General features: G+C 48.7%; 58 protein-coding genes and 1 tRNA gene (2 of these 59 running past the window's edge). 33 read left to right on the top strand and 26 right to left on the bottom strand.

The window, feature by feature from the left end:
- Both aroB and DES40_RS11745 read right to left on the bottom strand, forming a co-directional pair.
- Window positions 1-610: the 5' portion of a 3-dehydroquinate synthase gene (gene aroB, locus DES40_RS11740; RefSeq protein ID WP_121102393.1), read on the bottom strand. The gene continues 527 nt to the left of window position 1, outside the view; 610 of the gene's 1137 nt are visible here — the first part of the coding sequence; it begins with the start codon at window positions 608-610; its stop codon lies off the left edge, out of view.
- Window positions 607-1182, bottom strand: coding sequence for a shikimate kinase (locus DES40_RS11745; RefSeq protein WP_121102395.1), 576 nt, complete (start codon window positions 1180-1182; stop codon window positions 607-609). Before DES40_RS11745 ends, aroB begins: the two co-directional genes overlap by 4 nt.
- A gap of 160 nt (window positions 1183-1342) precedes the next feature.
- On the opposite strand from DES40_RS11745, the gene DES40_RS13255 reads away from it, so the two are divergent.
- The 3 genes from DES40_RS13255 (at window position 1343) to DES40_RS11755 (ending at window position 4211) form a co-directional block, all read left to right on the top strand.
- Complete coding sequence (locus tag DES40_RS13255) at window positions 1343-1483, top strand: hypothetical protein (RefSeq protein WP_170144981.1); 141 nt, start codon at window positions 1343-1345, stop codon at window positions 1481-1483.
- The gene (locus DES40_RS11750; RefSeq protein WP_121102397.1) at window positions 1473-3152 is read left to right on the top strand and encodes a hypothetical protein; all 1680 of its coding nucleotides are present in this window, start codon (window positions 1473-1475) and stop codon (window positions 3150-3152) included. Before DES40_RS13255 ends, DES40_RS11750 begins: the two co-directional genes overlap by 11 nt.
- A 114-nt stretch (window positions 3153-3266) precedes the next feature.
- A complete protein-coding gene (locus DES40_RS11755) occupies window positions 3267-4211 on the top strand; it encodes an acetyl-CoA carboxylase carboxyltransferase subunit alpha (protein ID WP_121102399.1) in 945 nt (314 codons plus the stop codon).
- A gap of 147 nt (window positions 4212-4358) precedes the next feature.
- Here DES40_RS11755 and DES40_RS11760 read toward each other — a convergent pair whose 3' ends face one another.
- Together DES40_RS11760 and secA are read right to left on the bottom strand one after the other, a co-directional pair.
- Complete coding sequence (locus DES40_RS11760; RefSeq protein ID WP_121102400.1) at window positions 4359-5051, bottom strand: TorF family putative porin; 693 nt, start codon at window positions 5049-5051, stop codon at window positions 4359-4361.
- A gap of 317 nt (window positions 5052-5368) precedes the next feature.
- On the bottom strand, window positions 5369-8047 hold the full coding sequence (gene secA / locus DES40_RS11765) for a preprotein translocase subunit SecA (RefSeq protein ID WP_121102402.1): 2679 nt from the start codon (window positions 8045-8047) through the stop codon (window positions 5369-5371).
- 158 nt (window positions 8048-8205) lie between these two features.
- Between secA and DES40_RS11770 the strand changes: the two genes are divergently transcribed.
- Genes DES40_RS11770 through DES40_RS11780 form a run of 3 tightly spaced genes read left to right on the top strand, consistent with a single transcriptional unit; the run spans window position 8206 to window position 10845 of the window.
- Window positions 8206-9159, top strand: coding sequence for a peptidylprolyl isomerase (locus DES40_RS11770; RefSeq protein ID WP_121102404.1), 954 nt, complete (start codon window positions 8206-8208; stop codon window positions 9157-9159).
- A 6-nt stretch (window positions 9160-9165) separates the two neighbouring features.
- Window positions 9166-10407 (top strand): bifunctional glutamate N-acetyltransferase/amino-acid acetyltransferase ArgJ, encoded by a 1242-nt coding sequence (argJ, locus tag DES40_RS11775; protein WP_121102405.1) that lies wholly within the window; start codon window positions 9166-9168, stop codon window positions 10405-10407.
- A gap of 9 nt (window positions 10408-10416) precedes the next feature.
- Window positions 10417-10845, top strand: a complete 429-nt coding sequence (locus DES40_RS11780; protein WP_121102407.1) for a (deoxy)nucleoside triphosphate pyrophosphohydrolase — start codon at window positions 10417-10419, stop codon at window positions 10843-10845.
- Between the two features lie 5 nt (window positions 10846-10850).
- On the opposite strand, the gene DES40_RS11785 is transcribed toward DES40_RS11780, so the two are convergent.
- Window positions 10851-11693: a class I SAM-dependent methyltransferase gene (locus DES40_RS11785; protein WP_121102409.1), complete on the bottom strand. Its 843-nt coding sequence runs from the start codon at window positions 11691-11693 to the stop codon at window positions 10851-10853.
- Window positions 11694-11713: 20 nt separating this feature from the next.
- Here DES40_RS11785 and DES40_RS11790 point away from each other — a divergent pair, with 20 nt between their 5' ends.
- Genes DES40_RS11790 through DES40_RS11805 form a run of 4 tightly spaced genes read left to right on the top strand, consistent with a single transcriptional unit; the run spans window position 11714 to window position 14069 of the window.
- Complete coding sequence (locus DES40_RS11790) at window positions 11714-12457, top strand: ComF family protein (protein WP_121102412.1); 744 nt, start codon at window positions 11714-11716, stop codon at window positions 12455-12457.
- Window positions 12458-12496: 39 nt separating this feature from the next.
- Window positions 12497-12751, top strand: a complete 255-nt coding sequence (gene grxC, locus DES40_RS11795) for a glutaredoxin 3 (RefSeq protein ID WP_121102414.1) — start codon at window positions 12497-12499, stop codon at window positions 12749-12751.
- Window positions 12752-12771: 20 nt separating this feature from the next.
- Window positions 12772-13596, top strand: coding sequence for a carbon-nitrogen hydrolase family protein (locus DES40_RS11800; RefSeq protein ID WP_121102416.1), 825 nt, complete (start codon window positions 12772-12774; stop codon window positions 13594-13596).
- The gene (locus DES40_RS11805; protein ID WP_121102418.1) at window positions 13593-14069 is read left to right on the top strand and encodes a DUF1178 family protein; all 477 of its coding nucleotides are present in this window, start codon (window positions 13593-13595) and stop codon (window positions 14067-14069) included. The genes DES40_RS11800 and DES40_RS11805 overlap by 4 nt, the downstream gene beginning before the upstream one ends.
- Here DES40_RS11805 and DES40_RS11810 read toward each other — a convergent pair.
- Window positions 14066-14791, bottom strand: a complete 726-nt coding sequence (locus tag DES40_RS11810) for a ParB/RepB/Spo0J family partition protein (protein ID WP_170144982.1) — start codon at window positions 14789-14791, stop codon at window positions 14066-14068. The two genes, DES40_RS11805 and DES40_RS11810, sit on opposite strands and share 4 nt — an antisense overlap.
- Before the next feature lie 189 nt (window positions 14792-14980).
- Entirely contained in the window at window positions 14981-15751 is a 771-nt protein-coding gene (gene ubiG, locus DES40_RS11815; RefSeq protein WP_121102965.1) for a bifunctional 2-polyprenyl-6-hydroxyphenol methylase/3-demethylubiquinol 3-O-methyltransferase UbiG, read from the bottom strand.
- A gap of 759 nt (window positions 15752-16510) precedes the next feature.
- Between ubiG and DES40_RS11825 the strand changes: the two genes are divergently transcribed.
- Window positions 16511-17512 carry a fatty acid desaturase gene (locus DES40_RS11825; protein WP_121102424.1) on the top strand — a complete coding sequence of 334 codons (1002 nt, stop codon included), beginning with the start codon at window positions 16511-16513 and terminating at the stop codon, window positions 17510-17512.
- On the opposite strand, the gene DES40_RS11830 is transcribed toward DES40_RS11825, so the two are convergent.
- On the bottom strand, window positions 17509-17715 hold the full coding sequence (locus DES40_RS11830; protein WP_121102426.1) for a YodC family protein: 207 nt from the start codon (window positions 17713-17715) through the stop codon (window positions 17509-17511). The genes DES40_RS11825 and DES40_RS11830 overlap by 4 nt on opposite strands.
- Window positions 17716-17970: 255 nt before the next feature.
- On the opposite strand from DES40_RS11830, the gene DES40_RS11835 reads away from it, so the two are divergent.
- Window positions 17971-19002 carry a DUF4062 domain-containing protein gene (locus DES40_RS11835; RefSeq protein ID WP_121102428.1) on the top strand — a complete coding sequence of 344 codons (1032 nt, stop codon included), beginning with the start codon at window positions 17971-17973 and terminating at the stop codon, window positions 19000-19002.
- Between the two features lie 63 nt (window positions 19003-19065).
- Here the strand turns inward: DES40_RS11835 and lepA are convergent, their stop codons facing one another.
- Window positions 19066-20886 carry a translation elongation factor 4 gene (lepA, locus tag DES40_RS11840; protein ID WP_121102967.1) on the bottom strand — a complete coding sequence of 607 codons (1821 nt, stop codon included), beginning with the start codon at window positions 20884-20886 and terminating at the stop codon, window positions 19066-19068.
- Window positions 20887-21113: 227 nt separating this feature from the next.
- Here lepA and katG point away from each other — a divergent pair, with 227 nt between their 5' ends.
- The gene (gene katG / locus DES40_RS11845; RefSeq protein WP_121102430.1) at window positions 21114-23330 is read left to right on the top strand and encodes a catalase/peroxidase HPI; all 2217 of its coding nucleotides are present in this window, start codon (window positions 21114-21116) and stop codon (window positions 23328-23330) included.
- A gap of 154 nt (window positions 23331-23484) precedes the next feature.
- Here katG and DES40_RS11850 read toward each other — a convergent pair whose 3' ends face one another.
- From DES40_RS11850 to DES40_RS11860, 3 genes are read right to left on the bottom strand one after another with little or no spacing between them, the layout of a single operon-like run.
- A complete protein-coding gene (locus tag DES40_RS11850) occupies window positions 23485-24141 on the bottom strand; it encodes a DUF2161 domain-containing phosphodiesterase (RefSeq protein WP_233345607.1) in 657 nt (218 codons plus the stop codon).
- Between the two features lie 50 nt (window positions 24142-24191).
- Complete coding sequence (locus DES40_RS11855) at window positions 24192-24380, bottom strand: PLDc N-terminal domain-containing protein (RefSeq protein WP_121102432.1); 189 nt, start codon at window positions 24378-24380, stop codon at window positions 24192-24194.
- Window positions 24381-24419: 39 nt separating this feature from the next.
- The gene (locus tag DES40_RS11860) at window positions 24420-25325 is read right to left on the bottom strand and encodes a hydrogen peroxide-inducible genes activator (RefSeq protein ID WP_121102434.1); all 906 of its coding nucleotides are present in this window, start codon (window positions 25323-25325) and stop codon (window positions 24420-24422) included.
- A 16-nt stretch (window positions 25326-25341) separates the two neighbouring features.
- On the opposite strand from DES40_RS11860, the gene DES40_RS13260 reads away from it, so the two are divergent.
- The 4 genes from DES40_RS13260 (at window position 25342) to DES40_RS11875 (ending at window position 27397) form a co-directional block, all read left to right on the top strand.
- Window positions 25342-25482 carry a hypothetical protein gene (locus DES40_RS13260; RefSeq protein ID WP_170144983.1) on the top strand — a complete coding sequence of 47 codons (141 nt, stop codon included), beginning with the start codon at window positions 25342-25344 and terminating at the stop codon, window positions 25480-25482.
- Between the two features lie 53 nt (window positions 25483-25535).
- Window positions 25536-26087: a DUF1134 domain-containing protein gene (locus DES40_RS11865; RefSeq protein WP_121102436.1), complete on the top strand. Its 552-nt coding sequence runs from the start codon at window positions 25536-25538 to the stop codon at window positions 26085-26087.
- A 12-nt stretch (window positions 26088-26099) separates the two neighbouring features.
- Window positions 26100-26669 (top strand): hypothetical protein, encoded by a 570-nt coding sequence (locus DES40_RS11870; RefSeq protein ID WP_121102437.1) that lies wholly within the window; start codon window positions 26100-26102, stop codon window positions 26667-26669.
- Between the two features lie 107 nt (window positions 26670-26776).
- A complete protein-coding gene (locus DES40_RS11875; protein WP_233345609.1) occupies window positions 26777-27397 on the top strand; it encodes a DUF1134 domain-containing protein in 621 nt (206 codons plus the stop codon).
- Between the two features lie 8 nt (window positions 27398-27405).
- On the opposite strand, the gene DES40_RS11880 is transcribed toward DES40_RS11875, so the two are convergent.
- The 3 genes from DES40_RS11880 to DES40_RS11890 all read right to left on the bottom strand — a co-directional run bounded on the left by DES40_RS11880 (window position 27406) and on the right by DES40_RS11890 (window position 30388).
- Window positions 27406-28059 (bottom strand): class I SAM-dependent methyltransferase, encoded by a 654-nt coding sequence (locus DES40_RS11880; protein ID WP_121102439.1) that lies wholly within the window; start codon window positions 28057-28059, stop codon window positions 27406-27408.
- A gap of 14 nt (window positions 28060-28073) precedes the next feature.
- Window positions 28074-29741: an amino acid kinase family protein gene (locus tag DES40_RS11885; RefSeq protein WP_121102441.1), complete on the bottom strand. Its 1668-nt coding sequence runs from the start codon at window positions 29739-29741 to the stop codon at window positions 28074-28076.
- Between the two features lie 152 nt (window positions 29742-29893).
- Window positions 29894-30388 carry an Lrp/AsnC family transcriptional regulator gene (locus tag DES40_RS11890; RefSeq protein WP_121102443.1) on the bottom strand — a complete coding sequence of 165 codons (495 nt, stop codon included), beginning with the start codon at window positions 30386-30388 and terminating at the stop codon, window positions 29894-29896.
- A 182-nt stretch (window positions 30389-30570) separates the two neighbouring features.
- Here DES40_RS11890 and DES40_RS11895 point away from each other — a divergent pair, with 182 nt between their 5' ends.
- From DES40_RS11895 to DES40_RS11915, 5 genes are all read left to right on the top strand, one after another.
- Complete coding sequence (locus DES40_RS11895; RefSeq protein ID WP_121102445.1) at window positions 30571-31869, top strand: thiamine pyrophosphate-dependent enzyme; 1299 nt, start codon at window positions 30571-30573, stop codon at window positions 31867-31869.
- The gene (locus DES40_RS11900) at window positions 31869-32885 is read left to right on the top strand and encodes an alpha-ketoacid dehydrogenase subunit beta (RefSeq protein ID WP_121102447.1); all 1017 of its coding nucleotides are present in this window, start codon (window positions 31869-31871) and stop codon (window positions 32883-32885) included. The genes DES40_RS11895 and DES40_RS11900 overlap by 1 nt, the downstream gene beginning before the upstream one ends.
- A 6-nt stretch (window positions 32886-32891) precedes the next feature.
- Window positions 32892-34436: a 2-oxo acid dehydrogenase subunit E2 gene (locus DES40_RS11905; protein ID WP_121102449.1), complete on the top strand. Its 1545-nt coding sequence runs from the start codon at window positions 32892-32894 to the stop codon at window positions 34434-34436.
- Between the two features lie 110 nt (window positions 34437-34546).
- Window positions 34547-34623: transfer RNA gene (locus DES40_RS11910), tRNA-Met, on the top strand.
- Window positions 34624-34693: 70 nt separating this feature from the next.
- Window positions 34694-35629 carry a TolB family protein gene (locus DES40_RS11915; protein WP_121102451.1) on the top strand — a complete coding sequence of 312 codons (936 nt, stop codon included), beginning with the start codon at window positions 34694-34696 and terminating at the stop codon, window positions 35627-35629.
- A gap of 8 nt (window positions 35630-35637) precedes the next feature.
- Here DES40_RS11915 and DES40_RS11920 read toward each other — a convergent pair whose 3' ends face one another.
- Window positions 35638-36183: an ActR/PrrA/RegA family redox response regulator transcription factor gene (locus DES40_RS11920; protein WP_121102453.1), complete on the bottom strand. Its 546-nt coding sequence runs from the start codon at window positions 36181-36183 to the stop codon at window positions 35638-35640.
- A 163-nt stretch (window positions 36184-36346) separates the two neighbouring features.
- Entirely contained in the window at window positions 36347-37684 is a 1338-nt protein-coding gene (locus DES40_RS11925; protein WP_121102455.1) for an ActS/PrrB/RegB family redox-sensitive histidine kinase, read from the bottom strand.
- 136 nt (window positions 37685-37820) lie between these two features.
- On the opposite strand from DES40_RS11925, the gene DES40_RS11930 reads away from it, so the two are divergent.
- On the top strand, window positions 37821-38432 hold the full coding sequence (locus DES40_RS11930) for an SCO family protein (protein WP_170144984.1): 612 nt from the start codon (window positions 37821-37823) through the stop codon (window positions 38430-38432).
- Window positions 38433-38437: 5 nt separating this feature from the next.
- Here DES40_RS11930 and DES40_RS11935 read toward each other — a convergent pair whose 3' ends face one another.
- Together DES40_RS11935 and DES40_RS11940 are read right to left on the bottom strand one after the other, a co-directional pair.
- A complete protein-coding gene (locus DES40_RS11935) occupies window positions 38438-39013 on the bottom strand; it encodes a cob(I)yrinic acid a,c-diamide adenosyltransferase (RefSeq protein WP_121102459.1) in 576 nt (191 codons plus the stop codon).
- Between the two features lie 9 nt (window positions 39014-39022).
- On the bottom strand, window positions 39023-39223 hold the full coding sequence (locus DES40_RS11940) for an HIG1 domain-containing protein (RefSeq protein ID WP_121102461.1): 201 nt from the start codon (window positions 39221-39223) through the stop codon (window positions 39023-39025).
- A gap of 213 nt (window positions 39224-39436) precedes the next feature.
- Here DES40_RS11940 and DES40_RS11950 point away from each other — a divergent pair, with 213 nt between their 5' ends.
- Together DES40_RS11950 and DES40_RS11955 are read left to right on the top strand one after the other, a co-directional pair.
- Entirely contained in the window at window positions 39437-39703 is a 267-nt protein-coding gene (locus tag DES40_RS11950) for a DUF2312 domain-containing protein (RefSeq protein ID WP_121102465.1), read from the top strand.
- An 83-nt stretch (window positions 39704-39786) separates the two neighbouring features.
- Complete coding sequence (locus DES40_RS11955; RefSeq protein ID WP_147405906.1) at window positions 39787-40431, top strand: hypothetical protein; 645 nt, start codon at window positions 39787-39789, stop codon at window positions 40429-40431.
- 82 nt (window positions 40432-40513) lie between these two features.
- Here the strand turns inward: DES40_RS11955 and DES40_RS11960 are convergent, their stop codons facing one another.
- The 4 genes from DES40_RS11960 to DES40_RS11975 form a co-directional block, all read right to left on the bottom strand.
- A complete protein-coding gene (locus DES40_RS11960; protein ID WP_121102469.1) occupies window positions 40514-41236 on the bottom strand; it encodes a hypothetical protein in 723 nt (240 codons plus the stop codon).
- A 164-nt stretch (window positions 41237-41400) separates the two neighbouring features.
- The gene (locus DES40_RS11965) at window positions 41401-42528 is read right to left on the bottom strand and encodes a THUMP domain-containing class I SAM-dependent RNA methyltransferase (RefSeq protein ID WP_121102973.1); all 1128 of its coding nucleotides are present in this window, start codon (window positions 42526-42528) and stop codon (window positions 41401-41403) included.
- 119 nt (window positions 42529-42647) lie between these two features.
- Entirely contained in the window at window positions 42648-43829 is a 1182-nt protein-coding gene (locus tag DES40_RS11970; RefSeq protein WP_121102471.1) for an endo-1,4-beta-xylanase, read from the bottom strand.
- Window positions 43830-44069: 240 nt separating this feature from the next.
- Window positions 44070-45527 carry a sigma-54-dependent transcriptional regulator gene (locus tag DES40_RS11975; protein WP_121102473.1) on the bottom strand — a complete coding sequence of 486 codons (1458 nt, stop codon included), beginning with the start codon at window positions 45525-45527 and terminating at the stop codon, window positions 44070-44072.
- 263 nt (window positions 45528-45790) lie between these two features.
- On the opposite strand from DES40_RS11975, the gene DES40_RS11980 reads away from it, so the two are divergent.
- The 5 genes from DES40_RS11980 to DES40_RS12000 all read left to right on the top strand — a co-directional run bounded on the left by DES40_RS11980 (window position 45791) and on the right by DES40_RS12000 (window position 49644).
- Window positions 45791-46093, top strand: coding sequence for an aa3-type cytochrome c oxidase subunit IV (locus tag DES40_RS11980; RefSeq protein ID WP_121102475.1), 303 nt, complete (start codon window positions 45791-45793; stop codon window positions 46091-46093).
- Between the two features lie 71 nt (window positions 46094-46164).
- Complete coding sequence (locus DES40_RS11985; protein ID WP_121102477.1) at window positions 46165-47295, top strand: Re/Si-specific NAD(P)(+) transhydrogenase subunit alpha; 1131 nt, start codon at window positions 46165-46167, stop codon at window positions 47293-47295.
- A gap of 6 nt (window positions 47296-47301) precedes the next feature.
- Window positions 47302-47631: a proton-translocating transhydrogenase family protein gene (locus DES40_RS11990; protein WP_121102479.1), complete on the top strand. Its 330-nt coding sequence runs from the start codon at window positions 47302-47304 to the stop codon at window positions 47629-47631.
- Window position 47632: 1 nt separating this feature from the next.
- Window positions 47633-48241: a hypothetical protein gene (locus tag DES40_RS11995; protein WP_121102481.1), complete on the top strand. Its 609-nt coding sequence runs from the start codon at window positions 47633-47635 to the stop codon at window positions 48239-48241.
- Complete coding sequence (locus DES40_RS12000; protein WP_121102483.1) at window positions 48238-49644, top strand: NAD(P)(+) transhydrogenase (Re/Si-specific) subunit beta; 1407 nt, start codon at window positions 48238-48240, stop codon at window positions 49642-49644. Before DES40_RS11995 ends, DES40_RS12000 begins: the two co-directional genes overlap by 4 nt.
- 159 nt (window positions 49645-49803) lie before the next feature.
- Here the strand turns inward: DES40_RS12000 and DES40_RS12005 are convergent, their stop codons facing one another.
- A complete protein-coding gene (locus tag DES40_RS12005) occupies window positions 49804-50325 on the bottom strand; it encodes a CC0125/CC1285 family lipoprotein (RefSeq protein ID WP_147405907.1) in 522 nt (173 codons plus the stop codon).
- Between the two features lie 158 nt (window positions 50326-50483).
- Window positions 50484-51029: a CC0125/CC1285 family lipoprotein gene (locus DES40_RS12010; protein WP_121102487.1), complete on the bottom strand. Its 546-nt coding sequence runs from the start codon at window positions 51027-51029 to the stop codon at window positions 50484-50486.
- 319 nt (window positions 51030-51348) lie between these two features.
- Between DES40_RS12010 and DES40_RS12015 the strand changes: the two genes are divergently transcribed.
- The 3 genes from DES40_RS12015 to DES40_RS12025 all read left to right on the top strand — a co-directional run bounded on the left by DES40_RS12015 (window position 51349) and on the right by DES40_RS12025 (window position 54572).
- Complete coding sequence (locus DES40_RS12015) at window positions 51349-52329, top strand: ABC transporter ATP-binding protein (RefSeq protein ID WP_121102490.1); 981 nt, start codon at window positions 51349-51351, stop codon at window positions 52327-52329.
- A gap of 3 nt (window positions 52330-52332) precedes the next feature.
- The gene (locus DES40_RS12020) at window positions 52333-53820 is read left to right on the top strand and encodes an ABC transporter permease (RefSeq protein WP_121102491.1); all 1488 of its coding nucleotides are present in this window, start codon (window positions 52333-52335) and stop codon (window positions 53818-53820) included.
- 62 nt (window positions 53821-53882) lie between these two features.
- On the top strand, window positions 53883-54572 hold the full coding sequence (locus tag DES40_RS12025) for a COQ9 family protein (protein WP_121102493.1): 690 nt from the start codon (window positions 53883-53885) through the stop codon (window positions 54570-54572).
- Between the two features lie 8 nt (window positions 54573-54580).
- Here the strand turns inward: DES40_RS12025 and DES40_RS12030 are convergent, their stop codons facing one another.
- Window positions 54581-55034 carry the 3' portion of a 5-(carboxyamino)imidazole ribonucleotide synthase gene (locus DES40_RS12030; RefSeq protein ID WP_121102495.1) on the bottom strand. It continues 620 nt past the right edge of the window, so only the last 454 of its 1074 coding nucleotides appear in the window; the start codon falls outside the window, past its right edge; its stop codon occupies window positions 54581-54583.

Here is a 55034-nt window from a genome sequence, read left to right on the forward strand (position 1 = left end):
AAGCCCTATCGCCTAAGAGACCATATTTTAAAACTTCGGCGTAACCGGCTTTGATTTCTCGTTGGGGCAATGTCTTTAAAACATCTGTGTCTGCGATGACGGCTTTGGGCTGATAAAAAGCGCCGACGAGATTTTTCCCAAACCGATTATTGATGGCAGTTTTGCCGCCGACAGAGCTGTCCACTTGGGCTAAGAGCGTTGTAGGAATTTGAACAAAGGGCATGCCGCGTTTAAACATGCTGGCCGCAAACCCGGCCAAATCACCAATTACGCCGCCGCCAAATGCAATAAGCAAATCTGAACGATCAAAACCGCCTTTGAACAGACTCTCTAAAACCTGCTCAAGTCCTTCAAAGCTTTTCTGTGCTTCTCCGGCAGGGCGAACACACACATGCGTTTCATAAGAAGAGAGCGCCGCTTCGAGCGTCTTGCCATGTAGGGCCCAGACATTTTCATCCGTGATAATGGCGACCTTTTTTGACGGAGCATAAGGCGCAATCAGATTGCCAGCCTGGCTCAGTAGTCCCTCACCAATATAGATAGGATATCGCCTATCCCCTAATTCCACGGTTAATTTTTCGGGGGCGTTATGCGGGCTCACTTCATTCATGGGGATGGCTTTTTATTTGTCTCTTGATATTTCTGTATGGCTTTAATGACCCGGTTAACTGTGCGGATATGGGGGCCTTTTGCGATAGGCACATGGATATGGGCTTGAGCATAAATAGGGTGCCTAGCTTCGATCAATTCTTGCAATTTGGCACGTGGATTTTCGACTTGTAATAAGGGGCGTTTATTATTGCGGCTGACACGTTCGAATAAAGTGTCTAAATCCCCTTTAAGCCACACTGTCAGGCAATGCGTGTTCAATATTTCTCGTGTTTCCTCATGAGTGAAGGCTCCGCCGCCAGTGGCTAAGATGATGGATGCTTTTTTAATATCCGGATCCACCAGACGGTTGATAACGCGTTTTTCACCTTCTCGGAATTGGGCTTCTCCGTGGTCTCGGAAATATCCCGCGACGGTTCGGCCAGAGGCTTTTTCAATTTCATGATCTGAATCAAAAAACTCACGCGATAGGCGTCTGGCTAAACGGCGACCAATCGTGGTCTTTCCAACGCCCATCATGCCAATCAGGGCAATATTTGGCGCGTCAGACACGGCTATTTTCTGTCTTGGCATGAATGCCCTTTTATTTTTCATATTCGTGATGTTTTCACGATAACATCAGCTTACCCATGCAGTAATTATTGGGCTTTCTGACAATTTTCCTTAATATGGTCACAAATTGAGTTATGCTCAACCATTAAAGCGCTTTGCGTTGATTTGTCGGACGGATAATATGAAAAAAGCTGTAATAGCCTTAATAGTTGTTCTTTTTGTGTTGGTTGTGGGGTTTTCGTTTTTCTTAACCCAAGCCTCGCCCGACAATGCCCCGCAAGAGGTTAGCATAACAGAGCTGCCCGATACTTATGAGAAATAAGAAACCCGTTTCTGTCATGCGTTATAAAACCCTCTGTCTACTAGGGGCCGCCTTCGCTTTATCAGTTGCTGAGGCGTCAATGGCACAGAGCCGAAATGTTTATATTCCTGACCCAGAGCAGGAAAACCGTCTGGCCATTCAACCCGGGGAAATTGAACAAGGTACACTGGATGCGCCCACAGCATATGATGCAGGGATAATCGACATACGAAGCGGAGGCCTTGACCCCAATCTTTGGCAAGGGACATCGGCGCCGCGTGCCGTAGAATTAATTCAAAACGCGCCAGTGCATACGGCTGACCCTTTGGTAAAGGATATGGTCAATGCCGTTTTATTATCTTCCGGTATTCCGCCAGAAGGTGATGGCGAAGCGTTAAAGCGCTATAATGTAGCGAAACTAGAAGCTATCACTGCGTCTGCTGATATTTCAGTGTTGGAGTCCCAAATAAACAGAAGCGGCGCTTCTGTTCGAACGCCAGTCTTTCAAGCCGAGTTAGCCTTGCGTAAAGGAGAAACTGCCAAGGCCTGTTCGCTTTCTGATACAATTACCGAGGGTCGCGCCGATGTTTTTTGGTCACGCCTGCGGACGCTATGCCATTTACAACGTGAAGAGTTTTCAGCAGCAGAGCTCACCACAGAATTGCTCCGCAATGAGGGTTATGAGAATGATTTATATTATGACCTTGTCCGAGTTTTAAGCGGTGTCACCAAGGCGATGCCAGTTCCAGAAAGCAATGCCGACCCAATTAATCAAACGCTGTATAGAATGGCGGCGACGGCTCTAAATGCCGCCCGACCAGGACAAGCTTTTGACCCAAAAGCGGACCCTGAATTACGTCTATCCGCTCTATTGAGATTTTTAGATCAGTTTTCAAAAACGCAGATTGAACAAGTGTTCTCTGACCTCGCTTTCAATCCAAATGACCTCGAAGGTTCTTCTAGTTTTGATTTAGAAAGCGCCCTAACCAATAATAGCGCGCAGGGTGTGGCTCAGCTTTTCCTATTGGCAAAAACCAGAGGTAATCCGCAAAGCGCGGTCCCTGCTTTTTCAGCTCTTATGAAACGCATAGGGGATGATAAGAGCCGCAAGCGTCTGACCGAAATATTTGCAGAGAACATCCAGTCTTGGCCCGCCGACATTAAAGCGCAAACAAATCTTGCTTATTTCGCCCGTCATTCCGTGCGGCATAAAGATGTTTTGGGACTACAAAACTTATATGCAGCCTTGCCAGAGTCCCAAGAGCGGGACCGTATTGCTCTGGCCGCAGATGCTCTGGGTAATGGATTTATGGTCGGTCAGCTAGGTGGAGATATTGACCGGCGTCTGACTTCTGAAAAAAATGAGCGTGCCATCAGAGATGCTTTTTTAGGGTTGGCTTTAGGCGCCCAAATTTCAGAAACAGCCTTAAATATATTGCCGCAATCTAAAATCCAATCCGTGTCAAAAATATCTGAAGGGGATAAAGCTGTTTTAAAAGCGAATGCCAAAGCGCGTCATACGGCGCAATTCCTCTTGCGGCTGACACCCATATTAGAATCTGCCTATTCTGAAACAGGTGAGCTTTCGACGCCAGATATTGCATTTATCATCGAGCAATTACAGATAATTGGGTTGAAAGATTTTGCAAATCGTATTGCGGCCAGAGATTTTTTGGTGCCGCTTGAGTAATCTGCGATACATTTAAGGAGCGGTCAGCTTGGACTATATTTGTATCCAAGGCTTGTGCCGCGCGATAAAGGGACTATACCCATCCGCTGATTTTACAGTTCCGGAGCGCTATTTATGGCGAGAACGTATTTAGATTTTGAACGGTCATTGGCAGAAATCGATGCCAAAATTGATGACCTTTTGGCGAGCGAAGGTGAAGCCGCTAAGGGGCTAGCCGAGCTTCGGGCCAAGGCGGATGCTGAGCTTAGCAAACTCTATACAAAACTTGGCCCATGGGAAAAAACCCGAATTGCGCGACATGAGGCCCGCCCGCATTACACGGACTATGTGCGTGATTTGGTGACGGATTATACTCCTTTATCAGGCGATCGAAAGTTCGGCGATGACAATGCGCTATTGGGCGGTCTCGGTAAAATTCGTGGCCGTTCTGTTGTTGTTATGGGGCATGAAAAAGGCACCGATACGGAAAGCCGCCTTAAGCATAATTTTGGTATGGCCAACCCAGAAGGTTATCGCAAAGCGGTGCGTTTGATGGATTTGGCTGAGAGATTTTCAATTCCAGTCGTAAGCTTTGTTGATACGGCGGGTGCCTATCCAGGGCGAGGCGCAGAAGAGCGTGGCCAAGCCGAAGCAATTGCGCGGTCAATTGATCGAGGATTATCTCTGAAGGTCCCTTTTATCTCTGTCATTACGGGCGAAGGTGGCTCTGGTGGTGCAGTCGCCATTGCTACAGCTGACCGTGTGATGATGTTAGAGCATTCAATCTATAGCGTTATTTCTCCTGAAGGCTGTGCTTCGATTTTGTGGCGCGATGGCACGAAAGCCCAAGATGCGGCTAAGGCTATGAAAATAACCGCGCAGGATCTTAAGCGTTTAAAAATAATTGATACTATTATCAAAGAACCGATAGGCGGCGCGCATCGCACGCCAGAAAGAGCGATTAAAAAAGTTGGCACAGCCATTGTCAAAGCGCTGGACGAATTATCAGAAAAATCAGCAGTAGATTTAATTAAAGATCGCCGAGGTAAATTCCTCAATATTGGCCGTAGCTTACAATAGGCCTTAGTGAGCCTTTCTTAAGCGCCGGCATATTGCTGTAAATTTTCACTATACCTTAGCATGATGAGCTCGAAAATTCGGGCAAGAAAAAACCCTGCCGCACCCCTTTATAGCGACAGGGTTTTTAACCCGGATTTACCGGAAGGCTTAGAAGCCAGCAGCGACGCCGACACCTAGATAGAAGAGATTGTCTTTAGGTGTTGTTTTTGTGAAACCTAAAGTGTCTTCAGAGCTTAGCACGTAATTTGCGGCCGCATAAACGCTGACATCCTCTGTGAAAGCATAACCGAGTGAGGCTGTTGCTTGACCATATTCATAGTCTCCGCCGCCATCAACCATGACCAGACCGCCAGTGACGCCAAGGTCAAAACTTGTTGCCTCTGACACAGGGAAGCTATGTCCTAAACCACCTTCAAGTGTGAAGGCTTCTAGGTCGATGTCATAATAAGCCGTTACAGAGGGTGATAAAACTGTGTCAAAGCCAACGCCTGCTGAGAACTCTAACGTGTCACCTCCATCTGGGTAGTGATAAAGTGTTGCGCCAACACTTGCACTGACCGTATCAGATAGGGAGAAACCATAACCCGCATAAAAATCGATTTCATCTGTATCAGCCATGCTGTCTGAGCCTAGACCTGTTGAAGCCCAAGCGCCCACAGAGAAATCACCCACTGAAACTTCGATGCCGGGTTGGATAGCTGAATCTTCAAGGCTAACACCGCGGAAGACATATTCTGTTACATAATCAATCGAGGTAGAGACGCTAACATCCTGAGCCAAGGTTGCGGGGGCAATTGCCGAGCTTGCTAATAGGGCTGCGACTGCAATGAGTTTTTTCATAATGATCTCCGTTCAAAACTCTCCAATGTTGGCCGACGGTAGTGTCAATCCGAACAATTTCTGTGCATTCTGATTAGAGGGCAGAAACACAGCTGGCGATGTGAAGGCGAGGATTCTGGAGGAAATGCAGGGTGTTGCACCGCATTTGTGCGCAAATGTCGGGGAATTGTACGGGCATAAGACAAATGCCACTAATTTCGATGATTCAGGAAAAAATCATCGGGTGTTGCGAAAAAACATCAATATTTTTCGTAATTAGCAAGGGGAAGGAGGTCAAAAGGTAAATTATACCCTTTGACCTTAAAAGTTTAATAAATTTATATAGCGCCGTGGCAATGTTTGAACTTTTTACCCGATCCGCAAGGACAAGGGGCGTTCCGGCTGACGCCTTCCATTTGTTCGGCTGTTAATTGTGCAGCCTCTGGAGACGATGAGACAATATCCATAGGCGATCGCGCCGAACTGGCTTGAGCGGCGGCTTGTTGTTGGCGCATCGTTTCATTTTGTTGGCGCTGCATTTGTACATTAAGCAACAAGTTCATGATGGCTTTCGTCACGTCTTCACGCAGACTTGTCAAAAGTTTGTCAAACAGGGTGAAGGCTTCGGTCTTATATTCATTAAGCGGATCACGTTGGCCTTGGCCACGCATCCAAATAACTGACTTTAGCGCATCTAGTTGCTGCAAATGCTCGCGCCAGTTTTTATCGATGACTTGTAAAAGAACTTGCTTTTCAGCGCGCCGCATTTCTTCATCAGCGACACCATCTGTCAGTTGAACAAACGCATCATCTCCGGCCTTTTTCAGCCGGCTGAGCATTTCTTCGTCAGCAATGCCTTCTTCTGCCGCCCATTTGTCAAAAGGAATGTCCATAAGCATGGCATTTTTTGTGGCTTCATTTAGCGCCGCAACGTCCCATTGCTCCGCATAGGCTTTTTTCGGGATATGGGTTTCAATAAGGTCTTCTGCGAGTTGATGACGGAAGTCTTCGATAACGTCAGAGACATCATCGTCTGTCATGAATTCCATACGCTGTTCGAAAATCGTTTTGCGTTGGTCATTCATCACGTCGTCATATTTCAGCAAGTTTTTCCGAATGTCGAAATTGCGTTGCTCAACGCGAACTTGCGCGCGTTCGACAGCTTTGGACATGAAACGGTTGGTTAGGTGTTCACCTTCTTCAAACTTCATAGTCGCCATCATGGACTTTAAGCGATCACCACCAAAAATCCGCATCAGATCATCTTCGGTGGAGAGATAAAATTTTGATCGCCCTGGGTCGCCTTGACGCCCTGTTCGGCCGCGCAGCTGATTATCGATGCGCCGGCTTTCATGCCGTTCCGTACCCAAGACATAAAGTCCGCCTGCGGCAAGCGCCTTTTCTTTAAGGGCTTTAATCTCGTCTTTTATTCTGGCTTCAATTGCTTCAGCTTCGGTTTGAGAGGCACCTTTTGGCACTTCCTGCTCTAGCCGCATTTCTAAATTACCGCCCAATTGAATATCTGTACCCCGACCCGCCATATTAGTCGCGATGGTGACCGCGCCAGGAACGCCCGCTTGGGCTACGATAGAGGCTTCTTGGTCATGGAACCTTGCATTCAAGACACGGTGGTCCACGCCGCGTTGCGTCAAATATTCAGAAAGGCTTTCTGATTTTTCAATACTTACTGTACCCACAAGAATAGGTTGGCCTTTTGCTGATTTCTCTTCGATGTCATCAACAATGGCTTTAAACTTCTCTTGTTCAGTCCGATATATAACGTCTTCATCGTCTATGCGCTGGATAGGACGGTTAGTAGGAATCACGAGAACTTCGAGACCGTAAGTTTCAGCGAACTCACCAGCTTCGGTTTCGGCTGTACCTGTCATGCCTGATAGCTTTTTATACAGGCGGAAATAATTTTGTAACGTGACAGAGGCGAGGGTCACGTTTTCAGGTTTAATATCGACACTTTCTTTGGCCTCAATGGCTTGGTGCAAGCCATCAGAAAGACGACGGCCATCCATCATTCTGCCAGTAAATTCATCAATCAAAACGACCTCTTCATTTTTGACGATGTAATCTTTGTCGCGGACGTAAAGCTTATGGGCTTTAAGGGCTTGGTTGATGTGGTGAACGATAGTGACGTTTTCTACGTCATATAGGCTCTCACCTTCAAGCATTTCGCGTTCACGAAGCAAGGCTTCGATTTGCTCATTGCCTGCTTCGTTGAATGTGGCTGAGCGGGCTTTTTCATCAACTTCATAGCCGTCTTCATGGATGAGAGGGATGAGCGTATCGACGAGGCGGTAAAGTTCTGATTTGTCATCTGTCGGGCCAGAAATAATCAATGGGGTTCTGGCTTCATCAATCAAGATTGAATCGATTTCATCGATAATGGCATGAGCATGTCCACGTTGAGACATCTCATCGACTGAGAGCTTCATATTATCGCGTAGATAATCAAAGCCAAACTCATTATTCGTGCCATATGTAATATCACAGGCATAGGCCGCCTTGCGCTGATTTCCATAAGCTTCGTAATTATTGATGCAATCAACACTCAGCCCAAGGAAGTTGAAAACCTGACCCATCCATTCTGAGTCGCGGCGGGCCAGATAGTCATTGACGGTAATGATATGGACGCCTTCACCCGACAGTGCGTTAAGGTAAGCGGCAAGTGTAGAGACGAGGGTTTTACCCTCGCCCGTCCGCATCTCTGCCACTTCGCCGCGGTGGAGCGTGATACCGCCAATAAGCTGAACGTCGTAATGTCTCTGCCCTAGGGTGCGCTTGGCGGCTTCTCGGACAGTCGCAAAAGCTTCGGGGAGTAAGTCATCTAGGCTCTCGCCCTCTGAAAAGCGCTTTTTATAGATTTCCGTCTGCGCTTTCAGCGCATCGTCTGTCATCGCCTCAAATGTAGGCTCTAGATTGTTAATCTTCGCAACGAGGGGGCGCAGTTTCTTCAAAGTTCGGTCATTTTCAGTGCCGAAAATCTTCTTCGCGATGCCTAACATGAAGGCTCCTGATATCTGTTGTCGGTCGGAAGCCAATATTCTAGGCTTTTGACTGTGTAATACTTTGTGGTGACTTAAGAAGCCTCCCTTGGTAAGTCAATGAATGGGGCCAGTAATCTACTGCCCCGTCGACCAAAAAAAGGCTTAGAGGAGTGTTCATGCGTCAGTTTTCTCCCGCTCTGGCCCTTATGGCGTTTCTTTTGCTCGGCGCTTGCGGAAAACCCGAGGACAAAATCACGCAGACTGAAACTGTGACAACTCAGCAAAAGAAAGAGGCACAAGCTTCAAAACGTCTTGGCGCTGTTGAAGTCGCTCGCATTGGAGCCAGCTCTATTTTTCACCGTGATGTTCAAAGGTTAGCCAAGGAAAGAGGGTTGATCACTGATGGACAAGAGTTTCCGAGGTCAGATCCGCAATATCAGGTCTTGCTAGATAGCCTAATTGATCAACGTCTTTTAGCACAGGCTGCGGTAAAGCGGGCTTTAGATCAAACAGATGAAAACAAGTTCCGATTGGCCGCCGCGCGGGAACGTATTCTGAGCAATGCTTTATTGGAAGAGCATTTGAAGGCCAAAGTCAATGAAACGACAATACGGCGCCTTTATGAAGAACAATCAGCGTTGGCCGACCGGGGTGATGAAGTCCGTGTTCGGCATATTCTCTTGAGCGATGAGGCCTCTGCAAAAGCCGCATTCAAAGCCTTGGCGGATGGCGAAGCGTTTTCTGACTTAGCGCGCTCTGTAAGTCTTGATTTGGCTTCGCGAGAAAATGGTGGGGATTTAGGGTATATGACTCGTGATATGCCGCCACCAGATTTTGCGGATATAATATTTAGTGCAAAAGAAGGCACACAAACCGAAATTTTTCAAACTGAACTTGGTTGGCACATCGCCGAAATTATAGACAGACGATCGTCGCGAAAACAAAGCTTCGAAGCGGTTCGCCCCAATATTGTTAAGTTTTTAACATTTGAAGCGGTTGAAACACTTTTGACTGATTTGCGCCGTGAAACCGAAATTGAAATCTATCGAAAACCAATTATAGCGCCCGATAATACTATTAATAAAGCCGATGATATCGATTCCGATACTTCGCTTCCTAAAGATAACTGACACCTTATGGCAAACTATCCTCAATCCCCTTTTGCGCCAGAAACTTTCCCTGTTCTCCCGGCATTAGCGGGCTTTACTATGGCTACTGCAGAAGCCGGTGTTCGCTATAAAGGCCGTACTGATTTATGGGTCTTGCGGGCAGATGCCGGCACAGCCTTGGCAGGCGTTTATACTAAAAATCTCTGCCCTGGTGCGCCCGTGGATTGGTCTCGTAAAGCGCTTGCCGTGGAAACTAATGGGCCTCGTCTCGTAATTGTAAATTCAGGTACAGCCAATGTATTTGGGGGCCAAAAGAGCCGGGATGCTGTGCAAGACACCGCTAAAGGTGCAGCGGCTGTTTTTGGGGTCGAAGCCGAAACTATTCAATTGGCCTCAACGGGAGTCATTGGCGTTCCACTAGAGGCCTCGAAATTAGTGGATTGCTTTCCTGATATTCTTGCAGACCTTGATGCTGATGGATGGGAAAGCGCCGCCCGAGCAATTATGACCACGGACACCCATCCCAAAGGCGCCACGGCGATTGCTAATATTGACGGGGTAGAGGTGCGTATAAATGGTATTGCCAAAGGGTCTGGCATGATTGCGCCAGATATGGCGACTATGCTGGCCTATATTGCTACGGATGCGGCAATTGCGCCGCCTGTTCTGCAGGCTATTCTATCTGAATTAGTCGAAACAAGTTTCAATGCCATAACTGTGGATAGCGATACCTCGACTTCGGATACGACTTTGCTTTTGGCCAGCGGTAAGGCAGGGAACCCTGTTTATGACTCGCCTAATGCACCAGAGCTTGAAAACTTCAAAACTGTGTTAGAGGGCGTCTTGAAAGACCTTGCCCTTCAAATTGTCAAAGATGGAGAGGGACTGACGAAGTTTATAACGGTTTCCGTTTCAGGCGCCGTTTCAAAAGCTTCGGCCAAAAAAATTGGCCTGAGTATCGCTAACTCTCCTCTCGTTAAAACGGCGATTGCGGGGGAGGATGCCAATTGGGGCCGTATTGTCATGGCGGTTGGGAAAGCAGGCGAGCCCGCAGAGCGAGATAAGCTCTCCATTTGGATGGGGCCGCATTTACTGGCCGAATCTGGTGAGGTGGCTTCGGATTACACAGAGGACAGCGGCGCCGCCTATATGAAGAATGCTGAGATTCACATTCGGGTTGATCTTGGCTTGGGCGTTGGTGAGGCTGAGGTCTACACATGTGACCTGACCCACGGGTATATTGACATCAACGCCGATTATAGAAGTTAAGCTGATTATATGTCTAAACCCTTATTACTTGTCGCCGCCGCGGCACTAATTGATGCTGATGGCCGTGTCTTGGTGACACGTCGCCCTGCGGGAAAAGCGCATGCTGGAAAGTGGGAATTTCCAGGGGGGAAGGTCGAAGCGAATGAAACTCCAGAGCAAGCGGTCAATCGCGAATTACGCGAAGAGCTGGGACTAGAGCCGTGTGAGCGCTGTCTACAGCCTTTTTCTTTTACGTCTTATGCTTATGACGACTTCCATTTGTTTATGCCTCTATATCTTTGCCGCCAATGGGATGGTTTTGCACAACCCAAAGAAGGCCAAGGGATTAAATGGCTTTATCCAAACCAGATCACGGAACTTGATTTGGTAGAAGCGGATATTGAGTTAGCGCAAGAGCTCGCAGATAGGTTGCCCAGTGGTCGCCGCTTTGCCGTGTAGAGTGTTTAAGGTTTTTTATCTCTAATTTCGCGTAAGCTCTCGGCCAGACCTTTTTTAGCGCTACCGGGTTTTAGCGGTTTTTGCTGGCTGTCATGCGGGCTCCATCCCGTCATCCATAGAATTTCAAACAGGACTTGGAATTTTCCAGTCGCAGATTTTGGGTAGGCTGCCTCAATCAGACTAATACTAGATTTAGGCAGACGAGACTTATGGCGAGCAATTAACGTATTCGTGAGACCTAAATCTCTGAGGTCATTAATGAGCGTTTGAATTTTGCTATAATTGACATTGACGCGATCTTTATCAATCACAGGGAGGTTCAGCCCCGCTTGCCCCAATAGAGCTGCTGCCTGTTCATGGTTTATCATCGGGTAAATGCGCGCTGTGGCGCCGCCGAACAATGCTTGATCAATTTGGTAGAAGGTCTGTCGCAAATGCAAGAGGCTGTCACCGCCAAAAAGACTGCCCATAAATAAACCATCGGGTAGCAATGCGTTGCGTATCTGTAAGAGGTTGCCAGGTAAATCGTTTATCGACTGAAGGCCGAGCAAGCTTATGATAAGGTCGTAATCACCCGAAAGGCTGTCCGCGTCTTGATACCATTCCATCGTGTTGGGGCGTCGATTATTTGGCAATTCTGCAAAGAGCTTTTCCCGCATGTCGACATCACAAAGCAGAACACCCCGTGTGAATTGCCTGTTGATATCCGAAATACGTGAAGCCGCATCTTGCGTGCATCGCTCCAATAAAAATGAGGGGCCAGTTTTAGCCATACGGCGTTGGGCACGAACTCGGGCTAAACCTTGAGCGTGCGCGTCAAATATTTGTGGGACTTCCCTTTGCATCATGCGGCGTCTATGCCCAAGGAATGAAAGGAAGGGAAGTCCTCATCGCTATTCGTCAGGCTATCAGATTTTGTCTTGATATTGTTCTGCCGCCTATTGATCCTTTTCAGGAGGATGAAAAAAAGTGGAAAGATATTTGCTTCTTAGAGGCGCCATGTTGCGCCCAATGTGGTTTTCCTTTTGAATATGATGTCGGAGAGGGCGTGCAATGCGCGGCCTGCCTTGTTCATCCGCCGCGCTACAGCACAGCCCGTTCAGCTATGGTTTATGATGATGCCTCTCGCCCGCTTGTGCTAGCCTTTAAACATGGAGGGAAAACTGATAATCTTTCCAAATTTGCGGCGCAGCTACGCCGTGTGGGGCGGCATAGCCTAGCAGATGCAGATTATATTATTCCTGTCCCTTTGCACACTCAACGCCTTATAAAGCGCCGCTATAATCAATCTGCTTTACTCGCCAGAGCCTTAGCCAAAATAACGACAGTGCCTTTTCATTCAAATCTTTTACATCGCGTTCGCGCCACCCCGTCACAAGGCGGACAGTCCGCGGCGGGACGAAAACGAAATGTTCAAGGCGCGTTTTCTGTCCCAGAGAATGGCAAGGCTCAACTCAAGGGAGCCAATATTATCTTAGTGGATGATGTGATGACGACAGGCGCGACTGTAGAAGCTTGTGCTTCTATATTGCTTCGCTCTGGCGCAAAGCGTGTTGACGTCCTATGTTTAGCGAGAGTTATCCGCAAAGATGTGCAAACAGAATCAATATAACACATCCAATGGATTTGAAATTTATTAAGGAGGCTGAAGATGGCCAAAGTTGAAATGTACACGAAAATGGGATGCCCTTTTTGTATTCGTGCCAAAGCGCTTTTGAAGTCAAAGGGCGTGGATATTATTGAAATCCCTGCCGCGATGAACAAGGCCAAACGAGCAGAAATGAATGAGCGGTCTGGCCGAAATACGTTCCCGCAAATTTTTATAGACGGCAAACATATTGGTGGTTCCGATGATTTGGCGGCGCTGGAGGCCAAAGGCGGCCTTGATCCATTATTGGCGAAATAAGACTCAGATAAAACGTCATTATGAAAGTTGCCGTTATACAGCTCTGCTCAGGTACAGAGATTGCCGCTAATATAGAGGCATGCTCTGAATGGGTCCGCGCGGCAGCAGCGCAAGGGGCTGAGTTAATTGTCACGCCCGAAATGACGCATTTATTACAGAAAGACAAAGCCTCACTTTTGGCGAGCATAAAAAGCCCAGAGGAGGACCTTGCGATTAAGGCTTTCTCGGCACTGGCTAAAGAATTGGACATTGATTTGCTCATTGGGTCACTCGCGCTCCAAACGGGTCAGAAGGTTTCTAATCGGGGCTATTTATTTGGGCCTGATGGTTCGACAAAAGCGCAATATGACAAAATTCACCTTTTTGATGCGCAGGTTTCTGACACGGAATATTATCGTGAATCCGCGACTTATGCGGCAGGGCGTGACCCTGTCATCGCCTCAGCGGGCGATGCCAAAGTGGGATTGTCGGTGTGTTATGACGTCCGCTTCCCTATGCTCTATCGCTATTACGCGCAAAACGGTGCGCAAATTCTGAGTATCCCTGCGGCCTTTACGGTACCAACAGGCCGCGCCCATTGGGATATTTTGCTGCGGGCTCGGGCCATTGAAACGGGCAGTTTCGTGATGGCGGCGGCGCAAGGCGGTGAGCATGAAGATGGCCGTAAGACGTATGGTCATTCTAAAATTATTAATCCTTGGGGAGATATCGTGGCTGAACTCGCGCATGATAAACCAGGATTTGTTTGCGCGGATATAGATTTGGGTGAGGTGGCAAAAGCAAGACAACGTATTCCGGCTTGGTCGGATAGACGGGATTTTAAAGCGGATATTAAAGATACATGATTCGGTATGATTTAATTTGCAAAGATGACCACCGTTTTGAAGCTTGGTTTTCTGGGTCCGCAGATTTCGATGACCAAGCGGCGCGCGGTTTGCTGTGTTGTCCGATTTGTGGCACCTCCAAAGTCGAAAAAGCCATCATGGCGCCAAATGTTGCGACATCACGTAAGAAAGAAGCGGCGCGAAACACAGAGGCCAAAAAATTCGCTATGATGAGTGCGCAAGCCCAGAAAATGGCAGAGGCTGTTAAGGCAGAAATTTCGAGCAAATGTGATTATGTCGGTGATAAATTTGCTGAGGAAGCCCGAGCAATACATTATGGAGAGAAAGCCGAGCGGCCCATAATTGGCAAGGCCTCTATCAAAGAAGCCGCCGATTTAGTGGAAGAGGGCGTTGGCGTTGCCCCCATTCCTGAGCCTTTTGTGCCGGATGAAATCAAAGCAGATTTAACTAAGCCGGATAAAAAACTTAACTAAGCCACATATTGCTCAACTTTCTCAGGGGCACCTGCTGCGATGAATTCTACTGAATTGACAGCCGCCGGCAGGTAATCCGTAAGCGGGATAACGAGAGCTGGGGCGGGTTTAGCATCAGCCGGTTTCGCCTCTGCGCGCCAGCCCTTAATCGCATTTAAAATTGTTTCAGGTTTAGCTTGCGGCCCGAGTGAACCTAATAAAGCAATCTGGTCTCTGTGGTCGGGCACGCTGGCATAAGCGCGGGCTTGGTCAAAGTTCAAACCCCCATTAAAATAGGTTTCGCGGATGGCCGGAAAGAGGCGCGATAAATTGATAACATCCAATATAATACGGCGACAGAGATATAGCGTATCGGCGATGTCTTCGAGCGCTTTGCCTTCTTCTTTTAATTCCATCACGGCCTTGTAGACCTGACGCGGAGCGAGGGCCGAAGTGGAGTTCATATCGGCTTTCTTGGCCTTATGAACAAATATATAGGGAATATGTTGTAAGCTGCGAGGCAGCGTTCCCGCAAATGTCATGCGTTTGATAGCCGCGAGACGCTTTTTACCATCTACTACGATTAATTGATCATAGACGGCCGTTACAACGATTGGCGATAAAAGGCCGAAACGCGCAATAGAGCGTTCAATTTGCTTTACTTCGTTCAAGGTCTCTCCACAGAGAATAGCAGAATGAAGCGATTTATAGGCCGAAAGCGGGGCGCGATTTAATTCTGTCATGTGCATAACAATTTTCCTTCACAGACTTATACACAGATTAACTCTTACCAGAACCAATCGGTTCCATTAACTATGCGCAAACGTGGTTAACGCGCGTTAACCTTTTATCCTCCTAATATCATTGATGAATTTGGCCTAATTAAGGCAGGGTTCTTTTGCGCCAAGTTTAGAGACAGGGTTAATTAAATCTTAATTGTCCTTCTTACCCACAGTCACATAGTTTATCCCCAAATCCTCGGAAAGCGTCCACTGGTTTGTGAAGGGGTTTAAGCTCATGCCAATAGAGGGTTCTGCCGAGAGCCCTGCATCCAAGAGATAGCGCCGCATTTCAACGGGTTTGACGAGCTTGGCATATTGATGCGTACCGCGCGGGAGCCAACGCAAAACATATTCTGCCCCGACAATGGCAAAGGCAAAAGCCTTGAACGTACGGTTTATGGTCGAGCAAATCATAAGCCCCCCCGGACGTACCATCTTGGCGCAATCCGCGACAAAGTCAGCGGGGATAGTCACATGTTCGATGACTTCCATATTTAATACAGCATCAAACGGGGCTTCACCGCTTTGGACGAGCTGCTCGACCGTGCCGTGAATATAATTGACGTCAACACCGACTAATTCGGCGTGGGTTTTGGCGGTCTTGAGCGTTTTCTCAAGCGCATCAACGCCCGTCACAATGGCCCCCATGCGAACCATCGGTTCACAGAGCAATCCACCGCCACAGCCAATATCCAGAACGCGAAGGCCTGATAAAGGCTTATCGGCTTTCGGGTCACGGCCAAAATGTTCGCATATCGTGTCCCGAATAAATTCCAAACGCGCGCCGTTCATAATATGAAGGGGCTTAAATGGCCCCGAAGGGTCCCACCAATCAGCGGCCATACGTGAAAAGCTTTCCATTTCTGCAGGATCGACAGAGACAGATACAAGATGTTCAGGAGCAGTTTCAGAATAAGCCATAGGGCCGTTTAACCTTTGCATGCGAGAGGGGGAAGCCCAAACATATAGAACCCAAAACATATAAAGGTCGCGGCCCATTCTTGGCGCGGATGACCCGCTTGCCCATTTATGATAAAAAAGAGATAGCCAAGCTTTTCCTCCTGCTCGCCATCAAGGGCCGAGCCAAAGTGAACGCCAGTCTCAATCCGCCGCAATAAAGAATGCGGATTGGGTTGGCGGGCGGCAATCCGCCACAATAAAGTGGACGTGTCCGCGTGGTGGTCTCTACGATGGAGACCAAATGAGTTTTGTTTTACGCAGTTTCCACCACGCGGCAGCGGTTTGTACCAAGACGGCCTGATTACTACCCTGCAGTCATGACCTGCGAGTCCGTTGATTGCATGAGCCCTCAACAAACCTAGGCCACGTCAGTCAGGCCCCATCTCAGAAGACCCGGCACAGTCCAGCCCCGTCAGGCCAGATGCTCAATCCCGCTGTCAACTCACCAACAAACCACGATCGCTTGCCTGTCCGTGTGAGCCGAACACTCTGACTATAGGGCCTTGGGTCAGGGCGGGGATATGATTGTTAAGGCCCCCCTATTTACCCGCGTAAAAACCCGTTTGGCACAGGGATTAATCCCGCACGTCTCCTTGCTCCGCCAATGTCACAATAACGTAATATTTGCGGGCTTGATATCGGAAAACCTGCGCGATAGGCCCATTAGCGATATTTACCATTATCATGCGAAGTCAAAATCGCACCTTCGATAGGATTTCCATGTTGCCGTCTGCCCGTATTTGGTCTCAACGCCTTGCCCCTTTTAAAAAGGCAGAAGACGGGCGGGCCGTTTTAGAGTTATTGATTACCATCATACCATTTTTTGCCCTCTGGGCCGCCATTTGGGCAGGGGTGAGTGCGGGGCAATATTGGGCCGTTATTGGCTTTATCCCTGCTGGGGGGTTGTTGGTTCGTCTGTTCATCATTCAACATGATTGCGGCCACCAAGCCATGTTTAAACATCGCCGCGTCAATGATTGGGTGGGCCGCTTTATCGGGATATTGACACTGACACCCTATGATCACTGGAAACGGGGACATGCGCTCCACCATGCGGGGTCAGGGAATTTGGATCGTCGCGGCATGGGCGATGATATTGTGACGATGACGGTCGAAGAATATAAAGCCGCCTCGAAATGGGGGCGCTTTAAATATCGTCTTTATCGCCACCCGATTGTGATGTTTGGCATAGGCCCAGCCTATGTGTTTTTTCTGCATAACCGTTTGCCATTGGGCGCAATGAAAGAAGGATTCAAACCTTGGGCCAGTGCGCTTTTGACCAATTTGGGCGTGGCTTTGCTGTACGGCGTTTTAATTTGGGCTGTGGGGTGGAAAGTCTTTGTGCTTATTCAAATCCCGACCGTGATTGTGGCGGCCTCTATCGGCGTTTGGATGTTTTATGTGCAGCATCAATTCGACGATACCCATTGGTCGCGCACCGGCGAATGGGACAGGAAACATGCCGCCCTACAGGGCAGTTCTTATTATGATTTACCCGCCTGGTTGATGTGGGTGACGGGGAATATTGGCGTGCATCATGTGCATCACCTCTCGGCGCGGATACCCTTTTATCAATTGCCAAAAATTTTAAAAACCTATCCCGAGCTGAAATCCGTCGGGCGGCTGACCTTTTTACAAAGCTTGAAATGTGTGAAATTGGCGCTCTGGTGCGAGACCCAAAAACGCATGGTCAGTTTTCAAGCGGTGAAGATCAAAGCCTAGGAGTCAAATGACCCATAAGTTTTGGTCACGAAAATATCGAGCATATCTTCGGGAAAGCTATCGGCGTGTAATTTGCCGTTACGGTCGAACCACTGACAGGCCCAAATCGGCGTCTCTCCGTCTTGACCATCCGCCTTTTTAACCGTCATTTTGGGCCCGCCTGATTTTAGGCGAACAATCTGACCTATTTCAAAAATTTCCATGTGGGGCTTTCTATGTTTCGGGCGGCTTAGCGGTTTTAAGCGTGGGGGGCAATGTGTGGGTGGCACTTGTTAGTGTGTGATTTATTGGGTTCGAGCATAGCACGACCAAAAAATGTGAAACCCTACCCTGTTCACCTAACTCAAAATGTGGGCGAGTTTCGCGAGCTGGAAACAAACATTCTAGTTCCAGCTTTTATTAAGACAGGGTTGCAAAGTTCGCTTCATACACCCAACTTGAGAGGTGCGGAGGTTTAAATGAATAAAAAGTATCAAGTCTTTATAAGCTCAACTTATGTTGATTTACGTCAAGAAAGACAACACGTTATACAAGCGCTTCTTGAGTTAGACTGTATTCCGTCTGGAATGGAACTTTTCCCCGCTGCAGATGAAGACCAATGGAGCTTAATAAAATCAATAATTGATGAATGTGATTATTACATTTTGATTGTTGGAGGGCGCTATGGTTCTACTAATGTGGAGGGCATTAGCTATACAGAAATGGAATATAATTATGCTCTTTCGACGGGAAAGCCGATAATAGCATTCCTTCATAAAGATCCCTCCAAGATTGAAGTTGGCAAAAGCGAGAGTGATGTTGAAGGTCAGAAGCGGCTTGAGAGTTTTCGAAGTTTAGTTCAAAAAAAAATGTGTAAGTTTTGGGCTTCACCTGAGGAGCTAGGTTCTGTTGTTAGTCGAAGCTTAATTAATCTTCAGCGTAAAAGCCCTGGAGTGGGGTGGGTGAGAGGTGACCTTGTATCTGATAAAGAGGCTTCACAGGAAATTTTAAAGCTTAGTAAGAAAGTTGAAGAACTCGAAAGGCAATTAAATAAAGCAAGAACGCAGGCGCCTTCTGGAACAGAAAAGCTTGCTCAAGGAGACGACAAGTTTGAACTGCAAACTTATTTCAGTACTGGTTCCATTTTTGAAGGTAACCAGCAGGAGTGGATGGAAAAAATTCAAATGACATGGAGCGAATTATTTTTCGCAATTTCGCCATCTATGATAAATGAATGCGTTGAGGCTAAATTGAAAAATAGGTTGTCCTCTGCCGCAAGAGAAGTATTGCTTACCAAGCTTGCAGAATATGAACATTTGAAGGAAGAAGCCATTGATAAGTTTTTTTTAAAAGAAACAGATTTTGAGACAATAGTCATTCAATTTCGTGCCCTTGGACTAATCAAAAAGTCAGAGAAGAACAGATCCGTTAAGGATAGCATGACTTATTGGACGTTAACTCCATACGGAAACGAAGTTATGAACCGATTAAGGGCTATACCGAAATCATGAAACGATAACACAAATTGCCACTGGCTCACGCTTCGCGATAATTAAATCCATTTTCAAATGGATTTAATCATCATCCATCTTAAGCGCGGCGATAAAGGCCTCTTGCGGTATCTCGACCTTACCGAATTGGCGCATACGTTTCTTACCCTTTTTCTGCTTATCGAGCAGTTTACGCTTACGCGAGGCGTCGCCGCCGTAACATTTGGCGGTCACATCTTTGCGCATGGCGGCGATGGTTTCGCGGGCGATAATGCGTCCGCCAATGGCGGCTTGGACGGGGATTTTGAATAAATGTCTGGGAATAAGGTCTTTGAGGCGTTCGCACATTTGGCGTCCGCGGCTTTCTGCATTGCTTCGGTGAACCAGCATAGAAAGCGCATCGACAGGGTCGCCATTGACGAGGATGCTCATTTTAACCAAATCGCCTTCTTTTAACCCAATGCTTTGATAGTCGAAACTGGCATAGCCTTTGGATACGGATTTCAAGCGGTCATAAAAGTCAAAGACCACTTCGTTGAGCGGTAATTCATATTCCACCATGGCGCGGGCACCGACATAGGACAGCCCCGTTTGCACGCCGCGTCTATCTTGGCAGAGCTTTAAGATACCGCCTAAATAATCGTCAGGTGTCATGATCGTGGCTTTGATCCACGGCTCTTCGATATTCTCGATTTGCATGACGTCCGGCATATCGGCGGGGTTATGAAGGTGAAGTGTTGTCCCGTCGCGCATATTCATTGTGTAAACAACAGACGGCGCTGTCGTAATCAGGTCCAGATCAAATTCACGTTCTAGGCGTTCTTGAATAATCTCAAGATGTAAAAGGCCAAGGAAGCCACAGCGGAAACCAAAGCCGAGCGCGGCGGAGGTTTCCATCTCATAACTAAAGCTCGCATCATTAAGGCGCAATCGGCCCATTGCGGCGCGCAGGTCTTCGAAATCAGCGGCGTCCACAGGGAAGATGCCACAGAACACAACGGGCTGGGCGGGTTTAAATCCAGCCAGCGCCTTTTCCGTCGGGCGTTTATCTTCGGTGATAGTATCGCCGACAGCGGCGTCAGCGACCTCTTTGATAGAGGCGGTAAAGAAGCCCACTTCGCCCGGCCCCATAGAGGCCACATCGGTTGGCTTGGGTTTAAACACACCAACTTTATCCACTGTATAGCTCGCGCCTGTATTCATGGTGCGGATGCGCATACCTTTTTTAATCGTGCCTTCCATAATACGGAACAGCACAACGACGCCCATATATGTGTCATACCACGCATCGACGAGCATGCCCTTAAGCGGCGCATTCGGGTCAGCTTCGGCTGGGGGCGGCAAGCGCATGGCAATGGCTTCGAGGACGTCTTCAATGCCAATGCCAGATTTGGCCGAACAGACAACGGCGTCAGAGGCGTCAAGGCCGATAACTTCTTCGATCTGTTCTTTGACGCGCTCAGGTTCGGCAGCCGGCAAATCAATTTTGTTTAAGACAGGAATAATCTCATGGTCATGTTCAATGGCTTGGTAAACATTGGCGAGGGTTTGCGCCTCGACCCCTTGGGAGGCATCGACAACAAGGATAGAGCCCTCACAGGCCGAGAGCGACCGCGAGACTTCATAGGCAAAGTCAACATGGCCCGGCGTATCCATCAGGTTGAGGATATAGGTCTGACCGTCTTTGGCCTGATATTCAAGGCGCACCGTTTGCGCTTTAATTGTAATGCCGCGTTCTTTTTCAATATCCATATTGTCGAGCACTTGCTCGCTCATTTCGCGGTCCGTCAGCCCGCCTGTAAAAGCGATAAGGCGGTCGGCCAATGTGGACTTTCCGTGGTCAATATGCGCCACGATAGAAAAGTTGCGGATACGGCTTTGATATGTGGAATTTGCTTCAGTCATCGCAGGGTATTTAGCGAAAGGCGTCATATAAGCAAGCGCGGTTTTCTGTGGCCTACTGTGTCAGATAGGGAACAGGCTCGGAGTCTATAGGCGTGGCCAAGGGGTTTTCGGGGGTTTTCGGGCATGACCATAGGTTTTGCCGATGGTTGTTATTGAATAAATCGATTAGCTCTATCAACAGGCCTGCGCTATACCTTGCTCATAATTATTCTATCGGAGAAAGATAAATGGAAAATCCAGTCGGAACATCAGTATGGGATATTAATGACAGCCCACCAGAGGGCCGTTGCCCTGTCATGCATGGCACAAATAAGATGCAGGCAGGCGACGCTGTCGCAAGCCGTAATTGGTGGCCTGAGAGCTTGAACGTTGCCGTTCTTCACCAAAATCCAAAATCTGGCGATCCGATGGATGAGGGTTTCGATTATGGTTCTGCCTTTGCGGCGGTCAATCAAGAAGAGCTTTACAATGATATGAAAGCGATTTTGACGGATTCCAAACCGTGGTGGCCTGCTGATTATGGTCATTACGGGCCGTTCTTTATTCGTATGTCTTGGCACGCGGCGGGGACGTACCGCACGATTGATGGCCGCGGCGGCGCAGGAACAGGCATGCAGCGTTTTGCACCGTTAAACAGCTGGCCTGATAATGGTAACCTCGACAAAGCGCGCCGCCTCTTATGGCCGATTAAACAAAAATATGGCCGCGCTGTGTCTTGGGCTGACTTGCTTGTCTATGCAGGAAATGTCGCTATCGAAGATATGGGCCTTAAGACGTTTGGCTTTGCTTTTGGCCGCGCCGATGTATGGGAACCTGAACAAGACGTTTGGTGGGGGCCGGAAACAGAATGGCTGGCTAATGAACGCTACCGTGAAAACCGTGAATTAATTGAACCGCTGGCCGCGGTTGTTATGGGGCTTATTTATGTTGACCCCGAAGGGCCAGACGGTGTGCCAGATCCGATTGCGCAAGCGCGTGATATTCGCGAGACATTTGCCCGTATGGCGATGAATGACGAAGAAACTGTCGCTTTGACTGTGGGCGGCCATACTTTTGGTAAAGCTCATGGCGCGCATGACCCTGATAAATATGTCGGTCCAGAACCCGAAGCCGCGTCAATGACGCAGCAAGGTCTTGGCTGGGAGCAAGAGCTCGGCAATGTCGCGGCAAGCATGACGACATCCGGTATCGAAGGCGCTTGGACGGCCAACCCTATTCAGTGGGATAATGGATATCTAGACGTGCTATTGGGCCATGAATGGGAATTGACGCGTTCACCCGCTGGGGCGCAGCAATGGACACCTGTCAAAGGCTCTGGTGCGCCGCAGGCCCCTAATGCCTCTGACCCGAGCAAATCAGAACCGCTTATGATGACGACAGCGGATATGGCGATGAAAGCCGATCCAATTTACCGCGAAATTGCTGAGCGTTTCCATAAAAACCCTGATCAGCTTGCTGATGCATTCTCACGGGCGTGGTTCAAACTCTTGCACCGTGATATGGGACCAAAGCAGCGCTATCTTGGTTCAGAAGTGCCAGAAGAAACATTAATCTGGATGGACCCCGTTCCAGCCGCAACAGGCAAACCGTTAACGGATAAAGATATCAAGGCGTTGTCAAAAACGATTTCAGAAACAAAATTATCTGTCTCTGAATTAGTGGCGACAGCTTGGGCATCGGCGTCAACCTTCCGCGGTTCTGATATGCGCGGCGGTGCAAATGGTGCGCGTATTCGTTTGGCTCCACAAAAGGATTGGGAAGCGAATAATCCGAAACAGCTCGCAAAAGTCCTTAAGGTTTACGAGAAAATCCAAAAGGATTTCAAAGGCGACGTGTCTTTGGCAGACCTTATTGTTTTAGGTGGCTGCGTCGGTGTTGAAACCGCAGCAAAGGCGGCTGGTTTTGATATTAACGTACCTTTCACGCCGGGCCGTACAGATGCCACAGACGAGATGACAGATGTTGAGAGCTTTGAGGTCCTAGAGCCCTTGGCAGATGGTTTCCGGAATTTCAAACGTGGCAAACATTTCCGTAAAGACGAGTATATCCTGCTTGACCGCGCGCAATTGCTCACTTTGACGGCTCCAGAAATGACTGTTCTTGTCGGGGGTCTACGGGTTCTGGGCGCAAATACGGGCAATGACCACGGCGTCTTTACTGATAATGTTGGCACATTGACGAATGATTTCTTCGTCAACCTGCTCGATATGGATACGGTATGGACATCGACAAATGACGATGAAAGCGAATTTGTCGGTAAAGACCGTGCCACAGGTAAAACAAAGTGGACGGGTACACGCAATGATTTGGTGTTTGGTTCAAACTCTGTCCTACGCGCCACCGCCGAAGTGTATGCTTGTTCTGACTCGAAAGAGAAATTCGTTCGTGACTTTGTTGCGGCTTGGGACAAGGTGATGATGGCGGATCGTTTTGATTTGAAATAAACAGTCCGATATTCCGATTATAAAAGCCGCCTAAGGGCGGCTTTTTTTATGATGCGAACTATCAGCGGAACTGTGCCGCTCTGACTGTCTCAATTGAATTAACAGCCTTGAATAAAGGGTGATAGGGGGGCTAAATTAAATGCGCTATGACGCCCTACATCATAGAGGAAACGGCTTCGGCATGGTCGTTTAGGGCTTTTGCCCCTTCGGGTGTTAAGCCGTAAATGCCTCTGTCAATTTTTTCGAACCATCCATAATGGTTCGCCGCCATAAGGTTTCTGGCTTTCTCAAACCCTGCCATTTTTGCTACATAAGAGGCTTTGCAGGCGCCTTCGTCGTGTAAGACTTTGGCGCAGCGTAGCGCGCCTTGGCGATAAGACGTCATCATGCCAGATGAGGTCATACCACCAGAGTTAGGATCACCGTGACGGCTTTCAAATTCAGAAATCAATTTCGTTTTACGGGCCTTTATTTTGCGCGGGGTAAAGGGCTTGGGCTCGCAATGCACCACGACTTTCCCATCCGATAGGCGCACTGTAATTAATCCAATACCCAGGCGGCGGCAGAGCATTTTATTACGCCGAATAGCGACGAGCGCTGCTTTTCCTGATTTACGCGGCACAGCAATATAAACCTGATCCGTCATAGATTGGCGGTTAATCGCCTGATGGAATAAAGACAGGGTGAAGCCTGTTTTTAATTCAATGATAATGGGCTCATCGTCGTCTTTGGCCAATGGCATGGCAACCATATCGGCCGCGCCAACTTCGCCCTTTACCGCATAGCCGCAGGCCGTGAAAAAAGATTTCACGGGGGCGTAGAGATCTGTCTCTTTTATAGTCTTAGCTTTGGCGATGGTCTTTATCGCGCGGATTTAGGCCCAATAAAGAACCAGATGATTAATCCGATGACGGGGAAAAATAAAACAAAGAGAATCCATATCACTTTACCCAGACCAGAGGCTTTGGAATTAATAACGCTAATAATGGCCCAGAGGGATAGGGCTAAATGGATAAATCCTAAAAGCCCGCCTTCAAATGTTAATTGCATAAATGTCTCCTTTACATGTCTGTTGCATGAGTGGGCTTGTTACTCGGTCTTGACGCTCTCTGGTAGGCCCTTACGAATAATATCAGCCAAAGCCCTGACGGCTTTGACTCTTGGAAATTGTTTTCGATAGGTCAAATATATTTGCCGCGCCGCGCCCTTATCAGACAGCTCTCTGGAGGACAGGTCTAGGTCATGAGTCCAGCCTCCTCGCATGGCAAGCGCTGGTACCAAAGTCACGCCTTGGCCCGAGGCCACTAAATTTATCAGTGTTTCAAGGCTTGTGGCGCGCAGGCTTTGGCGACGCCGTTTTTGCGGTGGGCGGCAAATGGAAAGCGCCTGATCGCGAAAACAATGCCCTTCGGTTAGCAGCAGCACATCCTCATCTTTTACGTCCGTCATAGAAACAGTCTCTGATGAGTCCAATATATGGCCCTTTGGAAAAATGAGCCAAAAGGGTTCTGAATATAATTCAATTGCAGTCAGGCTCTCATCTTCGGGCGGGGTGGCCAACACGGCTACATCTAATTCCCCTGATATTAAGGCCTCTATCAGTCGATCTGTAATATCTTCGCGGTAATTCACAGAAAGGTTCTTTAATTCTGATTGAATATTTCTGACGAAACGCGGGATAAGATAGGGCGCGACTGTGGGTATCAAGCCCAGTGAAATTGTTCCAGCGAGCGGATCTTGCGCGGCGGCCGCGACAGATTTAATGCGCCTCGCCGCGTCAGTGGCTTCGCGCGCAATGGTAATTATCTCTTTGCCGGTATCGGTGACGCGAATGCCTTTATGGCTTCGCTCGAATAAAATAACGCCTAGCTGTTCTTCGAGTTTTTTAATTTGACCTGACAATGTTGGCTGACTGACAAAGCAGGCTTCTGCGGCTTTGCCAAAATGTTTGAAATCCGCAACGGCGCAAATATATTCAAGGTCACGTAATGTCATGGCATAGGTATTGCCTATGAAAAAGATAGAATCAATCGATTTTACGGCAGGTGAATCATGTCATATATCAAGATTGTCCCTAGTAGAGGCTGATAAAACCTCTTTGAAAGCCCAGGGCTGCGCTGATAGCGCCATGTCCCTAGCCTTGGGCTTTTAAGACTCATATTGAGCTCTATTTGACGCCACCTAATATTCAGTGTAGTGTAAGCTATGAAATCTCTATTTCTAGTTTTGATGGCTGCTGTCTTAATGGGGTGTGCTTCGGCAGGAGACCAAAGCCAATCAAATTATGACCCGAGCTATAAATTGTCTGAAGTGGCGGTATTATCAGAGGGGCATTTTGGCCTTGAAAAAGATGCTATCACGCAAGCGCTTCGCCCTACGTTTAAGAAATATGGCCGTCCAAGACTGTTTATTTCTGGCCAAATGTCTTCCGTTGATGAACCCATGGCAGAGTGGCTATATGGGCAGGGACTGGTTCGCAAAAAGATAGGCCTGCCGGGGCATACCTTTTGGCGGATAGAGGGGCAGGGGTTACAGGGTAAGTTTAAACCCATGAAGGCGGCGCATCTGGTATATAATCGACAAGACCTTAAGCGCTTAGATACACCATTACGGGCTATTGGTGATCTTAATAGGCGGGGGCAAACATTTACGGTCTTTGAGCGGGCACAGGAAGATCTCATAATTGTAACGATCAATAAGACCGAAGATTTGCCCGAAACTTCTAAATTTGATGATATTAAATTTTTTGAGAATTAATCCATTAAATTTATGACAATAGAGTTTTCAGAGAGACAGCCAAATAGATCCCCTTTTTATAAATTTCAGGGTTGGCGATTTGCGGCTCTCTTTCTTGTCTTTATACTGTATTCGGCTTGGTATTTTGGGCCCGGATATTTTGGGCAGCTATCAAGAATAGAGGGTTATAGCCTGCTTCAAGAGCGCGGCTTCTATACGGGGGCTGAGGCACTCGCCGCGATTGAGGGCTTAAACGATGAAGGGCGCCGCCTTAAATTTCTGGCTCTCATTTTTGATGTGCCCTATCTGATTTTACAGGCGCTCCTATTCGAAGCCGCCATCGCGTTTGGCATATTACAAGCGCGCTTGGCCCACCGTTTTTGGCAATGGCTTTTTATTCTACCTCTCGGATTTCTATTGGCCGATGTCCTGGAGGATAGCGCCTTAGCTTTGCTCCTATCGACAACGCAGTCCATTTTTGGCGCGGCGGCGGGCTTGCTGACGCCATTGAAATTTATGATGTTTAGTCTGGCGGCGATAGCGTCGCTGGTTTTGTTTATTATAGGTATATGGGGTCGGTTTAGATCTCGTTCCGCCCTTTAAAGCCTAGATTAATTTACGCTCATAAACACCGCATTTTTTCAATTTATTAACCATACTGCGCAACAGAGAGGGCCAATTAATTATAGTCGAAAAAGATAGAGGCCCCCATGATGCATGCTAATTTAAAAAAATTCGCCGCAGCCGCGAGTGCCTTACTTTTGCTTTCGGCCTGCGCCACAGCCGCAAACAACCCCAATTCAAATTCAGATATACGTGAGGCCCAAGCCAAGGCTGGACAAGAAGCCAGTAGCTATAATGAAAGCGAGCTTGTGGCCGCTGTCTCTACACATCTAGGCGTTACAAGCGAAAGCGCGGCTTCGGCAATTGAGCGCCTTTTCAAAGATCGCGGTCGCCCAACGGCCTATATTACAGGCGAGGAAACGGGCGGCGCGCTGACGGTAGGTGTGCGCTATGGCAAAGGTACGCTTTGGATGAAAGATGGCCGTACGGAAGAGGTTTATTGGCAAGGCCCAACAGTGGGTTTTGATGTTGGCGCGGATGCGGGCAAGGTCTTTACATTGGTTTATGGTTTGAATGACCCCAATTATGTATTCCAGCGTTTCCCTGGCGTTGATGGTTCGGCCTATTTGGTGGCGGGTATGTCTATTAATTACCAACGCGCAAATGGCGTGACACTTGCGCCTATTCGTACGGGTGTTGGCCTTCGTCTTGGCGCTAATGTCGGTTATACGAGCTATACACGGAAGCGGAAAATTCTACCGTTTTAGTCCGTGATTTAAGCGCTTTTCATTGCAATGATATAAGCGTGTTTTTCGGGGAATTGGTCGCGTTCTAAATGCAGGGGGCATAGTCCCGCTGCCATTAAAATAGATAGGTTCTCCGCAATACCGATTGAGCTATAGGTGAAATCATGGCCGCGCCATCTTTCGCCTTCATGCTCGCCGATATCATCACCAAAGGAATAGAAAAGAATCCCGCCCTTGTTTAGCCAAGTGCATAATTTGGATAATACAGGTTTTTGCTGGCAAAGCGGAAGATGAAATAAGCTGTCCCATGCGAGAATGAAGTCATAAGAGTCCTGATCCTCCCAATCACATATATCGGCATGAATAAATTTGGAGCGGGGGTGATTATCTTGCGCGAGGTCTATCATTTTGGCTGAGGCATCGATGCCCGTCACCGCAAAGTTATGGGTCTCTAACCGTCTGATAAATCGTCCGCCCGACCCGCATCCAATGTCTAAGGCTGAGGCGGATGGTAAGTCCTCTGTGGCTAAAGTCTCTGTGGCTAAACTCTCTGTGGCTAAAGCTTCTGACGACCTGAAATAGGATAGGGCTTTTTCAAAGGGCGCTATTCCATATTCTGAATCAAGATGCCGCGCATTCCACCAAACCGCGATATCGTCATATTTATCGCCGATAGAGGTCAAGGCGGCCCAATGCCTTATAAATTTAAGGCCGAAATATCATAGAGATCCGCCATGACGGATTCTGTGGTTGGCCAACGGCCGGCCCCCTTGCCGCGAATGCGATATTGGTCGCCATCATCAAAATCAAAAATAGCATGGGCTTCTTCGCCATCTGCCTGTGCGATGAAATTGTTCAAGCTAAGGTCTTTTAATTCCAACCGAGATGAGAAACCGTTTGAATCTTTCCAGAGTGTGGCAATGCGCTTGATGGCGCCTTTGGGCGGGCCGCTTGGGGCAAAGTTTTCAATCGTGTCGCAAGGGATAGATTCAAGCGAGATTTCTTCGTCAAACCCCAGCAAAGCGACGAGGCGAATCTTGGCGGCAGCGTCCGCGCCGTTCACGTCGCCAGAGGGGTCGGCTTCGGCAAAGCCTTTTTCTTGGGCCTCTGCAAGGGCGTCTTCATAAGAGCGGCCTTTGCTGATTTCTCCGAGCATGAAATTCGTCGTCCCATTTAGCAAAGCCTGAACGCGGGTGATGCGGCCCAATTCGCGTTTACACATTTCCAAAACGGGCATGCCGCCGCCTGCTGATGCAGAGAATAAAAGCTGCACCCCTTTGGCGGCAGCAGAATTCACTAAACTGCGCCCGCCCGCGGCGATGGCTTGTTTATTGGCGCTGACCACATGGACGCCATTGGCAATCATAGCTTTTGAATGAGAGAGCGCGGGTTCAATACCGCCAGAAACATCAACAAAGATATCGGGTTTCGACGCTTCCAAATCTGCGAATTCTGTCGTCAAAAGATCAGGGCTATAGCCTTGGTCGATATATTTTTCGACATTACGCACCATGATTTTCGCAATTTCAAAGCGGTCTTTATGGGCTTCAACACGGCGGAAAATACCGCCGCCCACAACGCCGCACCCCATCATCGCAATGCGAAGTTTTTTGACTTTTGGCGGCAAGGATAAATTGGCCGTCTTGGGGCCAATCTCTGTATAAAGAGGAATGCCAGGTTTGCCGAGGCGGAAAGATTGTTCATGTTTTTTGGCAAAGCCAAGTGCCTTGGGCTCTATTAATGGGCCGGCGGTTTTGGCCATGTCATCCCAGCTAATCTGGGTGTAACGCTCTGGGCTATCTCCGGCCTGTTTGGGATCGCGCGCATAAACGCCGTCTACGTCTTTTAATAATAAGGCCGGCGCGTTGATTTGCTGAGCCACGAAAAGCGCGGTTAAATCCGCTCCGCCCTGACCAAGCAGAACAGGTCTGTCCTTTTCGCCAATCCCGACATAGCCAGGCATGACAACAATATCGTGATCTTTAAGGTCTTGTAAAAGCTGGTCCGTATCAAGCCCGACAAGTTCAGCGTCCGTATAGGTGCCTTTGGCCTTTAAGCCTAAATCTCTGGCCTGCCGAACAAAAGCGGGCGCGCCAATGCGCTCTAAGGCCAAAGCGAGCAAAGCCGCTGAACGGCGCTCGCCCAGTTGAATAAGTTCAGGCAGATTTTTGGCGCGGCCTTCTGGGCCGACACGGCGGGCTTCTGCCATTAAAATATCACTCTGGTCGCCTTGGGCGGATGTCACAGCGACGACATTTTGCCCTTGGCGGTAATGACGATAAATTTCTGAGGCCGCATTCGTGTAATCATCCAAGGAACGGAGAACGCTATGGCCAAAATTTAGAACAATCACTGGGACGGGCATGGTGAAACTATCCAAAAAAGAGTAAGAGGCTCGGTTAAGGCGGGTCTGTATCGAAGTCAATATGAAGCACAGCCCAATGCAAGGCTTTGCGCTAAATATATCCGTAAAAACTTAGCTCTGCGGGAAATTTTTCTAGTGACCGCAGTTATATCCTAGAGTCGCGGCACAGCATTGCTAATCAGGTTTAACGGGATGGCATTGCTGTCTTTACTTTGCCGCAGGACAATTCGTGATTGGACATCTGAAATCAGGTCAATTGACAAGAGGGTCTCGCGCAAGAAATCTTCATAGCTATGCATGTCTTTGGTAACGACGCGGAGCATAAAATCAACAGCCCCAGTAACGACAGCGCATTGAATGACTTCGGGCATTCGCGCGACAGCTTTTTCAAACTTTTCCATATTGGCACGATTGGGCAGAGCTAGTTTAACGGCAACGAAAACTTCGAAATCGAGCCCTAATTTAGAACGGTTAAGAACGGTAATACGGCTTTCTATGATGCCGAGCTCTTCCATACGTTTAATGCGTCGCCAGCACGGCGAGGAGGATAGTCCAACTTGCTCTGATATATCCGCAACAGACAAGCCAGCATTGCCCTGAATGAGGTGCAGTATTTTGGCATCAATATTGTCTATAGTCTCAGGCATGATAATCTCCCATTTATCAAATTCACGCAATAATATAGCGTCTTATGCGCTATTCGCATCTATTTCGTTATATTTATATCGTGTTTTTTGGGTAAATTACGCGGAAAAGTCAAATGTTCTGAAACAATTTGCGCAAAATAGGCGTTAAATTATCACAATTGCTCAATATACGGGGACGACAAATGGGTCAAACACCAAATTCGACTGAAAATATTGACAAGACGCCCGCCTCAGCAGCGTCTAAAAAACCCAATCAATCGAAATTATTTGTACCAGAGCCACCTTTTCGGCCAGGGGATACACCAGATTATTCCCATATCTCGGTACCATCGAATCACACACCTGTGCGCCCAGACCCTCTTTGCGACGCGCATGACACAGTAGAGCACGCCCTGAAGCTTATACGTGTGTTGCGCTTTAATGGTGAAAATGCAGGGCCGTGGAAAACGGATTTATCCTTAGAGAAAAAGCTCGAAGCTTTGGAAATCATGATGCGAACGCGCGCAATGGATGAGCGCATGTTCACAATGCAGCGCCAAGGCAAGATGAGTTTTTACATGAAATCAACAGGCGAAGAGGCCGTAAGCGTTGGTCATGCCTTGGCCTTGCGCGATGATGACATGACATTTCCGACCTATCGCCAGCAAGGTATCCTCATTGCGCGCGGGGCTTCGATGAAGGAAATGATGTGTCAGGTCTTGTCGAATTCGGGTGACCCGCTGGATGGGAAATCCATTCCTGTCTTATATTCCTTTAAAAAGCATGGCTTTTTCTCAATTTCAGGAAACTTGGGAACGCAGCTTATCCAAGGGGTCGGTTGGGCGATGGCAGAAGCCTATAAGAACACAGATGGTATTGCCTCGGTCTTTACCGGTGAAGGCGCAACAGCCGAAGGGGATTTCCATTATGCCCTAAACTTTGCGTCAACTTATCGCGCGCCGTGCATCATTAATGTGGTAAATAACCAATGGGCGATTTCTAGTTTCCAAGGCATTGCCGCAGGCCGAGGCGAAACGTTTGCGGCCCGGGGTACAGGTTATGGTCTTGCGACTTTACGCGTCGATGGGAATGATATTTTGGCCGTTTATGCGGCGACACAATGGGCCGCCGAACGGGCTCGCGGCGGCGGCGGCGCAACCGTCATCGAACACTATACCTACCGCGCAGAAGGGCATTCCACATCCGATGACCCTTCGAAATATCGGGCGGAAAATGAAGGTGATGTTTGGCCTTTTGGTGATCCGATTCAGCGTTTGAAAACGCATCTGATTTATATGGGGGCTTGGGATGATGAACGTCATGCGGCCTTGGCAGAGACCCTAAAGAAAGAAGTGCGCGAAACATTCAAAGAAGCCGAAGCCATGGGCTCGGTTGCGAATTCGACGCAGCTTCCTGACAGCACCATGTTTGAGCAAGTTTACGAGACTGAGCCATCGCATCTACGCGAACAAAGACAAATGTTTAATGAGGAGCTAGGCTAATGCCTCAAATGACAATGATTGAAGCCATCCGTGATGCGCTTGATGTAAAGATGAGCCAGGACCCAGATGTTTTGGTGTTTGGCGAAGATGTCGGCTATTTTGGCGGTGTATTTCGCTGTACGGCAGGGCTTCAGGAAAAACATGGTCTGCACCGCTGTTTTGATACCCCGATTTCAGAGGGCGGCATTGTCGGTATCGCTATTGGTATGGCGTCAAACGGCCTTCGCCCTGTGGCAGAAATTCAATTCGCGGATTATATCTATCCTGCTTATGATCAAATTGCTTCCGAAGCCGCGCGTCTGCGTTATCGATCAAATGGTGATTTCACAGCGCCTTTGACCATTCGCACCCCCGTTGGCGGTGGTATTTATGGCGGAACGACGCATAGCCAAAGCCCAGAAGCGCTCTTCACCCATATTTCGGGTTTGAAGACGGTTATTCCTTCTAACCCCTATGATGCCAAGGGCCTGTTGATTACGGCTATCGAAGATAATGACCCTGTCTTATTTTTAGAGCCAAAACGCCTATATAACGGCCCATTTGACGGCGATCCGCATAAGCCGGCGCTGAATTGGAAAAAGCACGAACTCGGCGAAGTACCAGCAGGGCACTATACTGTGCCCTTTGAAAAAGCCCGTATGATTGCCGAAGGCGACGACGTGACTATTTTGGCTTATGGCACAATGGTTTGGGTGGCTGACGCTGTTGTCAAAGAGATGGGCATAAAGGCTGATGTTATTGATTTGCGCTCGCTCTTGCCGCTGGATTTAGACACGATTGTGGAATCGGTGAAGAAAACAGGCCGCTGTGTAATTTTACATGAGGCAACACGCACGTCTGGATTTGGCGCGGAGCTGTCCTCACTGGTTCAAGAACATTGTTTCTATCATTTGGAAGCGCCGATTCAGCGCGTTACGGGTTGGGATACCCCATATCCTCATGCACAAGAATGGGCCTATTTCCCCGGGCCAAAACGGGTTAAACGGGCGGTGAAAGCCGTATTGAAAGGCGCTTAATTTATCATGGGCGAATATACTTTTAAATTACCGGATATCGGCGAAGGCGTCGTAGAAGCAGAAATCACGGCTTGGCATGTGTCTGTGGGCGACCGTGTTGAAGAAGATGCTCCGCTTGGCGATGCGATGACGGATAAGGCTACGATTGAGTTAACATCCCCCGTTGAAGGCGTTGTGAAATCCCTCGGCTGTGAAGAAGGTGATATGTTCGCTGTGGGCGGCGCGCTGGTGATATTAGAAACAGACGGCGATGTCTCTGATGAAGCGCCAAATTCAGACTCAAATGATGAGGGCTCAGCTATTTCGGGCGCGGCTATATCTGGTTCCGATGGCGCATCGGGTGAGTTTGTCTTTAAATTACCCGATATTGGCGAAGGCGTTGTCGAGGCCGAAATTACAGCTTGGCATGTAAGCGTCGGAGATATGGTCGACGAAGATGACCCGCTTGCAGATGCCATGACTGATAAGGCGACAATTGAATTGACCTCGCCCGTCAAAGGCAAAATTCTAAGTCTGGGCTGCGAAGAAGGCGATATGTTTGCCGTTGGCGGCGGCTTGGTCGTATTAGAAACAGAGGCCGGCTCTGCGCCAGCGCCTGCATCTGCGCCTGCACCTGCACCTGCAGAAACATCAACGCCAAAGCCTCAACACACCCCTGCCGCGGCGCCGCAAGCGAGTGCCCCGAAACCCGCGCCCACTCAGCAAAGCGCGGCCAAAGTTCTGGCCAGTCCAGCCGTACGCAAACGCGCGGCCGATTCAGGAATTGACCTTACGAAAGCCAAGGCGAGCGGGCATGAGGGGCAAATCACCCATGCGGATTTAGATCTCTTAGAAAAAGCATTAGAGCCCGTCGACGGCGAAACCCGTATTAAAGTTATCGGTCTACGCCGCGTCATTGCACAACGTATGCAAGAGGCGAAACGCCATATTCCGCATTTCACCTATGTTGAAGAAATTGATGTGACGGCGCTCGAAGATTTCCGCGCGCGTATTAATGCAAAAAAATCAGAGGATAAGCCGAAGCTAACGGTTCTGCCGCTTATTATTCGGGCTTTGGCCGTGACATTGCGCGATTGGCCGCAATTCAACGCGCGTTATATGGACGAGCAAGGCTATGTCTCGCAATTTTCTGACCTGAATTTGGGTATTGCAACGCAAACGGATATTGGTCTGGTTGTGCCTGTGCTGGCCAAGGCGCAAACCTTGTCAGTTTGGGACATGGCGCATGAAATCGCCCGTCTGGCCGATGGCGCGCGTAATAATAAGTTAAAGCCCGAAGAAATGAGCGGCGCCTCAACAACGCTGACGTCTTTGGGCCCGCTTGGCGGGATTGTCACAACGCCTGTGATTAACCGACCTGAAGTGGCTATTTTTGGTCCGAACAAAATTCGCAAAAAGCTGGTTTTAGAAGGCGGAGAGGTAACAGAACGCAAAGTTATGAACTTCTCAGTCTCTTGCGATCATCGCGTCATTGATGGCTATGACGCCGCTATGATGATGCAAGATATGCGCGCTCTACTGGAAGATCCGCATTTGATGTTTTTGGCATAAAGGGGAATTCCAGAAACGAGTGAATTTTGCGCAGTTTAATGCTTGGCAGAACGGCATGAATTGGCTATAGGCCCCACACCTTGCGGCAAACTGGCCGCAAACCTTGGTATGGTGGGGTAGCTCAGCTGGTTAGAGCGCAGGACTCATAATCCTGAGGTCGTGAGTTCAAGTCTCACTCTCACTACCATTTTTCTTATTATTGAACTTCCGTTCACGCGGTAAAGCCCATAAGCTCTTCTAAAATTTAGGGGAGTATTATGGGCTTTGCTGCGAGATATATGTCTGCTGTGATGGCGGGGCTTTCGGTTTTGGCGGTGCAGTCAGTCACGGCCAGCGCGCAGTCTGCCCCGCGCGAAAAAGCCAGCTTCCCTGAAACTGAAATATTTCTCTTTGACTTAAAGCTCGGCGACACAGTCTCTATTGCCAATGGCCGCAATGTTACGCTGCGGGCGGGTTATGATAATCAACCGAGCTTTACGCCCGATAGCCGTGCTTTTCTCTATGCCCGTAGCGATGACTTTCAGACCGATATTTATGAATATTCTCTGGTGGATGGGACAACGCGGCAAATCACGCGCACAGAGACGAATGAATTCTCGCCTGTCGCAACCCCAGACAATGCTTCTATTTCTTTTGTATCGGATGGTCCCGGCGCATGGCAAACCGTGGAAGTGATAGCGCGAAATAATCCTGAAATCTCTAAGAGACTCTTGCCCGGTGATACGTTGCGAGAGCCGATTGGTTATTATAGCTGGAATCACGCAACAGATGATGTGCTGTATTGGTCGCGTTATGGGTTTAATATCAGCCTGACCCATAAAGATAAGAAAACGAGCGATTACATTACCGGCGATGCTGTGCCGTCCACGCCTTATGTTATTCCCGGTACAAATCAATTCAGCTTTGTTCACCGCCAAGGCAATGAAAGCGTATGGATTAAAGCGCTGGATCCAAAAACTAAATCTGTGCGGCCCTTAACACCGATCAAAGGCACCAACGCCAATTATGGTTGGAGCCCAGAAGGTTCTATTTTTATAATCGAGAAAGACACGCTCTATCGCTGGAAAGAGGGGCCGTCAGATGGCTGGGAAAGCCTCGCTGACTTAACAGAGTACGGCCTTGTAAATGCCGCGCGATTATCCATTAGCCCTGATGGTAAAAAGCTCGCTATCGTTGGGCAAGTCAAACCCTAAAGTCAGGCTTAACGCGGGGCGCGTTTGGCCAATATACGTTGCAGGGTTCGGCGATGCATAGAAAGCCGCCGCGCCGTTTCAGACACATTTTTCCCGCATAACTCATAGACACGCTGTATATGTTCCCAGCGCACGCGATCCGCGCTCATAGGGTTTTCAGGGGGCTCAGGGGCTTCGCCCTTTTCCGCCAGAAGTGCCTTGCAAACATCATCTGCATCGGCTGGCTTAGCCAGATAATCCACCGCGCCGCGTTTCACAGCAGAGACAGCGGTAGCGAGATTGCCATAGCCCGTCAGCATCACCATGCGGCAATCGGGCCGCGTCTGATGTAAAAGATCAATGATATCTAATCCATTTCCGTCTTCGAGGCGCATATCGAGTACGGCAAAAGCAGGTGGATTTGATTTCACTTTGGCGCGGGCTTCGGCAACGGTTTCAACAGTTTCTACGGTAAATCCTCGTTGCTCCAAGGCGCGCCCGAGACGTGTACGAAACGGTGCATCATCGTCCAGAATTAAAAGGCTTGCGTCTTCGGGCAGTACATATTCGGTCATGTCTATTTTCCGTTCAAATGGTGACGTTAAGTACCGAGCGTCACATAATCGGTCAGGCGCATTTAAATTCGGGAACTCTTTTGCCAAAAAAATGACGCTATAGCAATGAAATTAGTCTCTGGCCTTGCAGGGCAGATATGTAATTGCGCGATAATCGGCCCGTTTATGAGGCTTTTGCCACGAGAGCGTCTCTGGGCCAAACGGCCTCAACACGCGCCCCGCCTAGGGGGCCGCGTTTAAAGGCCACTTGTCCGCCTGTGCGTTCAACCAAGGTCGAAGCAATGAATACACCAAGGCCTAACCCGCCTGCCGTAGGCTTTTTTGATTTTTGACGTGATCGCTTCGTGACATAGGGCTGGCCCAAACGATCTGTTAATGTCGGGTCAAAGCCCGGGCCGTCATCATCAATAAATACGCTGATTGTTGTTTCATTCCAAACCCCGCAGAGGCGGACTTTTTCAGAGGCGAAATCGACAGCATTTTCGATAAAGTTTTTCAAAGCATAGACGAGTTCGGCTTGGCGTTTAAGCTCGGGCTCTGGGCCAGTACCGCTCACCTCAATAATAATATCGGGTTCAATTAAAATAAATGGCTCTGCTGCTTCTTCGAACAAATCTTCGAGTGTCAGGCGGTCATGAATGGCATCACCTTCATCGCCGCGCAGGGCAAGCTGCTCAAGGATAGAGCGGCAACGCTGAGATTGCGAGAGAACCAAGGCGGCATCGTCGGCCAAAGGAGAACCTTTGGGAATTTCGCGGGTCATTTCTTTGGCTGTCACCTGAATGGTCGCCAATGGCGTACCGAGTTCATGGGCCGCCGCCGCCGCGAGTCCGCCAAGCGCTGAGAGTTTTTGTTCTTGGGCCAGCATTGTTTCTGTGGCCGCCAAAGCCGCCGCCATTTTTCGGCTCTCTTTGGTGGCGCGCCAGGCATATAAGGAGGTGAAAATAGACCCCACCATTATCGCAATCCATACGCCAATACGAAAGGTAAAGGGGAGCATTAAAGGATTATCTGGATCCCAAGGTAGGGGCTGTGAATGAAACACCAAGCTAAAGGATAAAAGCGTCGCAAGGGCCGACAGAATAAAGAGGACGGATTTAGAGAGAGTCGTCGCGCTCGTTACAATTGGCGCCAAAAACAAGATGGCAAAAGGATTGGTTATCCCGCCCGTTAGCCAGAGCAAAGCGGCAAGCTGTAATATATCGAACCCTAATTGTAGCAAGGCTTCGCGGTCACTGACGCGCCTATCCAGAGGATATAAAACGGTGATGGCTAAGTTAATGAAAATACTGGCGGCAATAACCGCGCAACAGGCCAAGACAGGATATGGAAATTCTAAGATAAGGCTGACACATAAGAGCGCCAAGATTTGCCCGCCAATAGCGCCCCAGCGCAATAGGACGAGCGTATAACGCCGTAGACGCCCCATAGTTTGTGTTGGGCGAGTTTGGAGCGGCTGTAAGGCGTTTGATCCGAAAATAATGTCTGCGTGTTGATGCATAATAGGCTTTTGCGCTACGGCGCGTCAAAATGGCAAGCCTAAACTGATGTCGTGCCTATGGCGCCTATCCAAGAATTTGACTATAGCCCTGTATATAGTGCCGGCCCAAGGGTTTGATAGAGAAAAAGGTGACAGAATGAATATGATTGCAAAAACGATGCTGGGTGCCTTTGCAGCCTTTGCTTTGATGGCATGTGGTAATGGCGAGAAAACAGCCCGTTCTGGACAAACTGTGACATCGGGTACGGCTGACTTGGGCGGTGCATTTTCCCTCGTCAACCAAAATGGAGATCGCGTGACCGAGGCAGACCTTCAAGGAAAGCCGCATTTGATTTATTTTGGTTTTACATATTGCCCAGATGTTTGCCCGACGGCTTTGCAAAAAATGGGGCAGGCGCAATCTATGTTAGGGTCTCAGGCTGATGATATTGGATATGTATTGATTAGTGTCGACCCAGAGCGCGACACGGTAGAGAGCCTTTCGCAATATGTGACAGCGAGTGGTTTCCCAACAGGACTGAAGGGCTTTACCGGTACGGTTGAAGAAATAGAAGTCGCGAAAGCGGCCTATAAAGTATATGCGACCAAAGTCGACACACCTGACAGCGCCGGCGAATATACGGTCGATCATTCCGACATCATGTATTTAATGGATAAAGATGGCCAATATGCAGATTATTTTTCTGGCCGCTCTACGCCGACGATGATTGCGGCGCGGGTGACGAAACTTTTAAAGAGTGGCAAATAAGCCCGTTAGCGATTGGCGCCGGGCACCCATTTTACATCGGCCTCACCTTGGTCATTTGCCCAGCGCGCTGCCACAAATAGAAAATCAGAGAGGCGGTTTAAATATTTCAAGGCGGCGGGGTTAATCGCGGCGTCTTGGGACAAGGCCACGCAAAGGCGCTCGGCGCGGCGGCAGACTGTACGGGCTTGATGCAAATAGGCCGAAGGCGGATGTCCACCGGGTAAGACAAAGCTCTTAAGCGGTTGTAGATCGGCATTCAGGCTGTCGAGTTCCGTTTCGAGGCGAAGTGTTTGGCTCTCCATAATGCGCAGAGCATATTCGCTATCCGCTTCACCCGGATTGGGCAAAGGCGTTGCCAGATCAGCCCCGAGATCAAAGAGATCGTTTTGAATACGCGATAACATATCGTCCAATCGCCGACTTTCGAGATGTAATCTTGCGAGGCCTATAACAGAATTCGTTTCGTCTACATCGCCATAGGCTGCCACGCGGGGATCAGATTTTGACAGGCGCGAGCCATCAACAAGACCTGTCGACCCATCATCACCGGTGCGCGTGTAAATCTTGTTGAGCTTCACCATTTGGCTATCTTACATCCGTGTCTTTACATAAACAGTCAGCATAAGCAGGCCAACGGCGATGACTTGTCCGAGAACACGGCGCCGCATCCAAATGTTTGATTGCTCCCGCGCGCCTTCGGTTTTTCCGCCCATATTCTTAGCACCCATAATAAGGGTAAAGAGAACGAACAAAAACGCGAGAATAGTGAGGGCAATTAAAACGTATAACATTATGTATCCTTTTCTTGTCCTCTCTATACGCGCTTCTTCATGTAACAGTCAGCCTTTTTATTGCGACAGATGCGCTCGCCTGAATTTAGCGTAAGCTGTGATAGAAAGGGCTTGTCCACAATTTCGTCAATGAGCAACATAGCCGATAGTGTCTGGGCGCGATAAAGAAAAAGCAAAGATAAACCCTGTTCCTTTCCACCAAAAGAGAGTCCCATGATTTCTGATGCTGATCGCGCCGACCAAATGGGTCAGGCGACCCGTGAAAAATTAAAACAATTTATCGCTCGTATTGAGAGGCTAGAAGCCGAGAAAGCTGAACTCGCGACCGATATTCGTGAAGTCTATGCTGAGGTAAAAACTTTTGGTTTTGACAATAAAGTCATGCGCAAAGTTATCGCTCTACGCAAACAAGATGCAGCCGAACGCGCAGAGCAAGAAGCCCTTCTTGAAATGTATATGGAAGTTGTTGCTGACCAGTAATTCTGAAGCCACTCTTTCTAAGCCTGTTGAAGGCATAATAAAATAATTGTTCCTTATTTGTTCTAGCTATGATAATCGGCGCTATGTCCGATTATGATAAGGCAGAATGGCAAGCAGAACAGCTTGCGCGGGATACCGCGCAATCGGCCTATCGTGATAAAATGGCCAAAGCCCGAGAACGCTCGGCGCGAAATGCCAAGCGCAAGATAGCGCGTCTCCATGCCAAGCTAACCGAGCTAGGGCATATTAGTGATTTTGAAGACGAGTTTGGGGAAAGCGTTTTAGAACGCCTCGAAAAATTTGGCTCTGCCTTTCATGACCTCGAAAAGGGGCGTGCCGGTGATGCGCTATCGGCCGCGCAAAAACAGGTCGTTTCTCGGATGAATAAAAAAGTCAAAGAGCTGAAAGCTAAGTCGCAAAAGGGGGGTGAAGAGATCGACCCAGATGCTGAGTATGAGCGCACGACGCCCGCTTGGAAAAAGAGTAAGACTTCGAGCTTTAAATCAAAACACCGCTTTACGCCGCGGGTTCGAAATCTTGACGAAGATATGGAAGCCGAAGAACAGGCGCTTCAAGAGATTGATTTTTCAAATCCACAAATTGAACCTTTTATACCCCGTTATAATGCGCGGGCTGAAGCCACATTAAAGACGCCGAATACATCTGGCGAGGCGCCGAAAACGGCAAGCGACACAAAACGCCCATTTTTACGGATTGTGCCAAAATAAAACCCTCCCCCATGCTTAAGGGGAGAAGCAAGGGAGAGGGCAAGGGGTGTCTTAAATAAACACTGTTTTATAGGCAGTGGTATTATTCAGTTTCAACCTTTTCAGGGGTCATCTCAGTTTCCACTTCGATGTCCGTGTCTGTTTCAATCGTCGTCTCAGCGTCGATATCAGAGTCTAGATCGTCTGAAAGTTCCTCAGTATTTTCTCTGAGATTTTCATTCCATTCTTCAGCTTCATCTGTGACTTCATCTGCCCATTCATCGGCTGTATCTGTGGCCTCATCCGTCCACTCTTCAGCTGTATCAGCAGCGTCTTCAGTCCATTCTTCAGTGTTTTCAGCGGCCTCATCAGACCATTCGTCTAGTGACTCGCTGGCTGAATCATCCCAGCCATCATCAGAAAGATCTGCGGCAGGCTCTTCAACATCAACAGGCTCTTCCACAACAATACCCGTAGCCACTTCGCCCATCACGGCAGAAGGTTCGACCGGCATAATCACTGTATTGCCGCCTTGCTGTGTATTAATTTCACCTTGTACGGCAAAAGAGGCTGCATATTGGCTTTGGTTAAAGGTTTGCTCACCACCAGAAATCACGTTGAATTGACGCATAGCGGCTTCGATAGATTGACCGCGCATTTCGGCGTCTTTTGCATATTCAGAAAAATTCACTTGGCCATTTGCATCGACATCAAGTGATGCGAAAGGAGATGGGGCGTCTTGTGCATGTGCAATGCCCATACTCATGGCTGAACCCAATAGGGCTGCTGTTAAAAACGAAGTCGTTGTTTTTTTAAAATTGGTCATAATTATACCTTTCTTTCAAAATGGGCCGAGTTGATCGACGCATGAAAGATAAATGCTTAGGCCGCCAAAATGTTGCGTTACAAAACTGAAACGCTTGTGGCCGAAATGTGGCAAAACGGCTAAATTATTGAAAAGGCTTGGTTTATAAGCTCTATTTTATATAATTATTCCAATATATCTGTTTGGAACAATGTGACTCGCAGGCCGCCATGCGCAATGGGGGCGTCTGTTGGCCGCCATGGCAGCTCCGTGGCCTGCGCTAATCCGTTATCTGATGTGACCATACCGACGCGCCAGCCCGTAAACTCGCGGCGCATAACGTCGCCAAAGGATCTATAGAGGGCAAAGAGATCTTTTTTCTTGCCTATTCGCGCCCCATAAGGTGGGTTGACCATGACAAGTCCCGCGGGGCCTTCAGGTCGTTTAAGCTTTATCAGAGGCGTAGGCGTGAAGTGACATAATGTGTCTACACCCGCTCGCTGGGCGTTCTCTTGGGCAAAGCCAATCACTTTGACATTTCTATCCGACCCGTAAAAGCGATAGGGGCTGTCTTGGCTTTTCCAAGCTTGGCGGAGAGCCTGTACGGCCTGAGCATCATAGGTTGCCAGTTTTTCAAAGGCGAAAGCGCGGTTGCGTCCAGCCAGTTTATTTTGGGCTATTTCAGCGGCTTCAATTAAAATTGTGCCAGAGCCACACATGGGGTCCAAGACAGGCTCATTTCCTGTATAGCCACAACCCCGCAGCAGTAAGGCCGCCATGGTTTCCCGTAAGGGGGCTTTACCCATGGCCTGTTTATATCCGCGTTTATGCAAACCGACTCCAGAAGTATCGACAGAGAAGCGGACATTATTATCGTCAATCCGCGTTTTGATAAGAATCTCTGCCTCTTCCATAGAGCTGGCGATCTCTGCGCCAAATTCTTCGGCAATCGCGCGCTCTATGCGCTCTATTGCGGCGCCTGCATGATAAATTTTTGATTTCCGATTTGTGACAACTTCGACTTTGACCATATGGCCCGGCATTAGAATTTCATTCCATGGAAAACGCCGCGCGCGTTTGTCGAGCTGTGCTAAATGAAAGGCCCGAAATTCGCCAATACGGGCCAGAACTTTGGAGGCGCCGCGAAGGCTTAGATTCGCGCGCCAGACATCTGTCCAACTCCCCTGGATAAGGACGCCGCCGCCTATGGCTTTGGGCGCGTTAAAACCTGCGGCTTTCACCTCGGATAACAGATAGGGTTCTAGACCCGGAGCTGTCCCTAAGAAAATTTCAAAAGTGTCTGATTGCGGCATGTTTTCCGAAGACGGCATGGCGCCGCTCGTCCCTATGGTTCGGGCCGAGCTTTGCCATATATCGCTCTGTGATAATAGAGGCTTTTCCGCAGGGTTTCAGTAACCCATTTTTGAGGGCCTTATATTTGGTAATTTGGCTCAATAATGGCGCGAAGCGCTTTTTTAGCCTGTCGGCTACGATCATATAGTAGCGGTGCATTGGTTCGATCGACGGGGTAATAATTAAGCCATGTCTGTTCATCAGAGATACCCCACACTGTCACCGAGGATAGGCTAGGGCGTGTTGTAAACCCTGCATAAAGCGCTCTGTACTTTTCGGCCTGATCGTCAAGCGCGCTTTGCGGAATATTATTTCCGTAATCGGCCGAGCATCCCGTTTGATTTTCAAAACATGAAGCTGGGTCATTATATATAGAAATATCCAGTTCTGTAATATGGTTTTCCAAGCCCAAGAATTGATTATCCACGGCGTCTATAGCTGCAAAGACATCGCTTACAGGGGTTGAGGCCTGAATGTGCATTTGATGACCCACGCCGTCCAAAGGAATATTGCGCGCCTGCAAATCAGATATAACGGTCAATAGTCTTTCCCGTTTCGCACTCAGTTCTGTGCTATAGTCATTTATAAATAATAGGGCGTCAGGGTCGGCTTTACGGGCGGCTTGAAACGCCCAGTCAATATAGTCTGGGCCGCCTGCGGCGCGATACCAATTAGAATCGCGATAAGGCGCGGTGGCGCCATCACCGTCAGAGATGACTTCATTCACAACATCCCAAGCATAAATCTTGCCTTTGAAATGGGTGACGACCGCTGTGATATAATCTTCGAGGGTTTTGCGAACCTGTGCAGGCGTACCCTCGAAAAAATAATCCGGCGTTGCGCGGTGCCATAGTAGGGTGTGCCCTCGCAATTGAATGTTATTAGCTTCGGCAAAGGCTAATAATTTGTCGGCCTCTTCAAACGTATAATTTCCCTTTGTCGGTGCAAGAGCGTCTGGCTTCATGAGGTTTTCAGCCGTAATCGAATTAAATTGCGATTGTAATATGGCGGCGTCTGCCGAGCCATTAGCAATTTGTTCTGTACCAATGGCGGCGCCAACCAAGAATTTATTTTCAAATGTATTTTTAAACGCGCCATCCGCAGGCACATATGCCTCAGGCGGGGGAGGAGGGGGCGGCGGAGGCGGTGGCGGAGATACAGATATAGTAGAGCGCGTAGAGCTCGCCCCGCCGCAAGCGGTGGCTAGTAAACTGACCCCGCCAGCTATTAATTTCAGTCGTGACCTCGCATTAAATTCCATGCTTCTCCCCTTAATAATGTGTTTTTGATAGGCGTGTTGTCAATTTATGATAGCGCTATCATAAGTGCGGCATAACAAATAAAACTAGGATTTGGCAAGGGGTAAAACTGAAGAATAAAACGGATAGTCTGGGCTTAAGGCAGCCGGCTTCGTTAAACCCGCGATATAGCCCGTATAAAAAAACCTCACCGATTGGGTGAGGCTTTATTTAAATATAGAGGATAACCAAGTTTGTCAGCGTTAGGCTGTCCTGACATTATCGACGTCTAAGGCGTGTTCGCGGACTTTACGATAAAGCGTTGACCGCCCAATACCGAGTCGACGAGCGACCTCAGACATATGCCCTGAATAGTTTTCGATAGCGAATTGAATGAGATCACGCTCAATATCTTCTAAGGTGCGTAAATGCCCTTCGCGGTCCAAGACGGATACGGCATTATCATGCACGGCATCATCGCTGACCTCGCTAGAGATAAGGCCGTCCAAGTCAGACTTGCTCTCGTTCGTCATTACCGGGTTCATGCCTGAAATTTGCGGGAAGTCATGCGGCTTTAACATATGGCCGTCTGACAAAATCATGGCGCGGAAAATTGAATTTTCTAATTGGCGTACATTGCCTTTCCACTCATAATTTTGGAGCATTTCAATGGTCTCGCGTTCTGCCCCTGAAATAGAGAGGCGTTCTTGAGCATTAAATCGCTTGATAAAATGATCCGTCAGGGCAGGAATGTCTTCTCTGCGTTCCCGTAATGGTGGGACGGCGATAGGGAAAACATTTAAACGGTAATATAAATCTTCGCGGAAACGGCCTTCATTGACGGATTCTTGTAAATCACGATTGGTCGCGCTGATGATACGTACATCAACAGGCGTGGGTCGTTTGGATCCAATCGGATCGACTTCACCTTCTTGTAAAACCCGCAGCAGCTTAACTTGCATATCAAGGGGAAGCTCGCCAATTTCGTCTAAAAATAAGGTGCCCGTATGGGCTTCTTGGAATTTACCCAAATGCTTGCTGTTCGCCCCCGTAAAGGATCCTTTTTCATGCCCGAATAGAATACTCTCGACGAGATTTTCTGGGATAGCGCCGCAATTGACGGTGATGAAGGGCTTACCCGTCCGTTCTGATGCGCCTTGAATAGCGCGGGCAATGACTTCTTTACCCACGCCCGATTCACCGGTGATTAAAATCGGGATATTGGCTTTGGCCCCGCGTTCACCCATAGCCACCACAGTACGCATGCTGCCTGCATTTCCAATAAGGTCATTAAATTGCAAACTGCCTTCGGAGGTCTTTTTAAGCCGCGTCACTTCTTTGACCAGAGTTTTCATTTCCAAGGCATTACGAATAGACACGATAATGCGCTCTGGGCTGGCAGGTTTAACAATGAAGTCACGCGCCCCAGATTTCATTGCCTTGACCACAGCCTCAATCGAGCCTTTTCCTGTTAGGACTATGACAGGCAGGTCTGGGCGTTTTGTTTGAAGGTCTGCCAAGGTTTCCATACCGTCCCGACCCGGCATGACCAAGTCCAAGAGCATGACATTGACTTTCTCGCTGTCGGGGCCGAGCGCGATTTCAAGCGCTGTGTCGCCATTATCGGCCTGTAGAGTAGAAAACCCGCTTTTCTCAACAACGGCCTGTAATAGGCGGCGTTGTGTTGGGTCATCATCAACGATTAAAACAGTTTTAGACATATATTCACCTCTTCGCCCGTCGCTTCGTCACTTCGCGGAAAATGACGGTTTCGGGTCGTTGCGTCACAATATGGGACATACAGGTAAATTTTGGGGCAAAAGACGAGGTTAACAGGACGTTAAATCTCTGAATGACCACTATTCATCTCAAAAACGCAAAAATTTGTCTTTTTTGGGCTTTGGAGGCGATGCCGCTATTGTCGGCTGAACCGTGCCATGATAGCTAAACCCCACTTTCGACCTGAGATATTTAAGGAAAAAAAATGGCGGCCGGATCTTCTAATTATACCCGTGGTGAGATGGATGTAGACTCACAATCTCGTAGTTTTGGCGGCTTTATGGGCCTAACGAAATATGGCGGTACGGCTGTGGCGTTAATCGTCTTAATGCCAACACTTGTTTTCGCAGCCGGTATGGCTTGGCTCCCTGCGCTAATCGCTACGATTGTTCTAGGCGTCATTATTGGGGCCGTTCTGAAATTAAAGGGCCTGTATTATGTCTCTCTAATCGGGACTTCAGTTTTTGTTGCCATCATATGTGTCTTACTATCCCTGCTCGCAGGCTAAGTTTGGTTATTAATGCTATCTAGGCGGCCTAGTGCCGCTCACCCTGATGAGGGTAAAGAAGGGGAATTACTTTGCATATTGCTGTTATCAAAGATGCAGGACCAGCCGAGCATCGCGTCGCCGCAACACCTGAGACGGTAAAGGGCTATGTAAAGTCTGGACATAGTGTCAGCGTCACAAAGGGCGCTGGCCAAGATGCCAATTACTCTGATGCTGATTATAAAGAGGCCGGCGCGAAAATCGCGACCAGCAATGCGACTTGCGTGAAATCGGCTGATATCGTTTTCTCAATCACGGGCGGGGATGCCAAACTCGTCGCGGGCCTTAAAAAAGGGGCAGGCATTACAGGATTGATGAATCCAACAGATAACCCAAAATATGCAGAAGCTTGCGCCAAGGCGGGTGTCACGGCTTTTGCTTTGGAATATATTCCGCGTATTTCTCGCGCTCAGTCTATGGATGTTTTGTCATCACAGTCAAACCTTGCGGGTTATCGCGCCGTCGTCGAAGGCGCGGGTCTTTATGGCCGCGCTATGCCAATGATGATGACAGCGGCGGGAACTGTGGCTCCAGCCAAAGTCTTTATTATGGGCGTCGGTGTTGCAGGGCTTCAGGCTATTGCAACGGCGCGCCGTCTTGGCGCTGTGACAACGGCTACAGATGTTCGTCCGGCGACAAAGGAACAAGTGGCGTCTTTGGGCGCTAAATTCATTGCCGTTGAAAATGAAGAATTCAAAGCGGCTGAAACAGCCGGGGGCTATGCCAAGCAAATGTCGCCTGAATATCAAAAGCTTCAAGCGGAATTAACGGCAAGCCATGTAGCGAAACAAGATATTGTTATTACGACAGCCCTTATCCCTGGACGTCCTGCCCCTAAGCTCGTGAGCAAAGACATGCTGGCGAATATGCGTCCGGGCTCTGTCCTTGTTGACCTAGCGGTAGAACGCGGCGGCAATGTAGAAGGCGCGAAAAAAGGCGAAATCGTTACGACAAAAAATGGCGTCCAAATTGTGGGGCACTTAAATTGGCCTTCACGTATGGCCTCTGATGCCTCTGCTATGTTTGCCAAGAACTTAAAAGCCTTCTTGCCCTTAATTACATCCGAAGATGGTCAATACGCACCGGATTGGGAAGACGATATTATTAAGGGCTGCGCGCTGACGAAAGACGGCGAAGTCATTCACGAAAGATTATTGGGGTAGATCATTATGAGCGCAATGTTAATTATGGCCGGCGGCGCCGCAGTCAGTCCGCTAGTCTTTCAACTTACAATTTTCGTCTTGGCAATTTTTGTCGGTTATTACGTCGTATGGTCAGTCACGCCGGCGCTTCACACACCATTAATGGCTGTGACGAATGCGATTTCATCCGTGATTATCGTGGGGGCCTTGATTGCGGTTGCCGCAGGGACGCATGGCGGTTCATCCTTATCGACAGGCACAGGGGCTTTGGCGGTTGCGCTTTGCGCGGTGAATATCTTTGGCGGATTCCTCGTCACGCAGCGCATGCTCGCCATGTATAAGAAAAAGGCGAAATAATATGGCGGCAAAATATATTTTATCAGCCGTTATTTCGGCCTCTATTCTCTCTCTCTCAGCCTGTAATAATGAGACGAAAACCGAAACCGAGGCCGCCGTAAAAACGGTAGAAACAGTACAAAGCGAAGCCAATAAGACAGCGCTGAAAACGCGGCTTGCGGCTTATGAAGACATTTTCGAGAGCGGGAATATCGGCGAAACTTATACCTTTATTCCGCCTGCCATGAAGGCGGCCATCACGGCCTCTACGGGACTATCCGAAGATGCGCTTCGCATAAATTTTGGCAAGCAGTGGTCAACGGCGCTAGAAACCGTTTCCATGGAAGAATTTACGTTTCAGGCTGATGCGGCAGAGATTCAAACCTCTCCGACAGAGCGGCGCTATGCCCTCATCCCGACAACGATAGTGATGGGCGTTAATGCCAATCCTGACAAAGTCATCAAAACAGAATCTTCGACTCTGGCGCTCATGGATGGCGGCATTTGGTATTTTGCTCGCCTCGATGAACCCGAAATGATTGATTTTCTTAAATATGCCTATCCAGATTTAGGGCTCATAAAACTGCCCGAAGCTGAGATGAAAATGATTGATAGAGAGACCGCACAATGACACTTTCAGCAGATATAGCGGCCATTCTTTACACGGTATCCGCCGTTCTCTTTATTTTGGCCCTTCGCGGATTAAGTTCACCAGAAACCTCTCGCCGCGGAAATTATTTCGGTATGGTCGGTATTGCTATTGCAATGGTGACGACTTTCCTTGTTGCCGGATTGGGCGGTTCAGGCCTTCTGATTGCAGGCGGCGCCATTGTCATAGGCGGCGTCATCGGGGCCTTTATCGCTAAGAAAATTCCGATGACAGATATGCCGCAATTAATTGCAGCGTTTCACTCGCTTGTGGGTTTGGCTGCGGTTCTTGTTGCGGTTGCAGCCTTTTTCTCCCCCGAAAGCTTTGGCATTGTAAGCGAAGGCAAAATCAAAGCGGGGAGTTTACTCGAGCTGGCTCTGGGCGCAGCGATTGGCGCGATTACATTCTCTGGCTCAGTTATTGCCTTTGCCAAGCTGAACGGAAATATGTCTGGTTCACCAATTATGTTACCCGGACGGCATTTAATTAATGCTGCCTTGGCGATCGGTATTGCTGTTCTTATTGGCATGTTGATGAAGTCAGGCGGTAATGACCCTATGCTTCTTTGGATATTGCTCGCAGCGACTTTTGTTATCGGCTTCCTTTTGATTATACCAATTGGCGGGGCAGACATGCCTGTTGTTGTTTCTATGCTTAATTCCTATTCAGGTTGGGCGGCGGCGGCGCTTGGATTTACCCTTGGTAATATGGCGCTAATCGTCACGGGGGCCTTGGTTGGCTCTTCGGGGGCAATTCTATCTTATATCATGTGTAAGGCTATGAACCGTAGCTTTATCTCTGTTATCTTAGGCGGCTTTGGCGGCGACGATGCGGCGGCAGGCGCTGGGGATAAAGAACAGCGCCCCGTGAAACGCGGCTCTGCCGAAGATGCAGCCTTTATAATGAAAAATGCGTCTAAGGTCATCATCGTACCAGGCTATGGTTTGGCTGTGGCTCAGGCTCAGCATGCTGTGCGCGAAATGGCCGATACGCTAAAGGCAGAAGGCGTAGATGTCGTCTATGCTATTCACCCTGTTGCGGGGCGGATGCCGGGTCATATGAACGTGCTCCTTGCTGAAGCGAATGTCCCTTATGATGAGGTGTTTGAGCTCGAAGATATTAATTCTGAGTTTTCGAATGCAGATGTTGCCTTTGTGATTGGGGCGAATGATGTCACGAACCCCGCCGCGAAGAAAGATCCGCAAAGCCCAATTTTTGGCATGCCGATTTTGGATGTTGATAAAGCGTCGACGGTTCTCTTTGTGAAGCGTTCACTTTCTCCGGGTTATGCAGGTATCGACAACGATCTTTTCTATGAGGACAACACAATGATGCTCCTCTCCGACGCCAAGAAAATGGTCGAAGAGATTATCAAATCACTTTAAATCCTGCATAGCTATAACAATAAAAAAAGCCCCTCATTTCGATGAGGGGCTTTTTTCTTGCGTGATAGATAAAAGGTTGGCTCGTTGTCACTATTGACCACTATTTTCTAGTAGCCGTCTTTCCGTCGCGGCGGACTTTCTCTAGCGAGCCGGCTTTTACTAACGAAATGAGCGGCGCACCATTTTGGCGTCATACACGTCACCCGAAGCAGGGGCTTGCCCCGTACCCACTTCAAATTCGATTTCAACGGAATAGCGTGTTTCATCGCGCTCAGGAAAACCTGTATCAAAGCTATCGCGGCGATAGGTACGGTTTACCGTACGGCAACCGAGTAGGCCGCAGCTTTGTACTGGCACGCGCTCATAGCGCGTCTCAAAGCGAGCATCATTATCACCGCGTGTGATTTCTTTTTCAGTATCGCGTTCAATGACACGGAACCAATCATACCCTTTATCCAAGGTTTTCCGTGCCGCCTTGTGCAGGGCTTCGTCATAGACGTCTTGTGCCGTATCATTTCTGTCGCCATCTACCGAGACTTCATAAGTTTTTCCGGTGACGCCATAAGAACTTTCTCTGTCATAATCACTATAATAGTCATCATTATCACTGGTCGCGCAGGCTAGGTTCGGTAGGCCGGCAAAAGCTGCCAGAGCGGCACTGGTTAAAATTAAAGATCGCATTTTATCCTCCATGAACAAATATTACGATTAGAAAAGAAAAAGGTTCCGTGAGCGCCCAAGCGCAGCACAACCCCCAAATGTAAGCGGCTATCAAAGCTCAATAAAAAGGCCCCTTACCGAAGTAAGAGGCCCGGGGTCGCTTTGCGTGAGCGATAGGGTTAGCGGTAAGAGCGTCTTACCAAGCGAGCATCATAGACTTCGCCGCTTCTCGGCATAGGACCAGTGCCCATTTCAAATTCTAAGGTCACAGAATAACGCGTTTCGCGGCGTTCAGGCGAACGGGCCTCTATGTAACCAGAACGCTGGGTTTCATAGCTTGTGCTACACGCCAAAAGTCCGCAACGCTGAACGGGTACGCGTTCATAACGGGCCTCAAATGAAGAGCCCCCACGGTCAGAATAAACGGTTTCGCGATCTGTATCGCGGTCTAATACACGGAACCAATCATAGTCTTTGTTCAATGTTTTCTGGGCCGCTTTATAAAGAGCCTCATCAATCACATCATCGCGGCTATCACGGCGATTGCCTTCGGCTCTTACGTCATAGACGCGGTCGGATATGCGTGTCCGCGATCCAAGCTCAATACTAACCGTTGCCTCGACCTCAGTTTCTGGGCCGTAAGTTGGGCTATAAGGGCCTGCTGCTAGTGCAGGCATAGCTGTGAGTGTTGCAAGAGTAGCAACCGATACAGTAAGTTTACGCATAATTTTCTCCTATGCTAACATTGGCTCACATAAAGAGAGCCAAGCTTCGTCTCCGAGGCTAAGCTTGTTGCCCAAATGTGACTGGAATAGGGCAAAATCTTGATTTTATTTGACTTATTTCAAGCTAAGTTATTGATTTTATTGCGTTCGTGATTTTACCAAAAATACAATGTGCCATTATTTCAGAGACTGTAGCTCTATGTTTCCAAATTATATTAGGGGCAGATTCAGGGTGAAACCCGCTAAAAGAATTTACATTGAGGGCTTAAGCTGAATTTTGCGCTCTTGTTTTAGCGCAAGAATTTGTCATTAAGGGTTTATGTCAAAACCCCCTCTCATTTTAAATAACGTCTCTAAATCTTTCGGCGGGAAGCAAGCCGTAAAAGATGTCAGCTTTACTATCCGCGCGGGCGAAGTCGTGGGGTTTTTAGGGCCAAATGGGGCGGGAAAAACCACGACCATCCGTATGGCGCTTGGCCTTATTCCCCCTGATAGCGGCGAAGTCGCGCTTTTTGGCGACGCGCCCGGCGAAAATGCTTTTGGGCGTATTGGGTTTTTGCCCGAAGAGCGAGGCCTATATAAAAAGCAAACAGCCAGAGAAAGCATTGCGCATATGGCGCGTCTTAATGGACTGCCAAAAGGCGAAGCCTTTACCTTGGCAGATTCGCTCTTGGATCGTTACGGCTTGTCCGAAGCCAAACGGAAAAAGAATAAAGACATGTCTAAGGGCATGGCGCAAAAGGTTCAGCTGCTTTCTGCCATCGCGCATAATCCAGAGTTTTATATATTAGACGAGCCATTCTCTGGTCTTGATCCTGTTAACCAGCAAGTTCTTGAAGGTATTGTGAGCGAAATAGCGAGTCGGGGCGCGACAATTATATTCTCAACACATGTCATGGAACATGCGGAACGCCTTTGTGACCGTATTATCTTGATGGGCGGCGGCCGTGTCGTGTTTGATGGTTCGACAGAATTAGCGCTGTCTAAAGCGCCTCGCCGCCTGATGATTGCATCAGAGGATGAGCGGCTCGAAGCCCATATGCAACCCTTTGCCAAGTCTATTGAGGCGCGAAAGGATGGGGGCTTAATGGTGACTCTAGAAGATGAGGCGCAACCGCAGAAAATCCTCGAAAGCTGTGTTGCCGCGAAAATTCCCTTAACCCGCTTTGAACCCCGCTCACCGACTTTGCACGAAGCCTTTGTGGCTCTTGTCGGTGATGAGGTACGCGCAGATATGCAACAGAGCGCGGATAGGGAAGAGAGCCATGCCGAAGACAATACTATGAAAGCGGAGCACTAGATTATGGCTATTTCTGTGTTTCCAAAGGTTAATCTACGCCGAACCTTTCTCATCGCGCGCCGGGATTATCTAGGTTACGTTAAAACCGTTGGGTTTTGGATTTCTTTTCTCATGCCTTTTATCGGGATAGCTGTGGGCTATGCCTTTACGCAATTCGATGTAGAGGTATCGCCGCCGCGTTATGAATCTATCTTAGATGAAACAGGACAGCATAAGTCTGGTATTTTAGCGCTACACGAAGCGCGAAATAGACAGCAATTTGAAAGGCTAATAACCAGCCTTGAAGGCGCAATGCTGGACGCAGAGACCGCGAGTTCTATCAAAGAGACTCTACGGACAGAAGGCGCTGAGGCCGCGCAGGCTGCTATAGAGAGCAAAGTGCCTAGCCTGAAAGGGCAATTAAAGCCGATTGAAAACAAGCTCAATTTTATAGAGCCGCCTGCTGAGACATTAGACGCTATAAAGCCCTATTTGGTCGGCGAAAAAATGATAACGCTTCAAGGCAAAGATCGCCCATTGGATGGGCTGCTGCGAATTACACAGGGCCCCGACGGTCCCGTGGTCAATTATTGGTCGAAGAATATCAATGCGAATGCGGCCAAAGATCTGACCGAGGATTATTTCAAAGCCTTAGCCGAGACACAGTTTTTGGCGACAGGGGGCTTAACCCGTGAGGGATTTAAGGCGGCGCAAAAAGGGCGTCTTAATGTAGAGAGCTTTGACCCGACAAAGGTTGTTGGCGAGGCAGAATCTCAAGAAGTCACAAAGGCCGATAGGATACCTTATTTTGTGGCGGCAGGACTGTCGATTTTTCTCTGGCTGACCGTCTTCTCTGGCGCCTATATGTTATTAACCTCGATGCTAGAGGAGAAGCTGAATAAATTGCTTGAGATGATGTTGGCGTCAACGCGGTTTTCCGAAATCATATTTGGCAAATTACTCGGTGTGGCGGCCCTGACACTAACGGCTATGGCGCCTTATATTATTCTAGGTGTTATGGGCATTATTGCAGTTATTTTGCATGACAATTCAGAGATTACCCAAGCTTTACTCGCTAGTTTTACGCCAAAGATTATTATCTTCTTTTTTATATTCCTTGTGCTGGGTTATATTTTCTACGGGGCCTGTTTCATTGCCATGGGCGCTCTCAGTCAATCCATGCAAGACGCGCAAACTATAACAACGCCAATCGTTATAGTTCTGACCCTTTGTATCATGGTTGTCCCTATTGGCTTGAATGCGCCTGATAGTTCGCTCTTGCGAATAGCGAGCCTGTTTCCGCTTTCGGCGCCTTTTGCGGTGATTATTCGGTTGCCGTCAGATCCACCGCTGTGGGAATTAATTCTATCGGCCGTTATGCTCGCGCTTGTGTCGCTAGGCGTGATTTGGGCTGCGGGACGTGTTTTTCGTTATGGCGTGTTATCTGGCTCTGGCGTTGGCGCTATTCAAGGGTGGTTCAAACGCGTCATTCTTCGGCGGAAAGCCAGTTAACCCACTGCGGCAAATTCGGGCCATCAGGTGACAGAGGCGGCCCGGCGCCCTATATAGAGCTTATGACAGAAACCGCCTTACAGCCCAGAGAGCGCATTTTAAACGCGGCTTTAAACCTCATCCCTTTTGAAGGGTGGACGGATAAAATGCTGGCGCAAGCCGTAGAGGCGGCCGCGTTACCCCAAGGCGCGGACGCCCTTTATTTTCCCGAAGGGGTTCTTGATTTATTGGCCTTTTGGTCCGAGCAGTTAAATGATGAAGCCGCAGAGGCATTATCGAAACTTGACCTTGGTGCGTTAAAGATAAGAGACAAAGTGACACAAGGCGTGTTGGCGCGCCTAGAAGCGATTGGCCCACATGAAGACGCGGCGCGGCGTGCAATGGCGCGGTTAAGCCTTCCGGATAGTTTTCTGACAGGCCGAATGAGCGCCACAGGCCAGTTATGGTCAGCAGCTGATATGATTTGGCGCGCTATCGGAGATACGTCTACGGATGCGAATTATTATTCCAAGCGCACAATATTATCTGGCGTTATCGCCGCGAGCTTACCTGTTTGGATTAACGATTCTGATCCAGCCAAAGAAAAGGCCCGTGCTTTCTTAGACGCCCGTATTGCCAATGTGATGCAGTTTGAAAAATTTAAGTGGCAGGTTAAATCAGCGACAAAAGACTGGCCCAGCCCCGCCTCTATTTTAGGCAGCATTCGCTATGGGGGTTTGCCGAAATTTAAGCGCCGCCGCCGCCGAAGCTAGCCGCGCAATTATTTTTGTGGGCGGTTTATATGGCCCATTTTTCGGCCCTGACGCGCCTCTTGCTTGCCATATAAATGAATGGCTGTTCCGGGTTCTGCGGCGAAATCGGCCCAATTATTGACATCATCCCCAATGAGGTTCGTCATAACGACAGAATGTTTTGGTGTTGCGTCGCCTAAGGGCCAATCTGCGACAGCGCGAATATGTTGTTCGAATTGATCTGTGCAACCCGCGTCTTGTGTCCAATGACCCGAATTATGAACGCGCGGGGCAATTTCATTGACCATTAGAGAACCGTTAGGCAGTTCGAAAAATTCTGTTGCCATGACGCCGACATAATCAAGGGCATTCATGATTTTCAGAGCAAGCTTTTGCGCGTCTGGGTTATCGCGCGGCGCAGGCGATGTGCTGGTGTGCAAAATATGATGACGGTGGACATTCTCAATGAGGGGGTAACAGGCG

The sequence above is a fragment of the Litorimonas taeanensis genome (assembly GCF_003634015.1).
GTDB lineage: Bacteria > Pseudomonadota > Alphaproteobacteria > Caulobacterales > Maricaulaceae > Litorimonas > Litorimonas taeanensis.

What these genes read in the sequence shown, in the direction of transcription:
- DES40_RS11745 (WP_121102395.1), bottom strand. Translation starts at nt 1,182, where the DNA reads ATGCCAAGACAGAAAATAGCCGTGTCTGACGCGCCAAATATTGCCCTG.
- DES40_RS13255 (WP_170144981.1), top strand. Translation starts at nt 1,343, where the DNA reads ATGAAAAAAGCTGTAATAGCCTTAATAGTTGTTCTTTTTGTGTTGGTT.
- DES40_RS11750 (WP_121102397.1), top strand. Translation starts at nt 1,473, where the DNA reads ATGAGAAATAAGAAACCCGTTTCTGTCATGCGTTATAAAACCCTCTGT.
- DES40_RS11755 (WP_121102399.1), top strand. Translation starts at nt 3,267, where the DNA reads ATGGCGAGAACGTATTTAGATTTTGAACGGTCATTGGCAGAAATCGAT.
- DES40_RS11760 (WP_121102400.1), bottom strand. Translation starts at nt 5,051, where the DNA reads ATGAAAAAACTCATTGCAGTCGCAGCCCTATTAGCAAGCTCGGCAATT.
- secA (WP_121102402.1), bottom strand. Translation starts at nt 8,047, where the DNA reads ATGTTAGGCATCGCGAAGAAGATTTTCGGCACTGAAAATGACCGAACT.
- DES40_RS11770 (WP_121102404.1), top strand. Translation starts at nt 8,206, where the DNA reads ATGCGTCAGTTTTCTCCCGCTCTGGCCCTTATGGCGTTTCTTTTGCTC.
- argJ (WP_121102405.1), top strand. Translation starts at nt 9,166, where the DNA reads ATGGCAAACTATCCTCAATCCCCTTTTGCGCCAGAAACTTTCCCTGTT.
- DES40_RS11780 (WP_121102407.1), top strand. Translation starts at nt 10,417, where the DNA reads ATGTCTAAACCCTTATTACTTGTCGCCGCCGCGGCACTAATTGATGCT.
- DES40_RS11785 (WP_121102409.1), bottom strand. Translation starts at nt 11,693, where the DNA reads ATGATGCAAAGGGAAGTCCCACAAATATTTGACGCGCACGCTCAAGGT.
- DES40_RS11790 (WP_121102412.1), top strand. Translation starts at nt 11,714, where the DNA reads ATGAAAGGAAGGGAAGTCCTCATCGCTATTCGTCAGGCTATCAGATTT.
- grxC (WP_121102414.1), top strand. Translation starts at nt 12,497, where the DNA reads ATGGCCAAAGTTGAAATGTACACGAAAATGGGATGCCCTTTTTGTATT.
- DES40_RS11800 (WP_121102416.1), top strand. Translation starts at nt 12,772, where the DNA reads ATGAAAGTTGCCGTTATACAGCTCTGCTCAGGTACAGAGATTGCCGCT.
- DES40_RS11805 (WP_121102418.1), top strand. Translation starts at nt 13,593, where the DNA reads ATGATTCGGTATGATTTAATTTGCAAAGATGACCACCGTTTTGAAGCT.
- DES40_RS11810 (WP_170144982.1), bottom strand. Translation starts at nt 14,791, where the DNA reads ATGACAGAATTAAATCGCGCCCCGCTTTCGGCCTATAAATCGCTTCAT.
- ubiG (WP_121102965.1), bottom strand. Translation starts at nt 15,751, where the DNA reads ATGGCTTATTCTGAAACTGCTCCTGAACATCTTGTATCTGTCTCTGTC.
- DES40_RS11825 (WP_121102424.1), top strand. Translation starts at nt 16,511, where the DNA reads ATGTTGCCGTCTGCCCGTATTTGGTCTCAACGCCTTGCCCCTTTTAAA.
- DES40_RS11830 (WP_121102426.1), bottom strand. Translation starts at nt 17,715, where the DNA reads ATGGAAATTTTTGAAATAGGTCAGATTGTTCGCCTAAAATCAGGCGGG.
- DES40_RS11835 (WP_121102428.1), top strand. Translation starts at nt 17,971, where the DNA reads ATGAATAAAAAGTATCAAGTCTTTATAAGCTCAACTTATGTTGATTTA.
- lepA (WP_121102967.1), bottom strand. Translation starts at nt 20,886, where the DNA reads ATGACTGAAGCAAATTCCACATATCAAAGCCGTATCCGCAACTTTTCT.
- katG (WP_121102430.1), top strand. Translation starts at nt 21,114, where the DNA reads ATGGAAAATCCAGTCGGAACATCAGTATGGGATATTAATGACAGCCCA.
- DES40_RS11855 (WP_121102432.1), bottom strand. Translation starts at nt 24,380, where the DNA reads ATGCAATTAACATTTGAAGGCGGGCTTTTAGGATTTATCCATTTAGCC.
- DES40_RS11860 (WP_121102434.1), bottom strand. Translation starts at nt 25,325, where the DNA reads ATGACATTACGTGACCTTGAATATATTTGCGCCGTTGCGGATTTCAAA.
- DES40_RS13260 (WP_170144983.1), top strand. Translation starts at nt 25,342, where the DNA reads ATGAAAAAGATAGAATCAATCGATTTTACGGCAGGTGAATCATGTCAT.
- DES40_RS11865 (WP_121102436.1), top strand. Translation starts at nt 25,536, where the DNA reads ATGAAATCTCTATTTCTAGTTTTGATGGCTGCTGTCTTAATGGGGTGT.
- DES40_RS11870 (WP_121102437.1), top strand. Translation starts at nt 26,100, where the DNA reads ATGACAATAGAGTTTTCAGAGAGACAGCCAAATAGATCCCCTTTTTAT.
- DES40_RS11875 (WP_233345609.1), top strand. Translation starts at nt 26,777, where the DNA reads ATGATGCATGCTAATTTAAAAAAATTCGCCGCAGCCGCGAGTGCCTTA.
- DES40_RS11885 (WP_121102441.1), bottom strand. Translation starts at nt 29,741, where the DNA reads ATGCCCGTCCCAGTGATTGTTCTAAATTTTGGCCATAGCGTTCTCCGT.
- DES40_RS11890 (WP_121102443.1), bottom strand. Translation starts at nt 30,388, where the DNA reads ATGCCTGAGACTATAGACAATATTGATGCCAAAATACTGCACCTCATT.
- DES40_RS11895 (WP_121102445.1), top strand. Translation starts at nt 30,571, where the DNA reads ATGGGTCAAACACCAAATTCGACTGAAAATATTGACAAGACGCCCGCC.
- DES40_RS11900 (WP_121102447.1), top strand. Translation starts at nt 31,869, where the DNA reads ATGCCTCAAATGACAATGATTGAAGCCATCCGTGATGCGCTTGATGTA.
- DES40_RS11905 (WP_121102449.1), top strand. Translation starts at nt 32,892, where the DNA reads ATGGGCGAATATACTTTTAAATTACCGGATATCGGCGAAGGCGTCGTA.
- DES40_RS11915 (WP_121102451.1), top strand. Translation starts at nt 34,694, where the DNA reads ATGGGCTTTGCTGCGAGATATATGTCTGCTGTGATGGCGGGGCTTTCG.
- DES40_RS11920 (WP_121102453.1), bottom strand. Translation starts at nt 36,183, where the DNA reads ATGACCGAATATGTACTGCCCGAAGACGCAAGCCTTTTAATTCTGGAC.
- DES40_RS11925 (WP_121102455.1), bottom strand. Translation starts at nt 37,684, where the DNA reads ATGCATCAACACGCAGACATTATTTTCGGATCAAACGCCTTACAGCCG.
- DES40_RS11930 (WP_170144984.1), top strand. Translation starts at nt 37,821, where the DNA reads ATGAATATGATTGCAAAAACGATGCTGGGTGCCTTTGCAGCCTTTGCT.
- DES40_RS11935 (WP_121102459.1), bottom strand. Translation starts at nt 39,013, where the DNA reads ATGGTGAAGCTCAACAAGATTTACACGCGCACCGGTGATGATGGGTCG.
- DES40_RS11940 (WP_121102461.1), bottom strand. Translation starts at nt 39,223, where the DNA reads ATGTTATACGTTTTAATTGCCCTCACTATTCTCGCGTTTTTGTTCGTT.
- DES40_RS11950 (WP_121102465.1), top strand. Translation starts at nt 39,437, where the DNA reads ATGATTTCTGATGCTGATCGCGCCGACCAAATGGGTCAGGCGACCCGT.
- DES40_RS11955 (WP_147405906.1), top strand. Translation starts at nt 39,787, where the DNA reads ATGTCCGATTATGATAAGGCAGAATGGCAAGCAGAACAGCTTGCGCGG.
- DES40_RS11960 (WP_121102469.1), bottom strand. Translation starts at nt 41,236, where the DNA reads ATGACCAATTTTAAAAAAACAACGACTTCGTTTTTAACAGCAGCCCTA.
- DES40_RS11965 (WP_121102973.1), bottom strand. Translation starts at nt 42,528, where the DNA reads ATGCCGCAATCAGACACTTTTGAAATTTTCTTAGGGACAGCTCCGGGT.
- DES40_RS11970 (WP_121102471.1), bottom strand. Translation starts at nt 43,829, where the DNA reads ATGGAATTTAATGCGAGGTCACGACTGAAATTAATAGCTGGCGGGGTC.
- DES40_RS11975 (WP_121102473.1), bottom strand. Translation starts at nt 45,527, where the DNA reads ATGTCTAAAACTGTTTTAATCGTTGATGATGACCCAACACAACGCCGC.
- DES40_RS11980 (WP_121102475.1), top strand. Translation starts at nt 45,791, where the DNA reads ATGGCGGCCGGATCTTCTAATTATACCCGTGGTGAGATGGATGTAGAC.
- DES40_RS11990 (WP_121102479.1), top strand. Translation starts at nt 47,302, where the DNA reads ATGAGCGCAATGTTAATTATGGCCGGCGGCGCCGCAGTCAGTCCGCTA.
- DES40_RS11995 (WP_121102481.1), top strand. Translation starts at nt 47,633, where the DNA reads ATGGCGGCAAAATATATTTTATCAGCCGTTATTTCGGCCTCTATTCTC.
- DES40_RS12000 (WP_121102483.1), top strand. Translation starts at nt 48,238, where the DNA reads ATGACACTTTCAGCAGATATAGCGGCCATTCTTTACACGGTATCCGCC.
- DES40_RS12005 (WP_147405907.1), bottom strand. Translation starts at nt 50,325, where the DNA reads ATGCGATCTTTAATTTTAACCAGTGCCGCTCTGGCAGCTTTTGCCGGC.
- DES40_RS12010 (WP_121102487.1), bottom strand. Translation starts at nt 51,029, where the DNA reads ATGCGTAAACTTACTGTATCGGTTGCTACTCTTGCAACACTCACAGCT.
- DES40_RS12015 (WP_121102490.1), top strand. Translation starts at nt 51,349, where the DNA reads ATGTCAAAACCCCCTCTCATTTTAAATAACGTCTCTAAATCTTTCGGC.
- DES40_RS12020 (WP_121102491.1), top strand. Translation starts at nt 52,333, where the DNA reads ATGGCTATTTCTGTGTTTCCAAAGGTTAATCTACGCCGAACCTTTCTC.
- DES40_RS12025 (WP_121102493.1), top strand. Translation starts at nt 53,883, where the DNA reads ATGACAGAAACCGCCTTACAGCCCAGAGAGCGCATTTTAAACGCGGCT.